49 protein-coding genes, 1 tRNA gene, 1 pseudogene and 1 riboswitch (2 of these 52 running past the window's edge) are annotated in these 55,826 nt (G+C 72.6%); of the genes and pseudogenes, 22 read left to right on the top strand and 29 right to left on the bottom strand.

Annotation, left to right across the window (positions count from 1 at the left end; genetic code table 11):
- A protein-coding gene (locus tag ACFY0P_RS12660) for a TerD family protein (RefSeq protein ID WP_388910637.1) crosses the window boundary here: on the bottom strand, positions 1-327 show its 5' end (the start). It extends 459 nt beyond the left edge of the window; the window shows 327 of its 786 coding nt (coding positions 1-327); the start codon lies at positions 325-327; its stop codon lies off the left edge, out of view.
- A 176-nt stretch (positions 328-503) separates the two neighbouring features.
- Here ACFY0P_RS12660 and ACFY0P_RS12655 point away from each other — a divergent pair, with 176 nt between their 5' ends.
- The 3 genes from ACFY0P_RS12655 to ACFY0P_RS12645 are packed head-to-tail and all read left to right on the top strand — an operon-like array spanning position 504 to position 5,133.
- Positions 504-1,676 carry an HpcH/HpaI aldolase/citrate lyase family protein gene (locus ACFY0P_RS12655; protein ID WP_388910634.1) on the top strand — a complete coding sequence of 391 codons (1,173 nt, stop codon included), beginning with the start codon at positions 504-506 and terminating at the stop codon, positions 1,674-1,676.
- 29 nt (positions 1,677-1,705) lie between these two features.
- Positions 1,706-4,321 (top strand): phosphoribosyltransferase, encoded by a 2,616-nt coding sequence (locus ACFY0P_RS12650; RefSeq protein ID WP_388910631.1) that lies wholly within the window; start codon positions 1,706-1,708, stop codon positions 4,319-4,321.
- Positions 4,321-5,133, top strand: coding sequence for an HAD family hydrolase (locus ACFY0P_RS12645; protein ID WP_388910628.1), 813 nt, complete (start codon positions 4,321-4,323; stop codon positions 5,131-5,133). Before ACFY0P_RS12650 ends, ACFY0P_RS12645 begins: the two co-directional genes overlap by 1 nt.
- On the opposite strand, the gene ACFY0P_RS12640 is transcribed toward ACFY0P_RS12645, so the two are convergent.
- Positions 5,130-5,354 (bottom strand): zinc ribbon domain-containing protein, encoded by a 225-nt coding sequence (locus tag ACFY0P_RS12640; RefSeq protein ID WP_388910625.1) that lies wholly within the window; start codon positions 5,352-5,354, stop codon positions 5,130-5,132. The genes ACFY0P_RS12645 and ACFY0P_RS12640 overlap by 4 nt on opposite strands.
- A gap of 633 nt (positions 5,355-5,987) precedes the next feature.
- Between ACFY0P_RS12640 and ACFY0P_RS12635 the strand changes: the two genes are divergently transcribed.
- The 3 genes from ACFY0P_RS12635 (at position 5,988) to ACFY0P_RS12625 (ending at position 10,759) form a co-directional block, all read left to right on the top strand.
- A complete protein-coding gene (locus tag ACFY0P_RS12635; RefSeq protein ID WP_388911454.1) occupies positions 5,988-8,090 on the top strand; it encodes a transglycosylase domain-containing protein in 2,103 nt (700 codons plus the stop codon).
- Positions 8,091-8,142: 52 nt separating this feature from the next.
- A complete protein-coding gene (locus ACFY0P_RS12630) occupies positions 8,143-9,441 on the top strand; it encodes a hypothetical protein (protein WP_388910622.1) in 1,299 nt (432 codons plus the stop codon).
- A gap of 145 nt (positions 9,442-9,586) precedes the next feature.
- Positions 9,587-10,759, top strand: a complete 1,173-nt coding sequence (locus ACFY0P_RS12625) for an amidase domain-containing protein (RefSeq protein ID WP_388910619.1) — start codon at positions 9,587-9,589, stop codon at positions 10,757-10,759.
- Here the strand turns inward: ACFY0P_RS12625 and ACFY0P_RS12620 are convergent.
- Complete coding sequence (locus tag ACFY0P_RS12620) at positions 10,747-11,313, bottom strand: DUF4383 domain-containing protein (RefSeq protein WP_388910616.1); 567 nt, start codon at positions 11,311-11,313, stop codon at positions 10,747-10,749. The genes ACFY0P_RS12625 and ACFY0P_RS12620 overlap by 13 nt on opposite strands.
- Before the next feature lie 106 nt (positions 11,314-11,419).
- Positions 11,420-12,715, bottom strand: coding sequence for a hypothetical protein (locus ACFY0P_RS12615; RefSeq protein WP_388910613.1), 1,296 nt, complete (start codon positions 12,713-12,715; stop codon positions 11,420-11,422).
- A gap of 309 nt (positions 12,716-13,024) precedes the next feature.
- Here ACFY0P_RS12615 and ACFY0P_RS12610 point away from each other — a divergent pair.
- Positions 13,025-13,096 (top strand) — tRNA-Val (locus ACFY0P_RS12610).
- Between the two features lie 47 nt (positions 13,097-13,143).
- Here ACFY0P_RS12610 and ACFY0P_RS12605 read toward each other — a convergent pair.
- Together ACFY0P_RS12605 and ACFY0P_RS12600 are read right to left on the bottom strand one after the other, a co-directional pair.
- Positions 13,144-13,473 carry a hypothetical protein gene (locus ACFY0P_RS12605; protein WP_388910610.1) on the bottom strand — a complete coding sequence of 110 codons (330 nt, stop codon included), beginning with the start codon at positions 13,471-13,473 and terminating at the stop codon, positions 13,144-13,146.
- Positions 13,474-13,561: 88 nt separating this feature from the next.
- Positions 13,562-13,849 (bottom strand): hypothetical protein, encoded by a 288-nt coding sequence (locus ACFY0P_RS12600; protein ID WP_388910607.1) that lies wholly within the window; start codon positions 13,847-13,849, stop codon positions 13,562-13,564.
- Between the two features lie 144 nt (positions 13,850-13,993).
- Here ACFY0P_RS12600 and ACFY0P_RS12595 point away from each other — a divergent pair, with 144 nt between their 5' ends.
- The gene (locus tag ACFY0P_RS12595; RefSeq protein ID WP_388910603.1) at positions 13,994-14,641 is read left to right on the top strand and encodes a methyltransferase family protein; all 648 of its coding nucleotides are present in this window, start codon (positions 13,994-13,996) and stop codon (positions 14,639-14,641) included.
- A gap of 17 nt (positions 14,642-14,658) precedes the next feature.
- Here the strand turns inward: ACFY0P_RS12595 and ACFY0P_RS12590 are convergent, their stop codons facing one another.
- Positions 14,659-16,551, bottom strand: coding sequence for an SMI1/KNR4 family protein (locus ACFY0P_RS12590; RefSeq protein ID WP_388910600.1), 1,893 nt, complete (start codon positions 16,549-16,551; stop codon positions 14,659-14,661).
- A gap of 106 nt (positions 16,552-16,657) precedes the next feature.
- Here ACFY0P_RS12590 and ACFY0P_RS12585 point away from each other — a divergent pair, with 106 nt between their 5' ends.
- Complete coding sequence (locus ACFY0P_RS12585) at positions 16,658-17,245, top strand: hypothetical protein (protein WP_388910597.1); 588 nt, start codon at positions 16,658-16,660, stop codon at positions 17,243-17,245.
- Here the strand turns inward: ACFY0P_RS12585 and ACFY0P_RS12580 are convergent.
- On the bottom strand, positions 17,242-18,171 hold the full coding sequence (locus tag ACFY0P_RS12580; protein ID WP_388910594.1) for a ketopantoate reductase family protein: 930 nt from the start codon (positions 18,169-18,171) through the stop codon (positions 17,242-17,244). The two genes, ACFY0P_RS12585 and ACFY0P_RS12580, sit on opposite strands and share 4 nt — an antisense overlap.
- Before the next feature lie 91 nt (positions 18,172-18,262).
- Between ACFY0P_RS12580 and ACFY0P_RS12575 the strand changes: the two genes are divergently transcribed.
- Positions 18,263-18,505 (top strand): DUF2277 domain-containing protein, encoded by a 243-nt coding sequence (locus tag ACFY0P_RS12575; protein ID WP_388910591.1) that lies wholly within the window; start codon positions 18,263-18,265, stop codon positions 18,503-18,505.
- 21 nt (positions 18,506-18,526) lie between these two features.
- Here ACFY0P_RS12575 and ACFY0P_RS12570 read toward each other — a convergent pair whose 3' ends face one another.
- The 4 genes from ACFY0P_RS12570 to ACFY0P_RS12555 all read right to left on the bottom strand — a co-directional run bounded on the left by ACFY0P_RS12570 (position 18,527) and on the right by ACFY0P_RS12555 (position 23,808).
- Complete coding sequence (locus tag ACFY0P_RS12570; protein ID WP_388910588.1) at positions 18,527-19,096, bottom strand: DedA family protein; 570 nt, start codon at positions 19,094-19,096, stop codon at positions 18,527-18,529.
- Between the two features lie 190 nt (positions 19,097-19,286).
- Entirely contained in the window at positions 19,287-21,218 is a 1,932-nt protein-coding gene (locus tag ACFY0P_RS12565) for an FAD/NAD(P)-binding protein (protein WP_388910585.1), read from the bottom strand.
- 146 nt (positions 21,219-21,364) lie between these two features.
- Complete coding sequence (locus ACFY0P_RS12560; RefSeq protein ID WP_388910582.1) at positions 21,365-22,990, bottom strand: alkaline phosphatase D family protein; 1,626 nt, start codon at positions 22,988-22,990, stop codon at positions 21,365-21,367.
- A gap of 173 nt (positions 22,991-23,163) precedes the next feature.
- Complete coding sequence (locus ACFY0P_RS12555) at positions 23,164-23,808, bottom strand: HNH endonuclease family protein (protein WP_388910579.1); 645 nt, start codon at positions 23,806-23,808, stop codon at positions 23,164-23,166.
- A 420-nt stretch (positions 23,809-24,228) separates the two neighbouring features.
- Here ACFY0P_RS12555 and ACFY0P_RS12550 point away from each other — a divergent pair, with 420 nt between their 5' ends.
- Positions 24,229-24,810 (top strand): TMEM165/GDT1 family protein, encoded by a 582-nt coding sequence (locus tag ACFY0P_RS12550; RefSeq protein ID WP_388910576.1) that lies wholly within the window; start codon positions 24,229-24,231, stop codon positions 24,808-24,810.
- A 208-nt stretch (positions 24,811-25,018) separates the two neighbouring features.
- On the top strand, positions 25,019-25,681 hold the full coding sequence (locus ACFY0P_RS12545) for an HAD-IA family hydrolase (protein ID WP_388910573.1): 663 nt from the start codon (positions 25,019-25,021) through the stop codon (positions 25,679-25,681).
- Positions 25,682-26,131: 450 nt separating this feature from the next.
- On the opposite strand, the gene ACFY0P_RS12540 is transcribed toward ACFY0P_RS12545, so the two are convergent.
- Positions 26,132-27,058 carry a peptidoglycan-binding protein gene (locus tag ACFY0P_RS12540; RefSeq protein ID WP_388910570.1) on the bottom strand — a complete coding sequence of 309 codons (927 nt, stop codon included), beginning with the start codon at positions 27,056-27,058 and terminating at the stop codon, positions 26,132-26,134.
- Positions 27,059-27,220: 162 nt separating this feature from the next.
- Between ACFY0P_RS12540 and ACFY0P_RS12535 the strand changes: the two genes are divergently transcribed.
- Positions 27,221-29,257 (top strand): DHA2 family efflux MFS transporter permease subunit, encoded by a 2,037-nt coding sequence (locus tag ACFY0P_RS12535; RefSeq protein WP_388910567.1) that lies wholly within the window; start codon positions 27,221-27,223, stop codon positions 29,255-29,257.
- On the opposite strand, the gene ACFY0P_RS12530 is transcribed toward ACFY0P_RS12535, so the two are convergent.
- Entirely contained in the window at positions 29,250-29,747 is a 498-nt protein-coding gene (locus ACFY0P_RS12530) for a GNAT family N-acetyltransferase (RefSeq protein ID WP_388910564.1), read from the bottom strand. The two genes, ACFY0P_RS12535 and ACFY0P_RS12530, sit on opposite strands and share 8 nt — an antisense overlap.
- Before the next feature lie 150 nt (positions 29,748-29,897).
- Between ACFY0P_RS12530 and ACFY0P_RS12525 the strand changes: the two genes are divergently transcribed.
- Positions 29,898-30,545 carry a hypothetical protein gene (locus ACFY0P_RS12525; RefSeq protein WP_388910562.1) on the top strand — a complete coding sequence of 216 codons (648 nt, stop codon included), beginning with the start codon at positions 29,898-29,900 and terminating at the stop codon, positions 30,543-30,545.
- 5 nt (positions 30,546-30,550) lie between these two features.
- A complete protein-coding gene (locus ACFY0P_RS12520; RefSeq protein WP_388910559.1) occupies positions 30,551-31,069 on the top strand; it encodes a hypothetical protein in 519 nt (172 codons plus the stop codon).
- A gap of 1 nt (position 31,070) precedes the next feature.
- On the opposite strand, the gene ACFY0P_RS12515 is transcribed toward ACFY0P_RS12520, so the two are convergent.
- On the bottom strand, positions 31,071-31,520 hold the full coding sequence (locus tag ACFY0P_RS12515) for a DUF1992 domain-containing protein (RefSeq protein ID WP_388910557.1): 450 nt from the start codon (positions 31,518-31,520) through the stop codon (positions 31,071-31,073).
- A 91-nt stretch (positions 31,521-31,611) separates the two neighbouring features.
- Here ACFY0P_RS12515 and ACFY0P_RS12510 point away from each other — a divergent pair, with 91 nt between their 5' ends.
- Positions 31,612-32,001 carry a hypothetical protein gene (locus ACFY0P_RS12510; protein ID WP_388910554.1) on the top strand — a complete coding sequence of 130 codons (390 nt, stop codon included), beginning with the start codon at positions 31,612-31,614 and terminating at the stop codon, positions 31,999-32,001.
- Between the two features lie 28 nt (positions 32,002-32,029).
- Here ACFY0P_RS12510 and ACFY0P_RS12505 read toward each other — a convergent pair whose 3' ends face one another.
- The 3 genes from ACFY0P_RS12505 to proP all read right to left on the bottom strand — a co-directional run bounded on the left by ACFY0P_RS12505 (position 32,030) and on the right by proP (position 35,643).
- Positions 32,030-32,701, bottom strand: coding sequence for an O-methyltransferase (locus ACFY0P_RS12505; protein ID WP_388910551.1), 672 nt, complete (start codon positions 32,699-32,701; stop codon positions 32,030-32,032).
- Positions 32,702-32,812: 111 nt separating this feature from the next.
- The gene (locus tag ACFY0P_RS12500; protein ID WP_388910548.1) at positions 32,813-33,979 is read right to left on the bottom strand and encodes a DUF2330 domain-containing protein; all 1,167 of its coding nucleotides are present in this window, start codon (positions 33,977-33,979) and stop codon (positions 32,813-32,815) included.
- Between the two features lie 281 nt (positions 33,980-34,260).
- On the bottom strand, positions 34,261-35,643 hold the full coding sequence (proP, locus tag ACFY0P_RS12495) for a glycine betaine/L-proline transporter ProP (protein ID WP_388910545.1): 1,383 nt from the start codon (positions 35,641-35,643) through the stop codon (positions 34,261-34,263).
- A gap of 381 nt (positions 35,644-36,024) precedes the next feature.
- On the opposite strand from proP, the gene ACFY0P_RS12490 reads away from it, so the two are divergent.
- On the top strand, positions 36,025-38,073 hold the full coding sequence (locus tag ACFY0P_RS12490; protein ID WP_388910542.1) for a bifunctional glycosyltransferase 87/phosphatase PAP2 family protein: 2,049 nt from the start codon (positions 36,025-36,027) through the stop codon (positions 38,071-38,073).
- 142 nt (positions 38,074-38,215) lie between these two features.
- Here ACFY0P_RS12490 and ACFY0P_RS12485 read toward each other — a convergent pair whose 3' ends face one another.
- A complete protein-coding gene (locus ACFY0P_RS12485; RefSeq protein ID WP_388910539.1) occupies positions 38,216-39,385 on the bottom strand; it encodes a steroid 3-ketoacyl-CoA thiolase in 1,170 nt (389 codons plus the stop codon).
- A 288-nt stretch (positions 39,386-39,673) separates the two neighbouring features.
- On the opposite strand from ACFY0P_RS12485, the gene ACFY0P_RS12480 reads away from it, so the two are divergent.
- Positions 39,674-40,909: a cytochrome P450 gene (locus tag ACFY0P_RS12480; protein ID WP_388910536.1), complete on the top strand. Its 1,236-nt coding sequence runs from the start codon at positions 39,674-39,676 to the stop codon at positions 40,907-40,909.
- Positions 40,910-41,216: 307 nt separating this feature from the next.
- Here ACFY0P_RS12480 and ACFY0P_RS12475 read toward each other — a convergent pair whose 3' ends face one another.
- The 6 genes from ACFY0P_RS12475 to ACFY0P_RS12450 form a co-directional block, all read right to left on the bottom strand.
- Positions 41,217-41,630 (bottom strand): transglycosylase SLT domain-containing protein, encoded by a 414-nt coding sequence (locus ACFY0P_RS12475; protein WP_217551566.1) that lies wholly within the window; start codon positions 41,628-41,630, stop codon positions 41,217-41,219.
- A gap of 339 nt (positions 41,631-41,969) precedes the next feature.
- Positions 41,970-42,779, bottom strand: a complete 810-nt coding sequence (locus ACFY0P_RS12470; protein ID WP_388910533.1) for an ECF transporter S component — start codon at positions 42,777-42,779, stop codon at positions 41,970-41,972.
- A complete protein-coding gene (locus ACFY0P_RS12465; RefSeq protein WP_388910531.1) occupies positions 42,776-44,389 on the bottom strand; it encodes an ABC transporter ATP-binding protein in 1,614 nt (537 codons plus the stop codon). Before ACFY0P_RS12465 ends, ACFY0P_RS12470 begins: the two co-directional genes overlap by 4 nt.
- Complete coding sequence (locus ACFY0P_RS12460) at positions 44,386-45,489, bottom strand: energy-coupling factor transporter transmembrane component T (RefSeq protein WP_388910528.1); 1,104 nt, start codon at positions 45,487-45,489, stop codon at positions 44,386-44,388. Before ACFY0P_RS12460 ends, ACFY0P_RS12465 begins: the two co-directional genes overlap by 4 nt.
- 430 nt (positions 45,490-45,919) lie before the next feature.
- Entirely contained in the window at positions 45,920-46,543 is a 624-nt protein-coding gene (locus ACFY0P_RS12455) for an SCO2322 family protein (protein ID WP_388910525.1), read from the bottom strand.
- Positions 46,540-47,763: a prenyltransferase/squalene oxidase repeat-containing protein gene (locus ACFY0P_RS12450; RefSeq protein ID WP_388910522.1), complete on the bottom strand. Its 1,224-nt coding sequence runs from the start codon at positions 47,761-47,763 to the stop codon at positions 46,540-46,542. The genes ACFY0P_RS12455 and ACFY0P_RS12450 overlap by 4 nt, the downstream gene beginning before the upstream one ends.
- A 107-nt stretch (positions 47,764-47,870) precedes the next feature.
- Positions 47,871-48,002: riboswitch (cobalamin riboswitch) on the bottom strand.
- A 54-nt stretch (positions 48,003-48,056) separates the two neighbouring features.
- On the opposite strand from ACFY0P_RS12450, the pseudogene ACFY0P_RS12445 reads away from it, so the two are divergent.
- Positions 48,057-48,745, top strand: a pseudogene (locus tag ACFY0P_RS12445) (phosphotransferase).
- 60 nt (positions 48,746-48,805) lie between these two features.
- On the opposite strand, the gene ACFY0P_RS12440 reads toward ACFY0P_RS12445, so the two are convergent.
- Both ACFY0P_RS12440 and ACFY0P_RS12435 read right to left on the bottom strand, forming a co-directional pair.
- Positions 48,806-49,159, bottom strand: a complete 354-nt coding sequence (locus ACFY0P_RS12440; protein ID WP_388910519.1) for an antibiotic biosynthesis monooxygenase family protein — start codon at positions 49,157-49,159, stop codon at positions 48,806-48,808.
- A 153-nt stretch (positions 49,160-49,312) separates the two neighbouring features.
- Complete coding sequence (locus ACFY0P_RS12435) at positions 49,313-50,353, bottom strand: hypothetical protein (protein WP_388910517.1); 1,041 nt, start codon at positions 50,351-50,353, stop codon at positions 49,313-49,315.
- A 267-nt stretch (positions 50,354-50,620) separates the two neighbouring features.
- Here ACFY0P_RS12435 and ACFY0P_RS12430 point away from each other — a divergent pair, with 267 nt between their 5' ends.
- Positions 50,621-51,202: a helix-turn-helix domain-containing protein gene (locus ACFY0P_RS12430; protein WP_388910514.1), complete on the top strand. Its 582-nt coding sequence runs from the start codon at positions 50,621-50,623 to the stop codon at positions 51,200-51,202.
- An 18-nt stretch (positions 51,203-51,220) separates the two neighbouring features.
- Here ACFY0P_RS12430 and ACFY0P_RS12425 read toward each other — a convergent pair whose 3' ends face one another.
- Together ACFY0P_RS12425 and ACFY0P_RS12420 are read right to left on the bottom strand one after the other, a co-directional pair.
- Positions 51,221-51,673, bottom strand: a complete 453-nt coding sequence (locus ACFY0P_RS12425) for a nuclear transport factor 2 family protein (protein WP_388910511.1) — start codon at positions 51,671-51,673, stop codon at positions 51,221-51,223.
- A 40-nt stretch (positions 51,674-51,713) separates the two neighbouring features.
- Positions 51,714-52,829, bottom strand: coding sequence for an MBL fold metallo-hydrolase (locus ACFY0P_RS12420; RefSeq protein WP_388910508.1), 1,116 nt, complete (start codon positions 52,827-52,829; stop codon positions 51,714-51,716).
- A gap of 235 nt (positions 52,830-53,064) precedes the next feature.
- On the opposite strand from ACFY0P_RS12420, the gene ACFY0P_RS12415 reads away from it, so the two are divergent.
- On the top strand, positions 53,065-55,188 hold the full coding sequence (locus ACFY0P_RS12415) for a prolyl oligopeptidase family serine peptidase (protein WP_388910505.1): 2,124 nt from the start codon (positions 53,065-53,067) through the stop codon (positions 55,186-55,188).
- Positions 55,189-55,336: 148 nt separating this feature from the next.
- Positions 55,337-55,826, top strand: the 5' end (the start) of a protein-coding gene (locus ACFY0P_RS12410; protein ID WP_388910502.1) for an aldehyde dehydrogenase. 968 nt of this gene lie beyond the right edge of the window; 490 of the gene's 1,458 nt are visible here — the first part of the coding sequence; the start codon lies at positions 55,337-55,339; the stop codon falls past the right edge of the window.

Here is a 55,826-nt window from a genome sequence, read left to right as displayed (position 1 = left end):
TACGTGTTCGAACGGGATGCCGTCCGCCGATGCGACCAGGAGGATTCGGCCGACGTTGGGCTCGACACCGGGGAGATCTGTCTGGATCGTGTCGGTGAGGCCTTCGGCCACCCGCTTCTTGCCGAGCCGCCAGACCTTCCCGGAGGGGTGCCGGGGCTGGTTGTAGAAGACGAAGTCCTCGTCGGAGCGCACACGTCCGTCGGGGCCGAGGAGCAGCGCCGAGGCGTCGACGTCCGGAACTCCCTGCCCGGGCGTCCAGCGCAGCACGGCCCGGACCGTGGTGGCTTCCACGGGGACGTTCGACCCCTTCAGCATCGCGTGCGTCATGCGGTCATCCTGCCCTCTCGGTCCTGGTCACGACAACGCGGGGGGCTTCGCGCCCGACACAGGCGGGTTACCTGAAGTTCATGCCCGGCGGGAACCCCCGACATGGCTTTGTACGTACTATTACCGGCCACCCTTTACCAATTTCACAGGCTCGGCCCACGCCACGGGGGAGTTCTATGCGTCATTTCGGGCACATCGCACCTCAGGTGCGGCAGCGCCTCTTCCATCAGGAGCCGTGCGAGTTCACCGCCGACTCCCCGGCCCGGCTGCTCTCCGCGGCCCTGGGCGCCACGCTGTACAGCCCGGCCACCCGGCCGCGGCTCGCCGACGACATCGTCAAGCAGGCGGGACTCGGCGTGGTCTCGATGGTGCTGTGCCTGGAGGACTCCATCGGCGACGAGGACGTGGAGGCCGGCGAGGAGAACCTCGTCCGGCAGTTCGCCGACCTGGCCGCGCGGGAGCGGGCCGGCGCGGAGCTGCCGCTGCTCTTCATCCGGGTGCGGGAGCCCGAGCAGATCCCCGACCTGGTCCGACGGCTGGGCGCGAGCGTGTCGCTGCTGTCCGGATTCGTGTTCCCGAAGTTCACCGAGGAGCGCGGCATCCCCTTCCTGCAGGCCCTGGACGGCGCCGCGCTGCGCAGCGGCCGCCGGCTGTTCGGCATGCCCGTCCTGGAGACGCCCGAGCTGATGTACCGGGAGACGCGCGTGGACGCCCTGGAGGGCATCGCCCGCGCCGTCGACAAGTACCGCGACAAGGTGCTGGCGCTGCGCCTCGGGGTGACCGACTTCTGCTCCTCCTACGGGCTGCGCCGGGCCCCCGACATGACCGCCTACGACGTGCAGATCATCGCCTCCGTCATCGCCGACGTGGTGAACATGCTGGGCCGGGCCGACGGCACCGGGTTCACGGTGACCGGGCCGGTGTGGGAGTACTTCCGGGTTCCCGAGCGCATGTTCAAGCCGATGCTGCGGACCAGTCCCTTCCTGGAGGAGCAGGCCGTGGAACTGCGCAACCGGCTCATCGAGCACGCCATGGACGGCCTGCTGAGAGAGATCTCCCTCGACCAGGCCAACGGGCTGCTCGGCAAGACCTGCATCCACCCGTCCCACGTCATCCCCGTGCACGCGCTGTCCGTCGTCAGTCACGAGGAGTTCTCCGACGCCCAGGACATCCTGCGGCCGGAACGCGGCGGCGGAGGTGTACTTCGCTCGGCCTACACGAACAAGATGAACGAGGTGAAACCGCACCGCGCCTGGGCCGAGCGGACCATGCTCCGCGCCGAGGTGTTCGGCGTGGCCAACGAGGACGTCGGCTTCGTGGAGCTGCTCGCCGCCGGGATACCGGATTGACGGGCGCTACGGGACGACACAGGGAACCCATGAACATCGCAGCGAACAACGGGGTCTGGTCCGGCAGCTGGGTCGCCGAGCGGCTCGGCGTCGAACTCGTGGGCGACGACGGCCTGACGGCCCTCCTCGGCCTCGCCCTGCGCCGCAACCCCAGGCGGGCCCACCTCCTGGTCTCCAACGTGCTCGGCAAGCACGTACCGCAGTCGCCGTCCTTGGTGTACGGGCATGGCTTCGCCCTCGGCCGACGGGTACGTGACCTGCTCGGCGAGGCGGAGGCCGGGCAGTCGGTCGTCCTGGGCTACGCCGAGACGGCCACGGGCCTCGGACATGCGGTGGCCGACGGCATCGGCCTCGCTCCCTACCTCCACTCCACCCGCCGCCCGGTCCCCGGGGTGACCCCGGCCGGCGGCTTCGAGGAGTCCCACTCCCACGCGACGTCCCACCTGCTCCTGCCCGAGGATCCCGCCCTGCTCTCCGGCGACGGCCCCCTGGTCCTCGTCGACGACGAGTTCTCGACCGGCAACACGGTCCTGAACACGATCAGGGACCTGCACGCCCGTTATCCGCGGAAACGTTACGTCGTGGTGGCTCTGGTGGATATGCGCTCGGCGGCGGACGCGGGGCGGCTGACGTCGTTCGCCGAGGAGATCGGCGCCAGGGTGGACCTGGTGGCGGCGGCTTCGGGGACGGTGAAGCTGCCCGAGGGTGTCCTGGAAAAGGGACAGGAACTGGTGGCGCGGTACGAAGAGAGTGCCGCGAAGGGTGAGCGGACGGGTGCGGCGCCGTCCGGGCCGGTCGCGCAGTTCCCCGCGCCCCCGCAGGGCGTTGCCCTTGAGGCCGACTCCCAGTCCACCCACCCGGGGGCGCGGGGCCGTGTTGAATCTGCGGCTGACGCCGCGTGGGCGCGACCAGCCCCCACCGGCCCGCAGACGACCGACAACCGCACCACCCCCCACCTCACCCGCATCGACCTGCACTGGCCGCACGGCCTCCCCGACGGCGGGCGGCACGGCTTCACCCCGGCCCACCGCAGACGCCTGGAGTCGGCCCTCCCCCTCATGGCCGCGAGGCTCGCCGAATCCCTGCCCCCCGACGCCCGCCGCGTGCTCACCCTCGGCTTCGAGGAGCTGATGTACGCCCCCCTCAGAATCGCCCGCGAGCTGGAGGCCCTGGTGGCCGCAGAGGTGCGGTACTCCACCACCACCCGCTCGCCCGTCCTGGCCGTCGACGACCCCGGCTACGCCATCCGCAGCCGCCTCGTCTTCCCGGCCCACGACAACCCCGCCGACGGCCCCGGCGAGCGCTACGCGTACAACGTCGCCGGCGCCGGCTTCGACGCCGTCGTCCTGTTCGTCGACTCGGCCGGCGACACCCCCGAACTGCACGCCGCCGACGGCCTCCTGGACCGGCTCGGCGCGCATGCCCCGCACGTCCTGCTCGCGGTTGTACCGTCGTACGTCCCCGCGCTACCCGAAGAGAGCCCCGCCATGCTGCCCGAGCCCCTCCGCGGCCCCGCCTTCTCCTCGTATCCGCCGGAGGACGTCGGCTGGCTGCTCCAGGACCTCTCGGACGTCACGCTGGAGGCGCCGACCGAGGAGCGCGAGGAGGCGATCCAGAGCGGCGGCGCGCACTACGCCGAGTCGCTGCCGGTGGAGTACCAGCCGAGCGAGCAGTACCAGGCCCTCTTCCACGCGGCCCTGGAGACCTCGGCGGCGCGGCTCGCGGAAGCGGTCGGGGTGGTCACCGAGACCGTGCTGGCCGAACGGTCGCCGCGCCCGGTGCTGGTGTCGCTGGCGCGGGCCGGCACCCCGGTGGGCGTGCTGATGCGCCGCTGGGCGCAGTTCCGGTACGGCGTCGACCTGCCGCACTACGCCGTGTCGATCGTGCGCGGCCGCGGCATCGACGCGAACGCGCTGCGCTGGCTGGCCGCGCACCACGACCCGCGGGACGTCGTCTTCGTGGACGGCTGGACCGGCAAGGGCGCGATCACCCGGGAACTGGCCGACGCGGTCGAGGAGTTCGAGGCGCGGTCGGGCGTCAGCGGGTTCGACCCGGAGATCGCGGTACTCGCCGATCCGGGGTCGTGCGTGCGGACGTACGGCACCCGGGAGGACTACCTGATCCCCTCCGCGTGCCTCAACTCGACCGTCTCCGGGCTGATCTCACGCACCGTGCTGCGGGCGGACCTGGTCGGTCCCGACGACTTCCACGGCGCGAAGTTCTACCGCGAGCTGGCCGGGGCCGACGTGTCGGTGGCCTTCCTCGACGCGGTCGCGGCGCGGTTCACGGAGGTCGTGGACGCGGTGGACGCGGCCGTGAAGGAGCTGGCCGTCGCCGATCGCACACCGACCTGGGAGGGCTGGGCGGCCGTCGAGCGGATCAGCGAGGAGTACGGCATCCACGACGTGAACCTCGTCAAGCCCGGTGTCGGCGAGACCACCCGGGTGCTGCTGCGCCGGGTGCCGTGGAAGATCCTCGCGCGGGCCGGGGCGGGGGCCGACCTCGACCATGTGCGGCTGCTTGCGGAGCAGAGAGGGGTACCGGTGGAGGAGGTCGGTGAACTGCCGTACACCTGTGTCGGGTTGATCCACCCCAAGTACACGCGCGGGGCGACCGGCGCCGACGGCCGGGCGGTGAACGTCTGATGGCGGTGCTCGTCGCGAGCGACCTCGACCGTACGCTCATCTACTCGGCCGGTGCCCTGGCGCTGACCATGCCGGACGCGCGGGCGCCCCGGCTGCTCTGCGTCGAGGTGCACGAGGCCAGGCCGCTGTCCTACCTGACGGAGACGGCCGCGCAGTTGCTGACCGAGCTGGGGGACGCGGCGGTCTTCGTGCCGACGACCACGCGGACCCGCAAGCAGTACGAGCGGATCAACCTGCCGGGGCCCGCGCCGAGGTACGCCATCTGTGCCAACGGCGGACACCTGCTGGTCGACGGGGTGTCCGACGGGGACTGGCACGCGCGGGTGCTGGCGCGGCTGGCCGACGAGTGCGCGCCGCTGGACGAGGTGCGGGCGTATCTGGCGGAGCACGCGGATCCGCTGTGGCTGCGCAAGCAGCGGGTCGCCGAGGACCTGTTCGCCTACCTGGTCGTGGAGCGGGAGCTGCTGCCCGAGGAGTGGGTGAAGAGCCTCGCGGTGTGGGCGGAGAACCGCGGCTGGACGGTGTCGTTGCAGGGGCGGAAGATCTACGCCGTGCCGAAACCGCTGACGAAGAGCGCGGCCATGCGGGAGGTCGCGCGCAGGACCGGGGCCGAGTCGACGCTGGCCGCCGGTGACTCCCTGCTGGACGCCGACCTGTTGCTGGCCGCGGACCGCGGCTGGCGGCCGGGGCACGGGGAGTTGGCCGACGCCGGGTGGACCGGGCCGGCCATTGCCGCGCTTCCGGAGCGGGGAGTGGTTGCCGGTGAGCGGATCCTGCGGGAATTCCTGACGGCGGTCCGTACCGCGGGTTAGCCGCAGCAACCGCCGCCGCAACAGCCCCCACCGGAGCCGGCGGGGGCGCCGGAGCCGGCGGCGGGCGCGGCCGCCGTGCCCCCCACCGCCACCGTCGACAAGAGCTTTACCGTGTCTTGATGTCCCTCCGGGCATGCTGCCGGAGCCGATGACTCGGCCATGGGGCGGGACAGTTCGAAAGTGTCGCCGCAGGTGCGGCAGCGGTACTCGTAGCGGGGCATGAGGGACAGGCTAGCGGCAGCGACGCGGGAGTGACGGGCATCACTGCACCTCAGAATTTCATGAGTGTTCCTTTCTGTCCGATACTTGTGCGGAGATATTGAAAAGATCGCTGATAATTTGAGCTGGCCGCGAGGAGCCAAAAGACCGGGGGAAGAGGGGGGCTCGAAGCGCCGCGCCCGCCGCGGCCCTGCCACCCGTCGTGTCTACCTGCGCGCGCAAGACCGAGTGCGAGGGGAGACGCAGTCGTGACGGACGCAACGGAGCGGACGGGCGACCCGGAGGACGGCCATGACCGGGCCGGATCTCGGGATCGAAAGCCGTTCCAGCCGGACGCGACCCTGCATCTGCAGGTCGACGGCCTGCGTGCGGAGCATGCTCTGTGGCAGAAGGGCGAGGACGCCCAGCGTGCGCAGGAGGCCGCACGGCGGAAGGCGGAGGCCCTGTGGAACGAGCTGCACGCCCTGCGGGCCGAGGACGCCGCGGCCGCGAAGGCGGGGGAGGACGCGGGCGCGCGCCGCGGTGAGGGTGACGCCCCGGCGCCTCGTGAGGGGGCGCGGCGGAAGAAGCCGGATGCGCCGGTGCACGACGAGACCCTGCATCTGAAGGTGGACGCCCTGCGGGCGGACGTCACGATGCAGATCCGGGTGCCCGAGCAGCGGCAGCCGGAACCGACGGCCGCCGGCGGCCGTGCCGAGCGGCGCCGCAGCGCCCGCCCGTCGCCGCGGGAACGCGTACTGGAGGCAGTGGCGAGGTTCCGGGCTCTCGTGGGGCCCCGACTCGCGCCACTGGCGCCGTACGCGCGGAAGCTGCGGCCGCTGTACCCGCGGCCCGGCCGGACCGGCTGGCGGCGCTGGGTGCCGTCCTGGCGGCAGTGGCTGGGGGCCTGGCTGGGGGGCATCGGGCTGACCGGACTGTTCCTCGTGGTCGCCTACGCCGCGACGGACATACCCTCCAACCTCAACACGTACGCCACCCAGCAGGACAACGTCTACTTCTGGTCCGACGGGACGCCGATGGCCAGGACCGGCTGGGTGCAGCGGCAGGACATGCCGCTCAAGGACATACCCGTGGACGTGCGCTGGGCGGTGCTCGCGGCGGAGAACGAGAGCTTTTACACCGACCCCGGTATCTCGGTCAAAGGCATAGCCCGGGCCCTGTATCGCACGGTCGGTGAGGGGGACACCGAGGGCGGTTCCACCATCACCCAGCAATACGTGAAAAACGTTTATCTGACGCAGAATCAGACCATAAGCCGCAAATTCACCGAGGCGATGATCTCCCTCAAGCTCGACAACAAGATGAGCAAGGACCAGATCCTGGAGGGCTACCTCAACACCAGCTGGTTCGGCCGGGGCACCTACGGCATCCAGCGCGCCTCACAGGCCTATTACGGCAAGGACGTCAGCCAGCTGAACGTCAGCCAGGCGGCCGTGCTCGCCTCGCTGCTCAAGGGGGCCGGGCTCTACGACCCGACGCTCGGCAAGGCCAACCACAAGCGCGCGGTGGAGCGCTGGTCCTGGATCCTGGACCGGATGGTCAAGATCGGCAAGCTGTCGCCGACCGAGCGGGCCAAGTACCAGAAGTTCCCCGAGCCGATCGCGACCAGCAAGGTCTACGACACCGGCAACCAGAGCGACTACCTGGTGGAGCTGGCCCAGCAGTACGCCAAGAAGTCCGCCCACATCTCGGACAAGCAGTTCGACCTCGGCGGATACCAGATCTACACGACCTTCGACCGCAAGAAGGAGGGCACGCTCACCGACGCCGTGACCAAGGCCCGCAAGGACGCCAAGGAGAGCGACCCCAAGAACGCCGCGGCCGCCCACTACGGCGCCGCCTCGGTCGCGACCGACGGGCGGATCGTCGCCGTGTACGGCGGACCCGACCACCGCACGCAGGGCTACAACGAGTCCAATGCCACCACCGTCCCGGCCGGCACCTCCTTCCTGCCCTTCGTCTACGCGGCCGGGCTGCAGAACGGCGTCCACAAGGAACGCGGCGAGGCCGCCACCGACGTCCTGCCCGGGACGCTCTACGACGGCGACGACAAGGTCCCGGTCACCACACCCGACGGACCGTACTGGGACCGCAGCGGCAAGAAGGTCTACGCGAGGAACGACGACGACAAGTCCTACGGGCAGATCAGCCTGGACAACGCCCTCGCCCGGTCCGTGAACACCCCGTTCATGCAACTCGGCATGGACACCGGCCTCGAGAAGGTGCGCGCCACCGCGGTGGCCTCCGGACTGCTCTCCGAGAGCATGGGACCCCAGGTGCCGGCGCTGTCCATCGGCAGCTCCACACCCAGCGCCATCCGGATGGCGAGCGGATACGCCACCTTCGCGGCCGGCGGCAACCACACCGAGCCGTACTCCGTCTCCAAGATCACCCGCAACGGCCGCCGGGTCGCCCTGGACACTCCCCAGCCGACCCGCGCGGTCCGCGACGACGTGGCCGAGGACGTCGAACAGGCGCTCACCGAATCGTTCCGTCTGGCCCACCCGACCACCGCACTCACCCACGCGGCGGCCGGAAAGGCCGGCAGCACCCACGCCAGCGGCAAGGACACCGCCGCCTGGTATTCCGGCACGCTCTCGAACGTGACGACGTCGGTCGTCGTATACCGCATCGACCTGAACAAGTCCCTGGAGCCGCTCCCGCTCCAGGGAATCGCCGGATCCGGCACCGACAACGTCCCGTACACGGTCTGGGAACAGGCCATGGGCCTCGACTGACCCCCGAGGCCCCGACGCTCCCCACGCCATCCACCCGCAGAATGAGCCGAGCATGAAGCCCCGCACGAAGCCGACAACCGGCGGCCACCGCCGCAAGGCGCCCGCCCGCGACCGCCGCCCAGCCCGCCCGGAGGTCATGACCCTGGCCGCCTTCCTGGTCGTGGCCTCGCTCGTCGCGGGCTACCTGGTGCTCACCAGACAGGACGACACCGCGCCCACTGCCGCCGGGACCACGAAGGCCTCCCCGTCGGCGTCGGCCTCGCCGAAGTGGGACGGCAAGACCAAGATCCTCGGCGACGGCTCGACCTCGTACACCGGGCCGCAGAAGGACCAGCTGAAGCCCGAGAAGCTCAAGCCGGGGGAGAAGCCGCCCCAGTTCGTCGTCTTCTCCTGGGACGGCGCGCTGGAGGGCTCCGACCATCTCTTCTCGCACTACCGGGAGATGGCCAAGGAGTACAACGCCCACATGACCTTCTTCCTCACCGGCATCTACCTGCTGCCCAAGAGCAAGAAGACCCTCTACACCGGGCCGATGCACAAGCCCGGCGACGCAGCCATCGACTACGCCACCGACGAGCACATCCGCACCACCCTGGAACAGCTGCGCGAGGCCTACGACGACGGCAACGAGATCGGCACCCACTTCAACGGCCACTTCTGCGAGAAGAAGGGCGGCGGTGACTGGAGCGTCGAGCAGTGGAAGAGCGAGATCGACCAGTTCTACGAGTTCGTGGAGAACTGGAAGACCAACACCGGCTTCAAGGACATCCCCGCCCTGCCCTTCGACTTCAAGCAGGAGGTCGTCGGCGGCCGCGCCCCCTGCCTGGAGGGCCAGCCGAACCTGCTGAAGGCCCTGCAGAAGTACGGCTACAACTGGAAGTACGACGCCAGCTCCCCCGGCGACTTCCAGATCTGGCCCTCCAAGAAGGACGGCCTCTGGAACTTCCCGCTGGAGATGCTCCCCTACCCGGGCGGTGACTACCAGGGCCTGTCGATGGACTTCAACTTCCTCTACAACCAGTCCAACGGCGAGACCAACGGCGACCCCGCCAAGTACACCGAATGGGAACAGCAGACCGCCGACTCCTACATGGACGGCTTCAACCGCGTCTACTACGGCAGCCGCGCCCCGCTCTTCATAGGCAACCACTTCGAGAACTGGAACGGCGGCATCTACATGAAGGCCATCGACCAGATCATCCCGAAGATATGCACCAAGAAGGGCGTCAAGTGCGTCTCCTTCAAGGAACTCGCCGACTGGATGGACGCCCAGGATCCGGCCACCCTCGCCCGGTTGCGCACCCTGGACCCCGCCCAGGCCCCGGCGGACTGGTCGAGCATCGTGAAGTGAGCGTCGTACCGGCTCCTGCCGGCCGGTCCAACTCGGCGCGACAGCAAGCGCATTCCAATCGTGCAACCCCCTTCACAGGAGTCACACACGCCGTGCGAAGATGCCGTCGCCCGGTAGAGGTGTACCGGCGTAGAGGGGAACATCATTGAAATCCAGAAAACTGAGCCGTAAGCGCAGCCGTGCGGCCATAGTCACGGCGGCGGCCGCCTCGGTCGTCGCCGGCGTCGCCCTCGTGCCCAACTGGAGCGCGGGCGCGGCCGTCGTCGACGACCCGACCGTGGACGCCGCGACCAAGGCGACCTTCCAGAAGCTGGCCGACGCGGTCTTCACCGACCGCACCCAGGCCCTCGTGCAGGGTGCCTCGCAGAAGAAGCAGACGTCCCGCTTCTCCGGCGACGTCCGGCTCTCCAGCACCCAGTCGCGCGACGAGAACGCGGCGCTGAGCCAGCTGCGCGGCCGCCAGAGCAGCATCGCCAAGGCCGGCGAGACGTACAGCGCCGGCAGCACCCAGGTCACACTCGACGCGACCCGCGTGACCGGCCGCACCGCCAAGGCCGACGTCACCGAGACCACGACGCTGACCTACGCCAAGGCCGCCGGCGGGACGCCGAAGACCACCGGCTTCCAGGCCCACCACGAGCTGACCTTCAAGGCCGACCGGCAGGGCACCTGGCAGCTGACGAACATCCAGGACACCGACGACGGCGGCCTCGCCGTCAACACGCTGTCCAAGCCCTCGGTCAAGGCGCCCGCCACCGGCGACGACGGCAACACCACACCGGACGCCCCGCGCGCGGCCACCACCCGCAACCCGACGCCCGTGCCGAAGACCCTCACCGGCGGCACGTACGACTACAAGGCGATGGCCACGTACGCCGAGACGTACTGGAGCAACTACAACACGGCCTACCCGAACTTCAACGGGCACGCGGACGGCGGCGACTGCACCAACTTCGTCAGCCAGTCCCTCAAGGCCGGCGGCTGGAAGCACGTCCCGGGCTACGTGTACGACTACACGAAGTGGTTCGGCACCGCCGACATCCAGTCCGACTCGTTCGTCGGCGTCAACGAGTGGTCCTGGTTCGCCCAGAACTCCAAGCGGACCACCCCGCTCGCCAACGTCTTCCAGGCGCAGGTCGGCGACGTCATCCAGATGGACTTCGACCGCGACGGCTCGAAGGACCACACGATGATCGTCACGTACGTGGCCAACGGCATCCCGTACGTGACCTACCACTCCAACAACACCTACCGCAGGTCGCTGGCGAGCCTCGTCGCGTCGTACCCGAACGCGTACTACTACGCCTACCGCACCTGATCCTCGGCACCGTCATCGGCAGCCGTGAGGGCCCGCTGCTCCGCCTCGGGGTGGCGGGCCCGCCAGTACGGGTTGTCGTGCGGCAGGTTCGTACTGACCCTGCCGTACATCCCGAACACCATCAGCACCAGACCCACCACGAAACTGAACAGCACGTTCTGGATCTTGAAGGCCAGGAAGTCCGAATCCGTGTCCAGCAGGCCCAGGAACAGGAAGCCGTTCAGGATGAACAGCACCCCCAGGACCATGTTCAGCGTGGACGCGAAGTTTCCGCCGATCACCATCCCGACGAACAGCAGCAGCCCGACACAGATCGACAGCACGCTCAGCGCGCCGTTGGTGTTCAGGCCGATCGCGGTGTTGCCGCCCGTGTCGAAGAAGCCGATGTTGTCGGTCAGCCCGAGGATCCCGAAGGCCACCAGAAACAGGCCCATCAGACCCGCTCCGATCCGGTAGACCCGGTTCAGGCGGTGATCGACGGGCAGCGCCTCGTCGAAAACGATCCGCGGCCGCGACATCCCTGAACGTGCCGAATGTGCCGAGTGTGAGGCCATCTCCGCCTCCCCATCTGGATTGCGGGTCGCCTCCCAATATCCGCCCGCGCCGACAGGACGGCAAACGGCTCACGTATCCGCCCGCGCCGACGAGACGGCAAACGGCTCACGGGTGACCGGTGCCCCGGTCCTCCCGGATCTGCGCGACCGTCCGCGCCACCGACTGCCGCACCGCCTCCGTCTCCGTCAGGAAGTGCCAGTAGTCGGGATGCCGCCCCTCCAGGGTCCCGACCGCCCGGTCCAGCCGCGCCACCGCGTCGTCCAGCGGCCGCGCGTGCCGCGGATCCGGGCTGCTCCGCCCGGCCATCGCCAGCCGCTGCGCGTCCCGGATCGCGAACCGGGTCCGCTCGATCTCCGCCTGCGGATCCTTCTGCACGGCATTGAGCCGGCTCAACCGGTCACCGGCGGCGGAAACAGCCTCGTCCGTGGTGTTGAGCAGCGCCCGCACCGTCGACAGCAGCGACGTGGCGTCCGCCCACTTCTGCGCGTCCCGCGCCGCCTGCGCCTCCCGCAGCTTCACCTCGGCCTGCCGCACGTTCTCCGCCGCCTGCTGCGGCACCTGCTGCAGATCCTGCCAGCAGGCGGCCGAGAACCGCCGCCGCAGCTCACTGAGGACCGGGTCCACCTGCCCGGCCCGGGTGGTCAGCGCCTGCGCACGCGTCCGCAGACTCACCAGCCGGTGATCGATCTCCGCGGCCTGCTCCGGCAGCCGCTCGGCCTCGACCCGGATCGCCTCGGCCTCCCGCTGCACCCGCCCGGCCCGCTCCAGCGTCGCCTGCACGCCATGCTGCCCCGCACCCTGGTTGAGCCTGGTCAGCTCGGGAGACAACGCCGCCAGCCGGGCCGCCAGCTCATCCGCCCTCAACGGGGTCTTCCGCACGGCGTCGAGCGCGTTGCTGGCCGCCAGCAGCGCCTGCCGGGCCCGCTCCACGGCGGGCGCGAGCCGCGCCAGCTGCGTCTCGGCCTTGCCGAGCAACGGCCCGAGCGACTCCCCGAACCGGTCCAGCTCCTCCTTGACCCGGACCAGCTCGTCCTTGGCCCCGGAGATCTCCCCCCGCGCCCGCGCGGCCGTGGCGGCCTCGAGGTCGTCCCGATCCAGGTCATAGGCGTCGATCGCCTGGATGTACCGGTTGCTCACCTCGTCGATCCGCCGGCCCAGCGCCTCGAAGTCGGAGACGGCACGACGGGCCGCCGGCGTGTCGTCGACGGCCGAGATGGTCTCTATCGAGATCCGCAGGTCCCGCTGGGCGGTGTCCAGCTCGTAGAACGCGGTCGCCGCGGCGTCCTTGGCCGCCTGCGCCTCCGCCCGCTGACTCTCCGCCCGCCCCCCGAACCACCGCCGGGTCCCGCCACCTGCGAACGCCCCGGGCACCACCAGCACCGCCAGCAACGGCAGGCTCATCAGACCGAGGACATCCCGAAGCGGCGTGCGCCGGGCCCGTACGGGAGGCGGGTACGACTGCTCGGATACCGCCGAAGTCGCCGATGTCCCCGTCACTTCTCCCTCTCCCGTGCCACGGTGCGCCCTGTCTGCTGGCGGTCGCTGCAATTCTCCCACTCGTGAAAGACGAACACACGGGCCGGTCAGTTCGCGGTCGAGCCGATCATTCGACGACACTCCGGACGACGGGGCGGCGGGGATGGGCGGGGTCGGTCCGGATACGGGTTTGCGGGACAGCGCTCCGGGCAATGTAGGCTGTCGACTCGTCTCGGGTGCGTAGCTCAGGGGTAGAGCGCCTGCCTTACAAGCAGGATGTCGGCGGTTCGAAACCGTCCGCGCCCACGTCAGCAGAGGGCCCCGGCCGAATCGGCCGGGGCCCTCTGCTGTTCTCAGCCCTCCTTGTGCGCGTGCTTGAGCCGGCTTCGGGCGTCCATGCGGTCCGGTGCCGTGACCTCCGCCCAGAAGCGGTGGCCGCTGACGAACACCGCGAGTTCGTGCTCGCGGCGGCGAAGCTTCTCCACCTCGGCCTGTTCGTCCTCGGTCCAGCCCGGGGAGGCGGGGCGCTCCACCTTGCGCCAGCCGCCCACGTCACTGAATCCGTCCAGCGGCTCGACCGACCAGGGGAGCCGCTTCAGCAGGGCCGACAGCTCGGCCCGGACCTGATGCAGCTCCTCCTGACCGGCGAGGAGGTCACTCGGAAAGTCATAGGTCGCAGCCACGGGGCAATGGTACGCCTGTTCGATTTTAGGTGGCGAGTTTGTTCGTGGGGTTCATGTGTTCGATGCGCGGTGCCGGCGGATCGTGTCGTCACGCGCCGCCCCAGAGGTCGATCACCGCCACCAGGCAACTCCCGGTGACCACCCCCTGTACCACCGCCGTGACCCACATCCGTGCGCTCCACGCCGCCGCCGCGACGATCCCCGCGCACAGGGCGGGGCCCCCCAGGCCCGCCAGTGGGACCCACGCCGCCCCGGACGTGCCGAGCGTCAGCATGGCCATGGCTCCGAACAGCGCGACCGCCTCGAACACCACCATGGCCACCGCCGCGACCAGGTCCCCGGCCCACTTCGCGTACCGTCTGATTCCGCCGTCCACCGAGGCAGCGTCTCCCGGAGCCGCAGACTCCGCCGGTCCCGCCCTCATACCGATACCGGACCGGGACTCGACCGGTGGGTGGAGGCCCTCTCCATCGACCCGTGGGTGGTGGTGATTGGCCGGGTGCCGGAGGAGCCTTGAGGCATGGGATCACTGCACTCGGCACTCGTCGCCCTCACCGGCGTCTGTGTCCTGGTCTTCGTCGTGGCCTGGATCACGGGTGCCGTCTACTTCGGCATGAAGAGCCAGGCCGGTGTCCGCGGTTGGGTGCGTGGGCTGCGCCGTACGCTGCTCCGCCGGGTTCTGCTGGTCGCCGGTGCCTGGCTGTTCTCCTGGCTGGTCGGGCGCACCGGCGGGTTCTGGCACCGTCTGCAGTACTGGCAGCCCGAACTGGCGCTCCTGGGCGCCCTGCTCGCCGTCGCCGCCACCGCTCTGCTGCTGTGGGCCCGCTGGGTCCTGGGCACGATGTGGGCCGGTGTCCCGACGGTCCAGGACCACCACGAACTGCGTACCGGCGGGCCCTACCGGCTGGTTCGCCATCCCATATACACCGGCTTGCTCGGGCTGGTCGTCGGCGCCATGCTGGCCTGCGGCTTCGGCGTCTGGACAGCCGTCCTGGCGGTCGCCGTCCCGTGGCTGCTGAGCCGCGTGCGGACGGAGGACGCGCTCATGGCCGGCCGGTTCGGGGCCGCCTACGACGCCTACCGAGCCGGCGTCCCGGCCCTCATACCGTGGACCCGGCCGGCACGGGTCCGTCCCGGCCGGGGTGAGGCGAGCGGCAGCCCCGGGTAGGGGGCAGGGAGGCTCCGCTACGGCCGGTGGTGCACGAAGCGGACGGTCAGGTATGGCTCGCCCGGGCCCGGGGCGCGGTTCCAGGGGCGGGTGCGGAGGGTGTGCAGGCGGCCCTGGGTGAGGGCGAACCGGGGGAGGCGGACGCCGAATTCGGTTGCGAGGGCGGCCAGGACGCGGCGCTCGTGCTGCCGGTGCCCGTCGGGGCCGTCCGGCGGGAGGCGGAGGGGCTCCGGGACGGGCCCCCGGAGTTCGGTCGTGGTGCCGCGGGCGGTGACGCCGTACCGCTCCTCGCCGTTCTCGGCGACGGAGAGGTGGAAGAAGCCGGGGCGGTGGTCGCGGGGCGCATCGCTCCACACCGTGACCGTGCGGGTGCCCCGGGAGGCGGCCAGGCCCGGGGAGACGAAGCGTCGTTCGTCGAAGTTCCCGCCCGGCCGTGCTTCGAACGCGAAGCTCCAGCGGGGGCCCGCCCGGCCGACGGCGGTCAGTGCGGTGTCCGCCCACGGCGGGGCGCCTTCGGCGGCGCGGAAACGCATCCGGGCGTCCCACGGTGTCGCCGGAGGGTTGAGGGTGGGTTCGTCGTCGGGGGCGGTGATGAGGGACGGCAGCCGGGGCGGTGCCACGCCTTCCACGAGGAGGAAGCGGTACGAGGTCAGGAGGGTGCCAGGGGGTTCGTCGGCCAGCCAGGCCAGGCCCGGGGGGTCCAGGTCGGCGGTGGGCGGCGGGGTGTCGCCGGGCTGCCCGGCCCGGGGCGTGGCGAGGAGTTCCCGGCCGCGGTCCGGCGTGATCAGGGGGCCGAGGAGCGGGTCGGCGCACAGGCCCACCGGGGCGAGGTGCTCGGGGCTGAGCGGCCGCCAGCCGGGGAGGGCGGCGCGCAGGGTGTGCCAGGCCGCGTCCGTGTCGCCCCAGCGGGCCTGTTCCCGGGCCTCCTCGACGGCCGTGCCGAAGGGGCCCTCGGCGGTGTAGCGGTAGGTGCCTTCCCGTATCTGCCGCAGGATCTCGTCCGCCGCCGCGCGTATCGCGTCGGAGGCGCCCGGCAGGTCGTAGGGTGCCAGACCGCCGTCCCGGCGCATGCGGGCGTGTTCGGCCGCGAGGACGGGCACGATCTCCGGGGTGTACACCGGGTCTGTCGTCAGGCCGCGGAAGGAGACCAGGTACGTCTTGCCGAGCAGCCGGCGGATCTGGTCGTGCAGCCCCGCGGCCCGTGGCCTGCCGAAGGCGACCGCGTTCGCCAGCGTCGTCGCCGCTCGTTCGTACCCGCCGCCCAGCGCGTCCAGCCGCGCGGCCGTCACGGACTCGTCCAGGGCCCGTGTGGTCGCGTTGTCGAACACCGGCCCGCCCTGCTCCGAGTCGCCCGCCCGTAGGCGGTGGTACTCGCGGTACATCGCCTCCATGAACGTACGGAACGACCCGTACCGCGTCGGTACGTCCGCGTGCCACGGCGCCCACGTGTACACGGCCCACTCACCCGCCGCGTCCACGTCCCCCGGGTCGAGCAGGACGTAGAGGGCGTCCGACTCGACGTCCAGCTGCAGCGCCCGCCCCCACATCCCGGCGAGGAGTTCGTCCTCGGGGGTGGGATCGTCGTCCAGTTCCCCGGGGAAGTACTCGGACAGGCCAGCCGCGTCCTCGTGCCACCGGGCCTGGCCGGTGCCGGCGAGCACCCAGACGAAACCGCCCGCGTGCCGCCAGCCGTCGCTCACCGCGAGGAACGATCGGTAGGACGGCGGCAGCCGGTGTCCGAGCCGCTCCTCCAGCTCGCGTATCCGCTCTTCCGATGCGGGCGGGAACCCCAGCCAGCGCGTCCGCAGGGGCTCTTCGTCCCGCTCCGCCGCCTCCCCGTGCTGCGCGTCCGCCCACTCCCGGCTCCACCGCACCAGGAGTGATCGCCAGTCCTCGCTCGTCTCCGTCATGCCGGTGATCCTGGCAGCCGCCACTGACAACGCCCCGGCCCGCGGACTGAGATCCTGGAGGACACGATCGTGTTCCCGCCGGGCGGGAGAACGGAGCGAGGACAGGATGAGCGGGCAGCGGCAGCCGGCGTTCGTGAAGGTGTGCGGGCTCACCCGGGAGGAGCAGATCGACTGGGCCGTCGAGCTGGGGTACGACGCCGTCGGGGTCGTCGTGACGCCGAAGAGCAAGCGGTACTGCCCGCCCGACAGGGCCGTGGCGCTCGCCGACCACGCCCGGGGGCGGATCCCCGTCTTCGCCGTGGCCCTGACCCATGCCGAGACGGCCGCCGTCGCCGAGCACTTCGACGTCATCCAGATCTACGAGTCGGCCGACATCCCGAACCTCGCCCTCGCCTCCGGCACCCCGCCCGAGCGGCCGGAGGCGCTCCGGTACTTCTTCTACGACGCCAGCGCGGGCAGCGGCGTGTTCGCGGACATCCCCGGCTGGGTCGGCGAGGTGCCAGGGAAGGTGGTGATCGCCGGGGGCCTCGACGAGCACAACGTGGCCGGTGTCATCGAGGAGTTCGGGCCCTACGGCGTGGACGTCTCCAGCAGCGTCGAGACCGCGCCGGGGGTCAAGAGCCGCGAGAAGATGGCCGCCTTCGTCGCCGCCGCCCGCACCCCCGGACGTACCTCCGGGCGGAACGGCCGCTAGCGGCCGGTTTCGCGCAACTCCCTGACGATGCGGGCCGTCACCGGTACGGGTACGCCGTGCCGGTCCGCCGCGCGCAGCAACGCGCCCCCGATCGCGTCGAGTTCGAGGGGGCGGCCGGCCTCCGCGTCGCGCTGCATCGAGGACTTGGTGGCCGGCGGGAAGGCGTCGTACCGGGCCAGGGCCTGGGCCGGGTCGACGGGGGCGCCGCAGGCGCGGCTGACGGCTGCCGTCTCCGCCACGAGGGACGCCAGTTCCTCCCGGTGCCGGGTGCGGGCCTCGCCGAGGGGGAGGGCGTAGCAGGTGGTGAGGAGGGCGAACGGTGCGAGGAACGCCATCTTCGCCCAGAGGGCGGTGGTTTCGTCCTCCTGGACGCGGGTGGCCGGGCCGGCGGCGGTCAGGGCTTCGGCCAGGGCCTCGAGGCGGGGGCGGGGGACCTTGGCGCCGGCCAGGTCGATCTCCGCGAAGGGGCTGGTGTGTTCGATGACGCCGGGGGCCGTGCGGGTCGACTCGACGCGGATCACGGACGGGGCCACACGGTCGGGGGCGTAGTGGGTGCGCAGGAGCGCGGGGTGTTCCACGCCGTTCAGGAACGGTACGAGGAGGGCGTCACCGAGGGCCGCGGGCGGGATCCGGGTGAGGGCCGCGTCCAGGGTGGTGGCCTTGACGGTGATCAGGCAGGCGTCGACGGGTTCGCGGAGTGCCGTGTCGGCGTCGACGGGGGCCGTGAAGTCGCCGAACTGCGCGCTGCGGACCTGGATTCCGGTGGTACGGAGGGTGCGTGCCGTCTCCTCGCCCGAGAGGCAGAGGACGCGGTGGCCGGCGCGGGAGAGCAGGGCCGCGAGCAGGCCGCCGACGCCGCCGGGGCCGAGGACGGCGACGGTGAGGTGGGGGCCGGGGGCGTGGGGGGTGTCCGGGCTGTTCGGCATGGAGTCGTCCTCTCGTCGGTCGGCCCCGGGAGCGGTGGCCGCCTCTGGAAGATCCTCGCAGGAAGGAGGGGCCCTGCGGGAGACTGGGGACATGTGCCGGAGTATCAAGACCCTGCGTCCGCCCCTGCTGGCCGAGGAGGCCACGGAGGAGGAGATCCGTGCTGCCGCGTTGCAGTACGTACGGAAGGTGTCCGGGTTCCGGGCGCCGGCCGCGCACAATCGGGAGGTGTTCGAGCGGGCGGTGGACGCGGTGGCGGAGGCGACCGCTGCGTTGCTGGGGGGACTGGAGGTGCGGGGGCAGGCCGCTGTGCGGGGGACCGCGGGTGGCGGCTGAGGTGGGGGGCGGGAGCCCGGATCACGCCGGGCGGTGTCTTCGCATCAGGTACCCGGCCCCGGCGCCCGCGCCGAACAGCGCCGCCACCGACACCGCCGTCGCCATCCAGGTCGCGCCCAGCCACTGGGCGCCCAGCCAGCCGAGGGCGACGCTGTAGATCGCCCAGGTCAGGCCTGCCAGGGCGGACCAGGGAAGGAAGTCGCGGACGCTGCGGTGGGTCGCGCCGGCGCCGAGGGAGACGATCGAGCGGCCGGCCGGGGCGAAGCGGGCCAGCACCACGAGCGCGCCGCCGCCCCGGGAGAGGGCCTCGCCGAGACGTTCCTGCGCGTTGGTCAGCCGGCGGGAGCGGGCGATCGCGCGGTCCAGGCGGGCTCCGCCGTGCCGGGCGAGCCGATAGGCGAACAGGTCGCCGAGGACGGACGCGGTGGCCGCGCAGAGGGTCAGCGTCAGGATGTCGGACAGGGCGTGCGGCGGGACCCGTCCGGCCGACGCGCCGGTGCCCGCCGCCGCTGCCGTGGCCGCGGTGATGACGAGTACTCCGCTCGGCAGGACCGGGAGGAACACGTCAAGCAGGACGGAGAGGGCCACCATGGCGTATATCCATGGCCCGGCCTCCAACGACCCCATGCTTTCCCACACGACGGTTCCCCCGCGATTGTCCTGGTGCGCCCCCCGACGACAGCCATACAGCGTACGCCGGTGGTGTGACAGCGGTGTCACGGGGGGTTCGTGTGTTCGGTAAAGGGTTGCCGCGGAAGGGGCGTGCCTGTGCCATGCGGTGTCATACGCCGACCGGCGCGTGCCGTTCGGCCGCCGTCGGCTGCTCCGGGTCCGCCTCCGTCCGTGGTTCCCCCTCGGCCGCGGCCGTCCGCAGCACCGCCCGCGCTATCGCGTCCGCGTCCGACAGGGTCACCGAGTCCACGCCGGGCCGGGCTCCCGCCGCGGTCACCCAGTGCACCCCCTCGGTGGGCACCCCGAAGGCGAACCGCCGTGCGTGCGGGCGGCCGTGGCGGTCGAGGAGGCGGTACGGGCGTGGTGTGACGTCGACGCCTCCGGTCTCGTGGCCGTCCACCACGTGGGGGCGGCACGCGCCCTCGCGGAGCAGGCCGGCCAGCAGTTCGTCGGCGGTGCGGCGCAGGTCCGGCTCCGGGAGGCGGGCCTCCACGACGGTGGTCACGCGGACCTCCGAGCCGGGGACCTCGGGGGAGCGGGCCACCCAGGCGCCGTCCTCGTGGTCCACCTCCATCCCCGGGCCGAGCACCTCCACCACGCCCGCCGCCAGCAGCGCGGCCAGCTCCTCGACACGGCGGCGGGGCGGGCCGATGGACAGGAACGCGTTGAGCGGGGTGTACCAGCCGTCCAGGTGGGCCCGCCGGGAGGCGCCGGCCAGGCCGCCGTGGTCGACGATCAGCCGTATCTCGTTGCGCAGGTCGCGCAGCACGTCCAGGGCGGCCTTGAGCGGGCCGCGCACGTTGCCGAGGGCGGCCTGTGCCGCGTCCTCGCGCAGATATCCCAGGAGCCAGGCCCGCCACTGCGCGGGGTCGGCGAACTTCCGGTCACCGTACGGGTGCTGGAGGCGTTCCCAGGACCAGCGGTCCGTCTCGGGTACGCCGTGGGCGTCGAGCAGGGCCGTCTCCGCGCGCCAGCCGTCCGCCGCGAGGAAGCGCGCGGTGAACTCCGGGTCGCCGGTCAGGGTGGAGTAGTAGACCGTCTCCACCTCCTTCGCGACCTGTGGCCAGATCTCCGCGAGGAAGTCGGGCGCCGCGCCGGAGTCCGCGCGGTCGCGGAAGCCCGCGATCACCTCCGGGGTGAGGAGGAGCGGGGTGTGGCGGCCGTAGGGCCCCTTCGCGTTGTCGCCGCGTGCCTGGTACGGGACGCCGCGCCGGGAGCCCGCGTACAGGCGGGGCTCGCGGCCGGAGGGGGTGTAGCGCAGGGAGCCGTCGGGTGTGCGGGTGAAACGGCCGCCCCGGCCGGTGGTCAGCAGGGCAAGGTGGTCGAAGAAGTTGAGGCCGAGGCCGCGCAGCAGCACCGGTTCGCCGGGCGCGAGCGGGGTGAGGTCGATGTCGGCCGGGTTGGCGGGCGGGATGTGCCGCAGGCCGTGCCGGGCGGCGTGGGCGGAGAACCGGCGTTCCGTGGCGGACGGCGTCGCCGGGAGGTGGCCCTGGGCCAGTACCACCGCGGCCAGGCCGGGCAGCGTGCTGCCGTCGTCGAGGGTGAGCGTCTGGCGGCCGTGGGGGGCGTCGGCGGTGCCGGGTTCGTCGTCGAGCCGTACGGCACGGGCGCGGTGGGTCTCGACGCGGACCGACGCCGGTGCCCGGGAGACCGTCCGCGCGAACACCCACTCCAGGTAGCGGCCGTAGTGGGCGCGGGTCGGGTAGTCGTCGGGGTGCAACTCGCCGTCGGCCGTGGCGGTCGCCCACGCGTGCAGGCTGGGGCCGGGCAGGACGGGGCCCGCGCAGTCCACGCTGTGGTCGGTGAACAGGGTGACCTGGCTCGCCACGGTGTTCATCAGCAGCTCCGCCGACTGCGTCGTACGCCAGACCCGGCCGGGGCCCGGTGGCGCCGGGTCGATCACGTGGACCGTGAGGCGCCGTCCCGGGGGCAGCAGTTCGGGGGCGGAGGCGCAGAGGCGTTCCAGGACGCTGGTGCCGCGCGGGCCGGCGCCGACCAGGGCGACGGAGACCGGCACGGACTCCTGGGGGGAGGAGGACAAAGACGTGACTCCCGGGCGAGTGGGGGGCGCAGGGCAGTGACACCGCCCGCACGGGATCAGGAAGCGGACGGTCCGCCTCATCATGCCGTCGCGGTGCACCATTGCCAACGCGCGTACCACGCAACACAGTTGTCACTCAGCTGACCTCATCGGGTGGTGAGGACGGACTCCGCCACGGTCTCCAGGGTCCCGTTCCGCCGGGCGCGCTCCAGCCGCAGCCGGGCCGAACGGCCCCGCAGCGTCAGTGTCATGAGCTGGTTGCCGAACCACGGTCCGCCCCTCTTGCGCCATGTCACCGGCGGCCGCGCACACCGTCCGTGCCGGGTCAGCCCACGCCCGAGGAAGCGGGCCAGGGCACTCCAGCCGAACCGGAAGCCGGCCCGGATCGTCGGCGGCACGGAGTTGTGGACGGGGGAGCAGGTGAGTTGCAGCACACGGGAGTCGGGTGCGGCCGCGGGGGGCCATGCGGGCTCGGCGACGTAGGCGTGGTGGACGTCTCCGGAGAGCACGCAGATGGAGGCGGGTGCCCCGGGTCCGGAGCCGGTCCGGGCGAGCAGGCCGGCCAGTTCGGCGAAGGACGCGGGGAAGGCCGCCCAGTGCTCCAGGTCGGCCGCGCGGCGCAGCCGTTCCCCGAACCCGGCCCAACGGGTGCCCCGTTCGCCCCGGCACAGTGCCGCGTCCCAGGTCTCGAGGCCGTGTATCAGGTGCGGCAGCAGCCAGGGCAGTGAGCTGCCGACGAGGAGGTGGTCGTACGACTCCCGGCCGTCCAGGGCCTGCTCGCGCAGCCACTCGGCCTCGCCGGGGTCGAGCATGGCGCGGGTCTGCTCGTCCAGGACCCGCGCCGCCCGGGTGTCCACCATCAGCAGCCGCACCCGTCCGAAGTCACGCCGGTAACTCCACCGTACGGAGGCCGGATCGGCGTCGGCCTTGGCGGCGAAGGCGCGCAACTCGTCCGTGCCGTCGGGGGAGTCGAGTACGGCGGCGTACAGCGGGTCGGCGGCCAGCTCGGCGGGGGAGAGGTTGCCCAGGTGCTGGTGGACCCAGTACGACATCAGCCCGCTCAGCAGCCGCTCCTGCCACCAGGGCGTGGCGCGCAGGTCGGCCAGCCAGGCCGCGGAGGTGTTCCAGTCGTCGATCACGTCGTGGTCGTCGAAGATCATGCAACTGGGCACGGTGGAGAGCAGCCAGCGCACCTCGGGGTCGAGCCAGGACTCGTGGTAGAGGCGGGTGTACTCCTCGTAGTCCGCGACCTCGGCGCCGGGCGGGTCCGCGAGGCCGCGGCGGGCGGCCAGCCAGTGCCGGGTGGCCGCCGAGGTCTCGTCGGCGTACACCTGGTCGCCCAACAGCAGGAGCACGTCCGGCCGTTCACCGCCTGCGGCGACGCGCGCGGCGAGGCTGTCGAGGGCGTCAGGGCCGACCGGGTCGTGGCCGTCGGCGGGCGGCGCGGCCCAGCGGCAGGAGCCGAAGACGACGTCCAGGCCGTCGCCCTCGGCCCGGGTGCGTATCAGGGAGGGCGGAAAACGGGAGTCCGGCGAGGGCCATACGTGCGTGCCGTCCAGGAGGACGTCGTACGACGTCGAGGTCCCCGGCGTCAGCCCGGTGACCGGGACGAGGGCGTAGTGGTGGCCGGCCACCTGGAAGGTGCGCGCGGTGCCGCCGGCGCCGTCCGCGCAGCGCACCTCGGCGGTGCACGGACGGCTCGCCTCGACCCAGACGGTCGCCGACGAGCCGTCGGTGTACCTCAGCAGCGGTCCCAGGCGCAGTCCGGCCACGATCGCCCCGCCCTCTTCCCCGGTCGGTTCGCCTCTGTCGCCCCGTACGGTACGGAACGACGGAGGTCGGCGGGGAGGCCCCGACGCCGGAAAGAGAGAGCCGCGGAGAGCGGGGAACGGGGTGGAGCCGGCCGGAACGCGGGGGAAGCGGGACGCCGCGGCGGCCGGCCGGTTCAGCAGGCGGAGAGGTAGCCGGTGAGCGCGCTCTTCTCGGCGGAGTCCACGGAGAGGCCGTAGTAGTACTTCACCTGGACCCAGGCGCGGACGTAGGTGCAGCGGTAGGAGGTGAGGGACGGCATCCACGTGGCCGGGTCCTGGTCGCCCTTGGACTGGTTGACGTTGTCCGTGACGGCGAGGAGCTGCGGGCGGGTGACGTCGTTGGCGAAGGCCTCGCGCTGGGCGGTGGTCCAGTTGCGGGCACCGGAGTCCCAGGCCTCGGCCAGCGGCACCAGGTGGTCGATGTCGACGTCGGAGGCGGCGGTCCAGGTGGCGCCGTCGTACGGGCTGTACCAGCTGCCGCTGGTGGCGGTGCAGGCGGAGTTGGTGACGACGTTCGTACCGTCGCGCTTGAGGATCCACTCACGGGTGTTGCAGGTGCCGCTGATGGTGTCCCAGGTCGGGAACAGGTCGCGCGCGTAGCCGGTCCTGACCTCGGTCGCCACGGTGAGTGAGGCGAGGTAGGTGCGGGCGGTGGACGCGCTGACCGGGGTGGGGAGGGCGGCGGAAGCGGTCGGGGAGTTGAACAGTGCGACGGAGGCTATGAGTCCGGTGAAGGCCGCGAGTATGCTGAGCCGTCGACGCGCGTAGAACTTCGGCATGCGAACTCCCTTGTGGGGTGGGGGTGTTGGAGCGCGGGCGAGGGAATGCTCGCGCTGCCGTGTTGCCGATGGGTGAGTGTTCGGTAAGAAACTAATGACGTGTGCATGACACGACAAGGCGTGCGACGTGACTCACAGGCGGGACTCCCGGCCTTGGGATCGATGGCGCGGTCACGTACTCTTGACGGCGTTGAAGGGGAGTAGCTCTTCGCCGGACCGTCGACATACTGCTCAGCCCGTCTGAGCCGGCGCCCGGAGGCGGACCTCGGCCATCTCGGTCACGAGGCCGCCAGCGAGACCTTCGGCAAGCAGTGCACACCCGTGCCTACGGCACGGGTGACCGTGTGCGCTGCCGTGCCGAGGTGATCGTCTGCGAAGTGCGGTGCTCTCGGTGGGGTGGCCCCGACCGATTGAGGACCCTTGATCAGCATCACCGTGACGGCGATCGTCTTCGGCGTCATCTTCCTCGCCGAACTGCCCGACAAGACCGCGCTCGCCGGTCTCGTCCTGGGCACGCGCTACCGGGCGTCGTACGTCTTCGCCGGCGTCGCCGCGGCCTTCCTCCTGCATGTCGTGCTCGCCGTCGCGGCCGGCAGCGTCCTGACCCTGCTCCCGCAGCAGATCGTGCACGCGCTGACCGGTGTGCTCTTCCTTGGCGGCGCGGCCGTGCTGCTGTTGAAGAAGGACGAGGAGGACGAGGAGATCCGCAAGCCGGCCGACCAGTCCTTCTGGAAGGTCGCCGGTACCGGGTTCATGCTCATCCTGGTCGCCGAGTTCGGCGACCTCACGCAGATCATGACGGCGAACCTCGCAGCGCGCTACGGCGACCCGCTGTCCGTCGGCCTCGGTGCGGTGCTCGGCCTGTGGGCGGTGGCCGGACTCGGCATCGTCGGCGGCAGGGCGCTGATGAAGAAGGTGCCGCTGCGGCTGATCACGCAGATCGCCGCGGTGCTGATGCTGGCGCTGGGCGTGTGGAGCCTGTGGGAGGCGATCGCGGGCTGAGCGGGCTGCGCCCAGGGCCGCTCCGGGCCGCTCCTTCGCTCGCGTGAGCTGAAGAGTGGGTGAACGCTCGGCGAAGGTGGTGGCGGGAACGGCACTCTGTTTTGTATCGTGGGGGAACAAAGTGGCTCCCGCCCGTTTTCCCTGACCGGCGGGCGGGGCCGCCTTGTTCTTCCCGGCCTGCTTTCGGCCCGTGCATAGGAGCTGCCCGATGACGGCCACCGTCCTCACCGCCCGCGCCCTCCTGCTCGACATGGACGGCACCCTCGTCAACTCCGACGCCGTCGTCGAGCGCATCTGGCGGCGCTGGTCCGAGCGGCACGGGCTGGACGGCGACGAGGTCATGAAGGTGGTGCACGGGCGCCAGGGGCACGCGTCCATGGCCGTGCTGCTGCCGGACCGGCCGATGAAGCAGAACCTCGCGGACAACGCCCAGATGCTGGCGGAGGAGACGGCCGACGTGGAGGGCGTGGTGGAGGTCCCGGGCGCCGCGGCGTTCCTCGCCTCCCTCCAGGGGCTGCCGCACGCGCTGGTGACCTCGGCGGACGTGGCGCTGTCCACGGCCCGGATGGCCGCCGCCGGGCTGCCGCTGCCGGCGGTGCGCGTGACCGCGGAGTCGGTGGGCGCCAGCAAGCCGGACCCCGAGGGCTTTCTGAAGGGGGCGGCGGAGCTGGGGGTCGCTCCGGCGGACTGTCTGGTGTTCGAGGACTCGGGCGCGGGGATCGCGGCGGGGCGGGCGGCCGGGATGCGGGTCGTCGGCGTCGGGGCGCGGGCCGGGGTGCACGGGCCGGACGTGGTGGCGCGGGACCTGACGGAGGTGCGGGTCGAGGCGGTGGCGGACGGATCGATCCGGGTGCACGTCGGCGCAGCCTGAGGCCGGGGGCAGGGACACTCACCGGACCCCCACCGCCCCAGCGGCACGACTGCCCGCGGCTGAGAAGCTGCGACGCCCCCCGCGGCTTGTGAGCCACGGCTGGACAGCTCCCCGTAAGGGGCGCTGGGGGCACCCCCGGCCGAAGGCTGGGGGAGGAACTGCGCGACCAGCCCCCACTCACCCGCAGGCACCCACGACCGCAACCGCCCCGTCCAGCGGCACGACTGCCCGCGGCTGAGAAGCTGCGACGCCCCCCGCGGCTTGTGAGCCACGGCTGGACAGCGCCCCGTAAGGGGCGCTGGGGGCACCCCCGGCCGAAGGCTGGGGGAGGAACTGCGCGACCAGCCCCCACTCACCCGCAGGCACCCACGACCGCAACCAATAACGGAACCGCCCCGACCCGCACCTCTCACCCGCACCCGCACCGAGACACCCCCGTCGGCCTACCTCCTACGGCTTCGTCGTCTCCGACTCCAGTGCCGCCCGGGTGGCCGTCCCGTACACCCCCGACTCGTCGGTCAGGATCCCCCGCGTCAGCTGGTACGTGCGCACCGCGCTCTCGGTCCTGCTGTCGTAGTGGCCGTCGGCGTCCCCCGAGTAGAGGCCCACCTGCTTCAGGCGGAGCTGGAGTTCCGTGACCTGCGCACCGCTGTCGCCGGGGCGGAGGATCGGCGGTGCGGAAGGCCGCGCCGTGGCGGACGCGCTGCTCGCCGGCGCCGACCGGGTGGGCGTGGCGGAGCGGGAGGCGGCCGGCGAGGGCGTCGCGCTCGACGCCGTGGCAGAGGGGCTCGGGCTCGCCGATGCGGACGCGGACGCCGGCATCGGGGAGTGCGACGAGGTCACCGGCGCCGCAGCCGAAGGCGACGCCGTGCTCGGCGTCACGTCCGGGACGCTCTCCCGTACGTCCTGTGGCGCCGCCCCGTCCCGCTCCGGTGTCAGCTGGGAGAAGAGGCCGCTCACGAAGCCCGCCGCGGCGAGGATCGCCACCACGGCTCCGGCGACGGACAGCAGCAGGGTCCGCCGGGAGCGCCGGCGAGGTTCCTCCGGGGAGCCCGGCGGCTCCACGTCGGAGACCGGCCCGGGCTCGGGCTCCGGCCCCGCCACCGCGGGCAGCGGGATCGTCGGTTCCCCCACCGCCCGGACCGGTTCGGTCTCCGCTCCACCCGCTCCCGTGCCCGCCTCGGTGCGCTCTATGTCGATGTACGGCCGTATCCGCAGCGGGTCGAAGTCCTCCGCCGCCGCCTGTTCGGCCGTACGCGCGTCGCGCAGCGCGTCGGCGGCCCGCTGGTTGCAGTCGCAGGAGGGGGAGCCGTCCGGCCCCTTCGGTGTCCCGCACTCCGGGCACTGGTGGCCCCCGGTCGCAGTCGTGTCCGTCACGGCGGTCGTCCCCTCACCTCACGAACTCCACAGATTATGCAGAGCACCCACACGTACGTTCCCTCGAACCCCTCGTCTCAGGGGCACCGAAAAGGACTCGACGGGCCATACCGGATGACACCGTCCACGATGGAAGATGGCCGAAAGCCCCGGGAGGTCTCCATGGCCCTGGAAACGACGCACACCCAGGCGAAGGACGCGGAGCGCGTACCCGGCAACGTGCTGGTCCCGATCGGCGCGCTGCTGCTCGGGCTGTTGCTGGCCGCGCTGGACCAGACGATCGTGTCCACGGCCCTGCCGACCATCGTCAGCGACCTCGGAGGGCTGGAGCACCTGTCGTGGGTGGTCACCGCCTACCTGCTGGCCTCCACCGCCGCCACCCCGCTGTGGGGCAAGCTCGGCGACCAGTACGGGCGCAAGCGGCTCTTCCAGCTCGCGATCGTGATCTTCCTCGTCGGGTCGGCGCTGTGCGGGATGGCCCAGAACATGGGGGAGCTGATCGGCTTCCGCGCGTTGCAGGGGCTGGGCGGCGGCGGGCTGATGGTGCTGTCGATGGCGATCGTGGGGGACATCGTGCCGCCGCGTGAACGGGGGCGGTACCAGGGGCTGTTCGGTGCCGTCTTCGGCGCGACCAGCGTGCTCGGGCCACTGCTCGGCGGGGTGCTCACCGAGCATCTGAGCTGGCGCTGGGTGTTCTACGTCAACCTGCCCGTCGGCGTCGTCGCGCTCGCGGTGATAGCCGCCGCGCTGCACATCCCGCGCCGGAGGGCCCACCACGTCATCGACTACCTCGGCACCTTCCTGATAGCCGCCGTCGCCACCTGCCTGGTGCTGGTGGCCTCGCTGGGCGGGACGACGTGGGCGTGGGGGTCGGCGCGGGTCATCGGGCTCGTGGTCGTCGGGGTGGTGCTCGCCGTGGCCTTCGTCGCCGTCGAACGACGGGCCGCGGAACCCGTGCTGCCGCTGAAGCTCTTCGGCATCCGCACCTTCACCCTCGCGGCCGTGATCAGCTTCATCGTCGGGTTCGCGATGTTCGGCGCGATGACCTATCTGCCGACCTTCCTCCAGGTCGTGCAGGGCATCTCGCCGACCCTGTCCGGTGTGCACATGCTGCCGATGGTGATCGGTCTGCTGCTGTCGTCCACGCTCTCCGGGCAGATCGTCAGCCGTACCGGGCGCTGGAAGGTGTTCCCCGTCGCCGGCACCGGCGTGACGACGATCGGGCTGCTGCTGCTCCACCGGCTCGACGAGCACAGCTCGACGGCCGAGATGAGCGGCTACTTCTTCGTCTTCGGCCTGGGCCTCGGCCTGGTCATGCAGGTGCTGGTGCTGATAGTCCAGAACTCCGTCTCGTACGAGGACCTGGGCGTCGCCACCTCCGGCGCGACCTTCTTCCGCTCCATCGGGGCCTCGTTCGGCGTCGCCATCTTCGGCTCCGTCTTCGCGGGGAGGCTCGCCGACAAGCTCGCCGACGCCTTCCGGGGCGTCCGCCTCCCGCCCGGCGTCACCCCGGACGCCCTCAAGGCCGACCCGCGCGGCATCGCCGTCCTGCCGCCCGCGCTGCGCCCGGCGGCCCTGCACGCGTACGCCTCCTCGATCACCGACGTCTTCCTGTACGCCGCCCCGGTCGCCCTCCTCGGCTTCGTCCTCGCCTGGTTCCTCAAGGAGGACCGGCTGCGCGGCTCGGTCACCGCGCCGGACGCGTCCGAGACCATCCCGCCCAACCCGGTCCAGCGGTCGTCGTACGACGAGTGCTCCCGGGCGCTGTCCCTGCTCGGCACCCGCGAGGGGCGCCGGGAGGTCTACCGGAAGATCAACGCGCGGGCCGGGTACGCCGACCTGCTGCCCGCCTCGGGCTGGCTGCTGCTGCGGATCCGGAAGTACGGCTCGGTGGAGCCGGGGCGGCTCGCCGAACGCGGCCCCGTCCCGATGAACGTCGTCCTGGAGGGCGCCCGCCAGCTGGAGGAGCGGCACCTTGCCGACCGCCTGGGCCTCGACCTGACCCTCACCGAGCAGGGCCGCGAGGTCGCCGACCGGCTCGCCGGGGCCCGCGAGGAGTCCCTGGCCGGCCTCCTCGGCGACTGGTGGGGCCCGGACCGGCCCACCGACCTGGACCGCCTGGTCAGGGAACTGACCGACGAACTGTGCGGCACCCAACGCGAACAGCCGCAGAACCCCGCGGCACGGCAGGTCAGCTGACGAGCTCCTTGCGGAACCAGTGCTCGGCGTAGACGTCGTCGTTGTGCCGCGCGGTCTCCGTGTAGCCCAGCCGCGCGTACAGGGCGCGGGCCTCGACCAGGTCGGTGCGGGTGTCCAGGACGATCCGCGCGGCCCCGAGGGCACGGGCCGCGTCCTCGGCCGCCGCGACGAGGAGGGCCGCCCCGCCCCGGCCGCGCAGCTCCTCGCTCACGAAGACCCGGGTGAGCTCGGCGGTGGCCGGGTCCAGGAGCCGTACGCCCGCGCAGCCGGCCGGCTCACCGTCGTACCGCGCGATCAGCAACCGGCCGGTGGGCGGCGCAAGTTCGGAGCCCGGCCGGGCGGCGATCTCCCGTTCCAGCTCGGCCGGGTCGGTGCGGCGGCCCTCGTGGTGCAGGTACCAGCGGTCGCTGACCTCCGTGTAGTACGCGCGCCACAGGGCGCGGGCGGCGGGGGAGTCCGGGCGTTCCGGGGTGATCGTCCAGGCGGTCATGGGCCGTAGTCTCCGCCGGACCGGGGCGGCCCGCGCAACCGGATATCGGTGGCCGCGGGCCGGCTCCCGCGGCCGTGCTGTTTGCGGGGCGGTGTGCGGGTCACCCGGACGGGGAGACGGCCCGTCGGGCCGAGACACCGGAAGGCAACCATGTCCACAGGCTTGATCATCGCGATCGTGATCGTGGCCGCCGTGGTCGTCGTCGCGGCCCTCCTGGCCGTGCGCGCCAGGGGCAGCGGCCCCCAGGGTCTGAAGCGGCGCTTCGGGCCCGAGTACGAGCGGACGGTGGCCCAGCACGGCGGCGACACCAAGGCTGCCGAGCAGGAACTCGCCGAGCGGGTGCAGCGCCACGGCGGACTGCACGAGCGCGAGCTGGAACCGGCGGAGCGCGAACGCTACGCGGCCCGCTGGACCACCGCACAGGAGCACTTCGTCGACTCGCCCCGGGAGTCCGTGGCCGAGATCGACCGGCTGCTCGCCGAACTGGCCGCCGACCGGGGCTTCCCGGCCGGTGCCGAGTACGAGGACCAGGTGGCCGCGCTCTCCGTGCACCATGCCGACCACGTGGACGGCTACCGCCGCGTCCACCGTGTCGTCCAGGCGCCCCTGGGCGGGTCGCCGCAGAGCCAGGCCGGGACCGAGGAGATGCGGACGGCCATGATCGAGGCCCGTTCCCTCTTCGACGACCTGGTCGCCCCGTCCTCCCATGAGCACGGCCGTCACCGTGCCGGTGTCGGTGCCGACACCGGCGGCCATCTGCCCTGGTCCGTCGACCGGAGCCGTCCGAAGGAGAGTTGACCGACATGACCGACGCCAGGACCGGATCGGGCCGCCGCCCCGTCGGCGGCGACGTGTATCCCGGTGGTACCGAGATGCCGCCGGGGCGTGAGGAAGGGACGACCGACTGGGGCGACGCCTCCGTGAGCGGTGTCACCCCCGGACAGGAGGAACGCGAACGCATGGACGACCGGGACGCGCCCGGGCAGGCGGTGCTGGTGGCCGGTGACGGCCCCGGCCACCGGGCGGACGCGGGGCGCGGCGAACAGCTGATGCCGGCGGAGGAGTGCGGGCAGCTGGAGCGCCGCCTCCAGCACGCGGTCACCGGCTTCGTCGACGAGCCGCGGACGGCCGTCGAGGAGGCCGACCGGGCCGTCGAGGAGATCAGCGCCCGCTTCACCGACGCCGTCGACCGGCGCCGCCGTACGCTGCGCGGCAGCTGGCAGTCCGCCGACGCGAACCACCCCGGCAGCGCCGACACCGAACAGCTCCGGCTGGCCCTGCGCGACTACCGCGAACTGGCGGACCGGCTGCTGCACATGTGAGTCACTCCCCGGGTGCGTCCGGCTCCACGGCCGGTTCCGCACCGGCCGCCGCCGCCCGGCGCTCCCGCCACTCGCGTACGACCTCCTCGACGTCGTACGGCTTCTTGCCCAGCGGGGGCCCGGGCGGCGGCTTGAACATCATGTCGCGGATCTTGACGTTGACGTCCGTGATGATCTTGCGGACGATCCGCTCCGAGGGCGCCGCGTAGGCGGCCGCCAGCGCGTCCTCGGCCTCCTTGCGCAGGGCGAGCGACGGAGGCAGCACCGCCAGGCCCTCCCGGGCCATCTTCCGCTTGATCCACCACAGTTCGTCGTACGACGATTCGAGGGCGGCGGGCAACGGCTCGCCCGCGCCCGGAAGTTGATCGAACTCACCGCGCCGCTGGGCGTCTTGGATCTGCTTGTCGACCCAGGACTCGAACGGCACCCCGGGTGGCTTTCGCTCGGTCATGACTCCATTGTGCCGGACGCGGCCCGGCCGGGCGTTTTATCATGCGCCGGAGATCCAGTAGGGATTCAGGAACCGCGCAGGGGGAACGCACGTGCTCGAACTCACCATGGCCTCCGTGTCCGGAGAAGCGGGCGAGACGGCCGGGATGCTCATGGCCGACGCCCCCAGCGACCCGGGCGCCGTGCTGCGGGTGGGCCGCGACGCCTCCGCCTGCCGGCTCACCACGCCCGACGACTGGCTGTTCGTCTCCCGGGTGCACCTGGAGTTCCTGTGCGGGCCCGAGGGCGGCTGGCAGGTCACCTGGCTGCGCGGCTCCCAGGCCGAACCGTCCTCCGAGGTGCTGCTGACCGTCGGCGAGTACGCCCAGGCCATCGCGTACGGCGGCACGGTCGCGCTGCCCCGGGGCGGCTCCGGCGAGATCGTCATCCGGGACCGCACCGCCCCGCGCAGCGTCAACGTGGGGTTCTATCAAGAGGGTTGAGCAACGTCTCCCAGGCGGCTCCGCCGGGTCAGTCGAGGACCCGCGCCAGCGCGAAGCCGTCGTACCCCTTGCTGCCCACCGTCTGGATCGCCGTGCCGGTCAGTCGCGGGTGGGCGGCGATCAGCTCGATCGCGGCGCGGGTGCCGATCACGTCCGGCTCGGCGCTCTCGGCGTCGACGACCCGGCCACCGCGCACCACGTTGTCGACGATGATCAGGCTGCCGGTGCGGGTGAGCCGGAGCGCCCACTCCACGTAGTGCGGGTTGTTGGCCTTGTCGGCGTCGATGAAGACCAGGTCGAAGGGGGCCGGGTTCTCGTCGGCGAGCTTGGGCAGCGACTCCAGGGCGGGCCCGACCCGCACCTCGACGACCTTCTCCAGGCCGGCGCGGGCGATGTTGCGGACCGCGATCTCGGCGTGCCGGGCGCTGTACTCCAGCGAGATCAGCCTGCCGTCGGCGGGCAGGGCGCGGGCCAGCCAGATGGTGCTGTAGCCGCCGAGGGTGCCGATCTCCAGGATGTTCCGGGCGTCCTGGATCTGGGCGAGGAGCTGGAGCAGTTTTCCCTGGTTGGCGGTGACGTTGACGTGCGGGAGCTCGTTCGCCTCGCTCTCCCGCAAGGCCGCCTGGAGCGACTCGTCGTCCGGTGACAGGTGGCTGGTGAAGTAGAAGTCGACGTCGTCCCAGAGCTGTGAGCCGCTCATGTGTCCGCTGCCTTTCGCATACTCGGGTAGCTGCCCGCTGACAGCTACCTGGATAGCACTACTCAGGCGGCGGACGCGCCGGTGATCCACCGCCCCGGTGCCGCCCGGAACTCAGCCGATCGGCGCAGGTGGCGTCGGCGGCTGCGCCGGAGGCGTCGGTGGCTGCGGCGGTGGGGGCGGCAGGGCCGGGCGGCGGGAGCGTCGTAGGCCCGCCAGGGAGGTGACCGTGACGACCAGCAGCAGCGCGGTGCCGACGGTCAGCAGCCACGCCGGGATCCCGGCCACCGCCCGCAGCCGGTCCTCGTAGACGACCTGCTGGAACGGGGTGTCCGAGGCCGCCTGCCGCAGCACGTGGTCGGCGGAGATCCGGGACGGGTACGGGAACTCCTGGCCGATCGCCGTCAGGTACGGGGCGCCGGCGGCCAGCTCGCCCAGCTCGCCGGTCCGGTGGCTGAGCCGGCCCGCGTAGACGACCCGCGGGCGCTCGCCGCCGATCGCCGAGCGCGGCTCCATGCGGTGCGCGGCGAGGACGTACAGGCCGAGCGACTGCGGGGTGGCCGCGAGCCTGGACAGCCGCATCGGGTAGACCGGGCGGTCGCTGGCGAAGGCGAGGCGGAGCGGGTCGAGGGCGCCGTGCAGCGCGGTGTCCGCGGCCGCGGGGGCGAGTCTGACCGCGACGTACTCCCAGCGGTCCGCGACGTAGGGCTGGAGCGCGGTGTTCAGGCGGGGCGGGAAGGGGAAGCCGTTGCTGCGCAGCCAGCCGTCCAGGGCGCCGGAGTCGGTGGCGGTCAGCTGGGCCACGTCGAACGGGCCGAGCCGCTGGCGGTCGACCACGCCGACGGCGGGGGCGCCCGCGCCGGTGCCCCTGCCGGGCGGGCCGGTGATGGTGTCGCCGCCGGTGCTGAGGGGCCAGTCGCCGTCCTCGGGCCAGAAGTGGGAGCGGGTGCGGTGCACCGGGGCGGTGAGGGTGTGCAGCTGGTCGAAGAGGGCCGGGTCGGCGAGGGTGACGGTGGCGCGGTGCGGGACGGGCATGATCCAGGCGGCGCGGTCGGCGTCGCCGTCGACCGTCAGACGCATCACGATCTGTTCACGGGTGCCGTCCCAGCGCAGGACGGATTCCTCGCGGCCGACGGTGACCTGCTGGGCGGCGTCGGGGACGAGGGCGCCGCAGGCGCAGGCGAAGGCGGGGGCGGCGAGCCAGCCGAGCTGGATGCCGGTGAGGACGAGGAGGACCGCGAGCAGACGTGCGCGTCGGCGGGGTCGCCGCTGGCCGATCATGAACCGATGCCCTCCGCCCTACCGTCGATCAGGACTACAGACGGTATAGCGGAGGGCGTGGTTCCTGGGGCCGTTCCGGACAGCCACCGTCTGTCTACCGACGGTACGGGCGGAGGGGGCCGATCGTTCGAACGTGCAGGTGAGTGGGGGATTTGCGCAGTTCCCCGCGCCCCTGGAGGGGGCCGCCCGGGTTCTGCGGGTGCGGGCTGGTGGGGGTTGTCGCGCAGTTCCTCCCCCAGCCTTCGGCCGGGGGTACCCCCAGCGCCCCTTCGGGGGCGCTTCTATCGGGGCGCTTCTACGGAGGGCGCCGAGCCCGGAAGGGGCTTGCCCGCCGTCTCCGCCATGCGCCAGGCGGCGAAGCCGCCCACCACCGCTGCGGCCATCATGTAGTACGCGGGCATCATCAGGTTTCCCGTGGCTCCGATCAGGGCCGTCACCGCCAGCGGGGTCGTGCCGCCGAACAGGGAGACCGAGATGTTGAAGCCGATCGACAGGGAGCCGTAGCGGACCCGGGTGGGGAAGAGGGCCGGGAGGGCGGCCGGCATCGCTGCCGTGAAGCAGACCAGGAGGAGGCCGAGGGCGCCCATGCCGAGGGCGACCGCGAGCAGGCTGCCCTGGCGGATCAGGAGGAGGGCGGGGACGGAGAGGAACAGGAAGCCCGCGCAGCCCGCCGCGATCACCGGGCGGCGGCCGACGCGGTCGGTCAGGGCTCCGGCGAACGGCTGGACGATCATCATCAGCGTCATCACGCCGAGGACGACCAGCAGACCGTGCGTCTCGTCGTACTTCAGCTCGCTGGTGAGATAGCTGGGCATGTACGACAGCAGCATGTAGTCCGTGACGTTGAAGACCAGGACCAGGGCCATGCAGAGGAGGAGGGCCGGCCACTGGCTGGTGATCATCTCGCGGAGCGGGACCTTCGGGCGGGCCGACTCCGCCTTCTCGACCTCCGCCGCGAACGCCGGGGTCTCCTCCAGGCGCATCCGCAGGTAGAGGCCGATGATGCCCATCGGGCCCGCGATCAGGAAGGGGATGCGCCAGCCCCAGGACGTCAGGTCGTCCGTGGACAGCAGGGCCGTCATCAGGGTCACCAGGCCGGCGCCGCCGATGTAGCCCGCCAGCGTGCCGAACTCCAGCCAGCTGCCGAAGAAGCCGCGCTTCTTGTCCGGCGCGTACTCGGCGATGAACGTGGAGGCGCCCGCGTACTCGCCGCCGGTGGAGAAGCCCTGGACCAGGCGGGCGGCGAGGAGCAGGAGCGGGGCGCCGACGCCGATCGTGGCGTAGGAGGGGATCAGGCCGATCGCGAAGGTGCCGGCCGCCATCATGATCATGGTGAGGGCGAGGACCTTCTGGCGGCCCACCCGGTCGCCGAGCGGGCCGAAGACCATGCCGCCGAGCGGGCGGACCAGGAAGGCCGCGGCGAAGGCGCCGAACGTGGACAGCAGCTGGGCGGTCGGGTTGCCGGACGGGAAGAAGACCTTGCCCAGCGTCACCGCGATGTAGCTGTAGACGCCGAAGTCGAACCACTCCATGGCGTTGCCGAGCGCGGCCGCCTTCACGGCGCGCTTCACCAGCGCGGGGTCGGTGACGGTCGGGGCGGGGGCGGTGGCCGCACGGGGGCCGGGGACCTGGACGGACGGGGTGACTGCTGTGGCGGTCGCCAAAACGGGGCTCGCCTACCTTTCGTGGGGGACAGGGGCGCGGCCCGTACGGCGGCGGACGGGACGAAAAGCGACGATAGGAGCACTTGGGGGCGTTACGTCGCGTACGCGCTTACGTGCATAGTGCAGCTAAATGTGCTGTACGCAGGGACGTCTGCCCGTTCCCGCGGGGGTATGCGTCTTGCGCACTGTGATCCTTGTCGCGCTCCGTGCTGTCAACCCTGCCCCCCGGGCACTGTCGTCTTCCGGACAAAGGTGGACGGACGTCAGGTGAAGTGGGGGTTGCCTGCGTCTGTGTCCAGAGGTGATGGGAGCCTCGTAGGGTTCTCGGAGCGATCGAGCGGACCAATGAGTGTGCGTAACGGGGCGGGAGGCCGGCGGGGCGTGGCGAACGTGGAGCACGGAGGACGACCGGGGGAGGCTGCTTTCGGCGGGGCGGAGGCCGGAGCACGGTTCAGAATGGCCCGGCTCGGCCTGTGGGCGGTGGCCGGGATCCTCGTCGTACGGCAGCTGGCCGTCGTCCTCGGCACGCCGAGCGGGGAACGGCTGACGGACCTGGAGACCTGGGTCGGCCCCGACGGCGTGCTGCACGTCAAGGGCTCCCTGTACGACTCGACGCAGTTCACCGGCACCCCCTTCGGCGGGCTGGTGCTCAAGCCGCTCACCAGAGCCGCCGAGCAGGCCCTCGGCTGGGGCTGGACCTTCGGCACGCTGCTGCTGGTGGTCGCCCTCGGCCTGGTCGCGGCCCGCGCGCTGCCCCAGCCGATGAGCCGCCGTACCTCGCTGCTGGCCGCGCCGGTCGCGATCAGCCTGCTGATGATCTCGCTGCCCGTCCGCAACACCCTCTGGCTCGGCCAGACCAGCATCATCCCGGTCCTGCTGGTGCTACTCGGCTGCTTCACCGCCCGCGGGCAGCGCGACGGCGGGCTGTGCGTCGGCCTCGCCGCCGCACTCCAGCCGGCCCTGCTGCTGTTCGCGCCGCTGCTGTGGTTCACCGGCCGCCGCCGGGCCGCCGTCGCCACCGGCGCGACCTTCGCCGCCTGCACCGTGCTGGCCTGGGCGGCGCTGCCGCACGACTCGTACACCTACTGGATCCACCACATCGCCGGCACCGGCCTCGGCGGCGAGGCCGACGCGCTGGCCAACCAGTCGCTGCACGGCGCCCTGCTGCGGTTCGGGCTGAGCGGCCCGCTGGAGATCGTGCTGTTCCTGGTGCTCGGCGCGACCGTGGCCACCCTCGCGCTGCGCCGCGCGGTGCGCTACGCCCGCGACGGGCAGCTGCTGCTCGCGGTCGCGATCACCGGCTGCGCGGTGGTGGCGGTGTCACCGGCCGCCTGGCAGCACCAGCTGTTGTGGGTGCTGCTCGCGGTGGTCGGCCGGGCCGGGCGGCGCGCCGCCGACCGGACGGTGTGGCCGGTCGTGGTCGTCCTCGTGATGACGTTGCCCGCCAAGGCGCTGCTGCCGAACCAGTTGCTCTTCGTGCCCGTCCGCGACAACACCGTCCTGCTCGCCGCGCTGGCCGCGGCCACGCTCGTCCCCTTCCTGTCCCGCACCGCCCCTGAGTTCGCCCGGCCGGTCCCGACGGACTACGCGGAGCCGGTCCCGGCCCGCTTCCGGCAGGTCCCGCTGGCCCCCTCGCTGGGCCGGGTGCTGACCCGCCCCAACCTCTTCCTCGAACTGGTCGCGATGCGGCTGGTCTACTTCGTCTACCAGCAGATCCGGCTCGCCGCCGCCGGGGACGGGAAAGGCACCTCCGGGCGGGCCCGCGCCGAGCGCCACGGGCACCAGATCCACGACATCGAGCGGTTCCTGCACCTCGACATCGAGCACTGGGCCAACCACACCGTGTACGGCATCGGCTGGCTGCGCAGCTTCCTGGACTTCTACTACGAGTCCTTCCACTTCGTCGTCCCGCTGACCGTGCTCGCCGTCCTCTACGTCCGCCGCCCGGTCGACTACCGGTGGGCCCGCACCGCCCTCGGCTTCGCCACCGCGTTCGCCCTGATCGGCTTCTGGCTCTACCCGCTGGCCCCGCCCCGCCTGATGCCGGGCCTCGGCATCATCGACACGGTGCACGGCCCGCAGGACTTCGCCAAGCCGGACTACGGCACCCTCACGGAGCTGACCAACCAGTACGCGGCGATGCCCTCGCTGCACTTCGGCTGGGCGCTGTGGTGCGGGATCGTCATCGCCGTCGTCGCCCCGAAGTGGTGGCTGAAGGCCCTCGGCCTGATCCACCCGCTCTTCACGGTCTCGGCGATCATCGGTACCGGCAACCACTGGGTCCTGGACGCGGTGGGCGGGGCGGCGGTGGTCGGGGCGGGCTTCGGCGTGGGCTATCTGCTGCAGGGGCCGCGGGCCCTGCGGGTGGCGGGGGCCGACAAGGAGGAACGGGAGCCCCGGGAGCCGGTGACGGCACCGGCTCCCGGGTGACGCCTGCCGCGATGTGCCGTCGTTCGGCCGCGGCGCCGTCGTGGCCGGTCGCGCAGTTCCTCCCCCAGCCTTCGGCCGGGGGTACCCCCAGCGCCCCTTTCGGGGCGCTGAGACCTCAAGGCGCTGAAATTTCTGGCGCTTCTCAGAGCCGCTGGATGATCGTCCCGGTCGCCAGGGCGCCGCCCGCGCACATGGTGATCAGGGCGAACTCCCTGTCCGTGCGCTCCAGTTCGTGCAGGGCGGTGGTGATGAGGCGGGCGCCGGTGGCTCCCACCGGGTGGCCGAGGGCGATCGCGCCGCCGTTGACGTTGACCTTGTCCAGGTTCTGCTCGAAGACCCGGGCCCAGCTCAGCACCACGGACGCGAACGCCTCGTTGATCTCGACGAGGTCGATGTCCTTGAGGGTCATGCCGGCCTTGCCGAGCACCGCGCGGGTCGCGTCGATCGGGCCGTCGAGGTGGAAGTGCGGATCGGCGCCGACCAGGGCCTGGGCGACGATCCTCGCCCGGGGGCGGAGCTTGAGGGCGCGGGCCATCCGCTTCGACGCCCACATGATGGCGGCGGCGCCGTCGGAGATCTGGGACGAGTTGCCGGCCGTGTGCACGGCCGTCGGCATCACCGGCTTCAGGCCCGCCAGTGCCTCGGCCGACGTGTCCCGCAGCCCCTCGTCCTTGTCGACCAGGCGCCACATGCCCTGGCCGGCGTGCTGCTCCTCCTCCGTCGTCGGCACCTGGACGGCGAAGGTCTCCCGCTTGAAGCGTTCCTCGGCCCAGGCGTGCGCCGCCCGCTCCTGCGAGAGCAGCCCGAGCGCGTCGACGTCCTCCCTGGTCAGGCCCCGGTGGCGGGCGATGCGCTCGGCGGCCTCGAACTGGTTGGGCAGGTCCACGTTCCACTCGTCGGGGAACGGCTTGCCGGGCCCGTGCTTGGAGCCCGAGCCCAGCGGCACCCGTGACATCGCCTCGACCCCGCAGCTGATTCCGACGTCGACGACCCCGGCGGCGATCATGTTGGCGGTCATGTGCGAGGCCTGCTGCGAGGAGCCGCACTGGCAGTCGACGGTGGTGGCCGCGGTCTCGTACGGCAGCCCCATGGTCAGCCAGGCCGTGCGGGCGGGGTTCATGGACTGCTCGCCGGCGTGGGTCACGGTGCCGCCGACGATCTGCTCGACCGCGTCGGCGGGGATGCCGGTGCGGCCGAGGAGTTCACGGTAGGTCTCGCCCAGGAGGTAGGCGGGATGCAGGTTGGCGAGCGCGCCGCCGCGCTTGCCGATGGGGGTGCGTACGGCTTCGACGATCACGGGTTCCGCGGCCATGGGGGCTCGGTCCTCTCCTCGGTCACCCGCGCGGCGCAGGGGCGTCCCGGCCCGGCCCGCCACGCAGAACTAGAACGCGTACTAGTTCTGCAGTGCAGTTTGCTGACAGGTCGTCCACAACCGCAAGGGGGGTGCAAGCAATTGGGGTGACCGTGCCCCTTGCGACTTGTAGAACCCGTTATTACCTTCACGGCAACCGACTTTTCTGATGGTCCGTCAGAACGGCTGTCGGAGCGACCGTCGGAACGCCGGCACATCCAGGTTCGTACACGGTGGGAGTGAGCCGCCATGCCCTGTCCCGCACTGCCCGACGGGTTCGACCTCACCGACCCCGATCTGCTCCATCACCGGGTGCCGCTCCCGGAGTTCGCCGCGCTGCGCCAGGCCGAACCGGTCCGCTGGATCGAACAGCCGCACGGCATCGCCGGCTTCGCGGACGACGGCTACTGGGCCGTCACCCGGCACGCGGACGTCAAGTACGTCTCCACGCACCCCGAGATCTTCTCGTCCTGGCTCAACACGGCGATCATCCGCTTCACCGAGCACATGCAGCGGGACGCGATCGACGCCCAGCGGCTGATCCTGCTGAACATGGACCCGCCCGAGCACACCCGGGTCCGCCAGATCATCCAGCGCGGCTTCACGCCGCGGTCGATCCGGTCCCTGGAGGAGCGGCTGCGCGCCCGCGCCGGGGCGATCACCGAAGCGGCCCGCGCCCACTCCGGCCCCTTCGACTTCGTCACCGAGGTCGCCTGCGAGCTCCCCCTGCAGGCGATCGCGGAACTGATCGGCATCCCGCAGGACGACCGGGCCAAGATCTTCGACTGGTCCAACAAGATGATCTCGTACGACGACCCGGAGTACGCGATCACCGAGGAGGTGGGCGCCGAGTCCGCCACCGAGCTGATCGCCTACGCCATGAACATGGCGGCCGACCGCAAGCAGTGCCCGGCCAAGGACATCGTCTCCACGCTGGTCGCCGCCGAGGACGAGGGCAACCTCAACTCCGACGAGTTCGGCTTCTTCGTCCTGATGCTCGCGGTGGCCGGCAACGAGACCACGCGCAACGCCATCACCCACGGCATGCACGCGTTCCTGACCCACCCCGACGCCTGGGACCTCTACAAGCGCGAGCGCCCGGCGACCGCCGCCGAGGAGATCGTCCGCTGGGCCACCCCGGTCAACTCCTTCCAGCGCACCGCCACCCAGGACACCGAGCTGGGCGGCAAGCTGATCCGCAAGGGCGACCGGGTCGGCGTCTTCTACGCCTCCGCCAACCACGACCCCGAGGTCTTCACCGACCCCGACGCCTTCGACATCACCCGCGACCCCAACCCCCACCTCGGCTTCGGCGGCGGCGGTCCCCACTACTGCCTCGGCAAGTCCCTGGCCGTCCTCGAGATCGACCTGATCTTCAACGCGATCGCCGACGCGATGCCGAACCTGCGCCTGATCGGCGACCCGGACCGGCTCCGCTCGGCGTGGATCAACGGCGTGAAGCACCTCCAGGTCACCACGTCGTAGCCCGCCTTCGTCACCCCCCCCCCCGAACCCGGGCCATGGCGTCAACCCTCCGAACCCGGGCCGACGGCTCCCGGCGCCGCCGGCCCGTCCCGAGGGAGGCAGGAGCACCCCCTCCCTACGCCCCGTTCCTGCCTCCCCCGAGACGCCGACACCGCTCAGCGCTTCCGCGGGCGTGTCCGGACATACGTCGGCACCCTCGCCCAGGAAGGACGAGGGTGCCGGGGTTCAGGGGCGCGCGGTGCCGGGGATCAGCGGCGGGTGCGCGGCTCGGCCGCGATCGACCGCGGGTGCGCGCGGGTCGGCCGGATCAGTACCAGCCGTTGGCCTGCCAGAAGCTCCAGGCGGCGGTCGGGCTGCCGTAGCGGGAGTTCATGTAGTCCAGACCCCACTTGATCTGGGTGGCGGGGTTGGTCTTCCAGTCGGAGCCGGCAGACGCCATCTTCGAGCCGGGCAGGGCCTGGACCAGGCCGTAGGCGCCGGAGGAGGAGTTGGTGGCGGAGGGGTTCCAGCCGCTCTCGTGCGAGACGATCTTGCTGAACGCGTTGAACTGCGCGGCATCCGGGATCATCTTGTGCGCGATCGCCTGAGCGGAGGAGGCCGACGTGGTGGCGGCCTGGGCGGGCGCCGCGGTCAGGGCCATGCCGGCGGCGGCAGCGGCCACGGCGGCGGTGGTGAGGGCCTTCTTCGGGGAAGCGATGCGGCGGATGAAGGACACGGACACGGAGAACCTCGTTCGTCGGGGACAGGAAGTCGCCGTGTGCTCCGGAACCACCCGTGGGGGCTTGTCCGTATGCGTCGGCGCCGCGGCCCGCTGTGGGCTCGTGGCGCCTGGCGACGTCGTCCAGACAAGCAGGCCCGAAAGCCGTCCGCAATCACCCCTTTTACTAGTGGTGGTCGCATAAACGGCGTTGGTCCGTTGTGTGGCGTGGCTCTCAATCCGCAGGTCAGCGAGGGTGGCAAACCAGACATAGCGGATAAGTCTGTCTACTGTCCCGGATCGTAGGTGACGTGCGTCATGTGGGGTGCTTCACCGGTCGCGTCACCGAGCGCGTACGACCCCTCACGTCCCGGGGCCGTCGAATGTGACCGCGGTCTCGAAAGCGGCCCGCCGGGTGGCCCGCCGAAGCGCCCGCAGCAGCGCCGGACCGAGGAGGAGGGTGAGGGCGACCGTGCACAGGGCCCGGCCCAGGTTCCAGCCCATGGCGGTGGCCAGGCTGTAGGCGAGGAACCGGGCCAGGTTGGCGGCGGGCCCGGCGTGCGGGTCGAAGGCGAGGTTCGAGGCGTTGCCGGCCAGCAGCGGCCAGCCGGCCAGGTCGACGACCAGGCCGTAGGCGAACGCGGCCAGGAAGCCGTAGCCCGCCAGCAGCGCCAGCTCACCGCGGCCGCGCAGCCGCCCGGCACCCGGCAGCAGCCCGGCCCCCATCGTGAACCAGCCCATCGCCAGCATCTGGAACGGCAGCCACGGCCCGACCCCGCCCGTGAGCAGCGCCGACGCGAACATGGTGAGCGAGCCCAGGGTGAACCCGAAGCCCGGCCCGAGCACCCGCCCGCTCAGCACCATCAGGAAGAACATCGGCTCGATCCCGGCGGTCCCGGCGCCGACCGGCCGCAAGGCCGCCCCGGTTGCGGCCAGCACGCCCAGCATGGCGACCGCCTTCGGGCCGAGCCCGGACTCCGCGATCGTCGCCGCCAGCACGGCGACCAGCAGCACCAGCAGGCCCGCGAAGAGCCAGGGCGCGTCCTCGGCGTGCGAGGCGACCCGGGAGGACGGCGGGGCGAGGAAGGGCCAGCCGACCGCGACCACCCCGACGGCGCTGACGAGGAGCAGGGCGGCGAGGGAGCGGGGGCCGAGCCGCACCGGGCCGGTCATGCCAGGGCCTCGCGGACCTGGGTCACGGTGAGCCACCGCTGCGGGGCGAGGATCTTCGTCACCTGCGGCGCGAAGGACGGCGAGGAGACGACGACGTCCTCGGTCGGCCCGTCCGCGATGACCTCCCCCTCCGCCAGCAGCACCACCCGGTGCGCGAGCTCCGCGGCAAGCTCCACGTCGTGGGTGGCCAGCACGATCGCGTGCCCGTCGGCGGCGAGCCCGCGCAACACGCCCACCAGCCGGGCCTTCGCCGCATAGTCCAGGCCCCGGGTCGGCTCGTCGAGCAGGAGCAGCGGCGGCCGGGCGGTGAGGACGACGGCGAGCGCGAGGGCGAGCCGCTGCCCCTCGGAGAGATCACGGGGGTGCGTGTCGTCCGCGACCCCGGGGAGCAGGCCGGACACCAGTCGCCGGCAGGTCCCCGGCGCCGCCCCCGCGTCCCGGTCGGCGGCCGCGCACTCGGCGCCGACCGTGTCGGCGTACAGCAGGTCACGGGGTTCCTGCGGGACCAGCCCGACGAGGCGTACGAGGTCACGCGGGCGCGTGCGGTGCGGCACCGCGCCGCCGACCCGCACCGTGCCGGAGCCCGGCTCGACGAGCCCGACGAGGGCGCCCAGCAGCGTGGACTTCCCGGCGCCGTTGCGTCCCATGAGGGCGACGGTCTCCCCGGCGGCGACGGTGAGGTCGACGCCCCGCAGCGCGTCGACCCGGTCCCGGCGGACGGCGAGGGAGCGGACCTCGGCGAGGGCGGCCGCGGCACCGGCCGCCGGCCGTTGCTCCGGGGCCCGCCCGGCGAGGCGCTCCCGCAGCCCGGCGCTCGCCGCCGCCCGCCGCCGGGCGTCTCGCACCGTCATCGGCAGCGGCGACCACCCCGCCACCCGCCCCAGCTCCACCACCGGCGGGCACACCGGCGACACGGCCATCACCTCGGCGGGCGTCCCGCACACCGGCGCGGCCCCGTCCCCCGGCAGCAGCACGACCCGGTCGGCGTACTGCACGACCCGCTCCAGCCGGTGCTCGGCCAGCAGCACCGTCGTCCCCAGGTCGTGCACCAGCCGCTGGAGCACGGCGAGCACCTCCTCGGCGGCGGCGGGATCGAGGGCGGAGGTCGGCTCGTCGAGCACCAGGACCGCGGGATGCGGGGTGAGCACCGAGCCGATCGCGACCCGCTGCCGCTGCCCGCCCGAGAGCGTGGCGATCGCCCGGTCCCGCAGCGCGGCGAGCCCCAGCAGATCCAGGGTCTCCTCGACCCGCCGCCGCATCACTGCCGGGGCGATCCCCAACGACTCCATCCCGTAGGCGAGTTCGTCCTCCACCGTGTCGGTCACGAAATGCGCGAGCGGATCCTGGCCCACCGTGCCGACGACATCGGCGAGTTCGCGGGGCCGGTGGGTACGGGTGTCCCGGCCCGCGACCGTCACCCTGCCGCGCAGGGTGCCGCCGGTGAAGTGCGGCACGAGTCCGCTCACCGAGTTCAGAACCGTCGACTTCCCGGTGCCGGACGGGCCGACGAGGAGGACGAGTTCACCTTCCGGCACCTCGAAGTCGACACCCTGCACGGCGGGCCGGGCCGCGCCGTCGTAGGTCACGGAGACGTCCTCGAAACGGATCACGACGGCTCCTCCTTGGGACCCTCGGGAACGATCAGGGCGGGCAGCAGACCGAGCAGCACGGCGGCCGCCGGCCAGAGCGGAAGCGTGGGGGCGACCAGCGGTACGACACCGGGCTGCAGGGCCGCCGGGTCGCGGACGGACGCCAGCGTGAGCAGGGCGGCGACGGCGGCACCCGCCCCGGACACCAGCCAGGCCCGCGCGTCCCACGGGTCCGGCCGGTACCGGGTGCGTGGCGAACGCCGGCCACCGAGCCGCAGCCCCGCCAGCGCGGCGGCCACCCCGGCCAGCAGGACGGGCGGCCCGTAGCCGCCGCCCTCCGGGGTGAGCAGCCCGTACGTGCCCGCGCAGACGCCGAGCAGACCGCCGAGGGTGAGCCCGGCCGTCGTACGGCGGACCCGGTCCGGTACGTCGGCGCTGCGGCCGTACCCGCGCGCGTCCATGGCGGCCGCGAGGGCGACCGAACGCTCCAACGCGCCCTCCAGGACCGGGAGCGCGACCTGGAGCAGGCCGCGGACGCCGGAGTCGGGGCGGCCGCGCAGCCGCCGGGCGGCCCGCAACCGCTGCACGTCGGCGACGAGGTGCGGGGCGAAGGTGAGCGCGACGACGACGGCCACCCCCAGCTCGTACAGGGCACCGGGCAGGGACTTGAGCAGTCGGGCCGGGTTGGCGAGCGCGTTCGCGGCACCGACGCAGATGAGGAGGGTGGCGATCCGGAGCCCGTCGTAGAGCGCGAAGACGAGCGCCTCGGCCGTGACCTTCCCGCCGAGCCGGATGCCCTGGGCCCAGTGCGGGAGCGGGACTTCGGGGAGCGTGACGAGGGTGTGCGCGCCGGGGACGGGGGAGCCGAGGACGACGGTGAACGCGAGGCGCACGAGGAGGACGGCGAGACCGAGCCTGGCGAACGCGGCGTAGGAGCGGGACCAGGGGGCGGATCGGCTGCGGCAGGCGGCCACCACGTAGGCGGTGACCGCGATGAGCAGGCCGAGGAGGAGGGGGTCGGTGGTCCGGGACGCGGCGACCCCGAGAGAGAGGGACCAGAGCCACCAGGCACCGGGGTGCACGGGGGAGCGGCGCTGCTGCCGGGGGGCGAGGGGTTTCACTCGCCCCCGCTTGCGGGGTGCCTCCCCCGGCCTTCGGCCGCGGGGACCCCCAGCGCCCACCCTCCCCCACTCTCGGCTCCGCTCGAGCCGGGGGACCCCCACCGCCCCAGCGGCACGACTGCCCGCAGCCAGGAGGCGCCCCGCAAGGGACGCGGGGAACTGCGCGAGCGGTCCCCACGGGTCTGTGGTGGTGCGACTGCCCGTGGCCGGGACGTGCCCCTTTAGGGGCGCGGGGAACTGCGCGAGCGGCCCCCACCGGCCTGTGGTGGCGCGACTGCCTGTGGCTGGGACGTGCCCCTTTAGGGGCGCGGGGAACTGCGCGAGCGGCCCCCACCGGCCGGTGGTGGCGCGACTGCCTGTGGCTGGGACGTGCCCCTTTAGGGGCGCGGGGAACTGCGCGAGAAGTTCCCACCGGCCCGCGCTGTGGCGCTCACGCATTCTTTCGCCGCCGTGCCTGCCAGAAGGCCCCCGCCGCAAGGACCGCGACAACTCCCGCACCGGCTGTGAGCCCGAGCGACGGCCCGCTGCCCGACGTGCCCTCGGGCGCCGCGGTCACCTTCTCCCCGCAGCCCCGCCCCGGATACCCCCCGATGGCGCACAGCAACGCGTTCGTGTCGTACCGCATCGGCTTCGCCACCGTCGCCAGCGCCTCCGCCGTCGTCGCGTCCTCGGAGACCACCGCGCAGGCCGTCCGCCGCGCAGGCGGCTTCTCTCCCGAGGGCGCGTCCGCCGCCGTACCGAAGTCGAGGACCAGCCCCACCCGCTTCCGGCCCCCGACGGCAGGGGTCTCCCCGCAGATCGTCCCGAAGTCGGCCGTGCCGCGCGGCCGCGACGCGTCCGCCGAGTCCTCGCTCACCGCGAAGCGGAAGCCCTCGACCGAACCGTCGGCGGGCCGCGCCGTCGACGGGCCCTGCGTGGCGTACGTCCAGCGCGCGCCGTCCCGCTCCCAGAAGGACCAGTAGCGGTAGCCGGTGGCCGCCGCCGGCCCGGCGGCCGTCGCGCACAGCGTCAGCGCGGCCAGGAGCAACAGCGCCGCACGACGGACCGCGGTCACAGCTGCTGCTGCTTCCGGCGGCCGCTGAACAGGAAGCCGATGCCGATACCCGCGACGAGCCCGGTGCCGACGATCCACCACACGCTGTTGCCCGACTTCTTCCCCTCGGCGTGCTTCTCGGCGTGCTTCGCGGCGGCGGCCCGCGGGGCCGGTCCCGTCGCATTCAGCGCCGTCACCAGGTTCGTACCGCCGAAGTCACGCGGGTCCGCGCCCATCGCGTGCGCGGCCAGGATCAGCTCGGCGTAGGCCGCGGGCCCGCTCTGCTCCGCCCACGGCGCGGCGTGCGCCTCCAGCCAGGCGTACGGCTTCTGCGCCTGCTCGGTCCAGCCCTGCGCGGCCAGGGCGACGACCGCGTCGGCGGTGTTGCCGTAGTCCGGCTGGGATGCGGCGCCGGGGAGCGTGGAGACGAGGTGGCCGGTCTTGGACATGGCGCCCGCCAGGTACGCGGCGCCGTTGCGGGCCACCTCCTCCCGCGTGAGCGTCTTGTCGGAGTCGGCGCAGGCGCGGTCCTTCGCCGGGGCCTTCCCGGCCGTCGCCACGAACCCCTTGCCGAGGGCCCCGAGCACCCCGGCCGCCGTCGCGTCGGCGTTGGCGGCCGGCTTCCCCTGCTTGTCCGGCTGGTAGGCGAGGGCACCGCCGCCGTCCTCGTCGCAGGCGACGGACCACTTGGCGAGGAGGTCGTACGGAGACCTGTCCGCGCTCGCGCCGGCCGCCGCGAGCGCGCCGATGACCACACCGGTGGAGTTGGTGTCACTGGGCGAGCCCGGGTTGTAGCCCCAGCCGCCGTCCGTGTTCTGCTGCGACTTCAGCCAGGTCACGGCCTTGTCCGCGGCGGCGTCGTGCCCGCCGGCCGCCTTCAGCGCCTGTACGGCGGCGGCCGTGCTGTTCGTGTCGACGATGACCTTGGCGTCACAGGCCGCCGTCGGCTCGGCGCGGAACGCGGCGAACGAGCCGTTCGCGCACTGCTGCCCGGCCAGCCAGTCCACCGCCTTCACGGCCGGGGTCACCCCCACCGCGCGCTGGGCCAGCAGGGCGAGCGACTGGCGCCAGACGCCGTCGAACCTGGGGTCCGAACCGCCGTACAGCCCTGACGGGAGGACCGCCGAGGCGGACGGCGACGGGGACGCGGTGCCGGTGGCCAGTGCGGTCGTCGCGGGTGTGGCGGTACCGATGACGGCGGTGGCGGCCAGCACCCCGGCGATGCGGCGGAGGACGGTCATGGTCGGCGGTGCCTCTCCCTGCGGGGAGCCGGGCAGCACGGGACACCCCGGCGGCTCGGCTCCGTAAACCTCGACGGTGCCGTGCGACGACGGGTGCCGGCGCACATGAGCCGATCAACGTCCCGGGCGGGGCAGTCCGGCTTGCCGCACTGCGTGCGGCTCACGGTTGCGGGTCAGCGCCGGAATTGCACCGGCTTCCCCCCGTACGGGTGATGACGACCCGGCTACCTTACCGGCCGCCGACGGGAAGCTGAGAGGGGGCTGTGCGGGGACCGTTTCGTTATGGTCACGCCATGACGGGGAGACTGCTCGGGTCGGGGCGTTCGGCCGACGTGTACGAGATCGACGAGGCGTGGGTGCTGCGCCGGGACCGGGACGGCTGGGGGGACGCGGCCGCCGAGGGCGCGGTGATGACGTACGTACGGGAGCACGGGTATCCGGCGCCCCGGGTGCGGCCGTCCGGATCCCGTACCGAACTGGTCGTGGAGCGGCTGTCCGGGCCGACCATGCTGGCGGCGCTGCTGGCGGGGGAGACGGACGCGGCGGAGGGCGGTGCGCTGCTCGCCTCGCTGCTGCGGCGGCTGCACGCCGTGCCCGGCCGGGACCCGGCCGACCCCGGCGCCCGGGTCCTCCACCTCGACCTGCATCCGGACAACGATGGGGGTCCCCCCGGCTCGAACGAAGTTGAGAGCTGGGGGAGATGACCCCCGACGGCCCCCGGGTCATCGACTGGACCAACGCCGAGGACGGGCCGCCCGGGCTCGACTGGGGCATGTCCGCGGTGATCCTCGCCCAAGCGGCCCTCGGTGTACATCCGTTGGCCCACGACCTGCTCGCGGCCCTGCTCGCCGATCCGGGCGAGCTCACCGAGGAAGGGCTGACGGAGGCCCTGCGACGGCGGGCCGCCAACCCGACGATGACCCGAGACGAAGTCGAAGTGCTCGGTGAGGCGGGACAGTTGGTACGGGCGATCGCCTTCTAGCGCCGCGCCGCCCGCGGGCGCGCCGCCCGCGGGCGCGCCGCCCGCGGGCGCGCCCGCGGACTACCCCCGCGTGAAGCCGTGGCTCCGCTCCACCTTCGCCACGTGCAGCGTGTAGCTCTCGTACCACTCGGCCCGCCCGCGCTTCTGCGCCGCACGGTGCTCGGCGTCGGTCCGCCACCGGGTGAGGGCGTCGGCGTCGCGGAAGTACCCGACGGTGATGCCCAGCCCGCCGGGAGTCTGCGCGTGGTCCATCCCCAGGTACCCGGGGATGTCCTTCACCAGGTCCTCCATGCGTGCGTTGGTCTCGCTGTAGCCGCTCTGGTCCTGGGTTCGCACCGTGGTGAACACAGCCACGTAGTAAGGGGGTTCGTAGGCCTCGACGGGCGCGACAGGCGCTTCCGGGTGATTGCTCATGGCGGCACCGTAGCGGGTCCGGCGAAGTCGGCTGCGGTTCGGCAGCGCGCCAAAGGGGCGCTGGGGGGAACCCCCGGCCGAAGGCGGGGGGAGGAACTGCGCGGCCGGCCCCCACCGGCCCGCGGTGAACCAGCGGCCTGACCAGCGGAGCGCTCAGGCCGCGTTCGCGAGCGGCGCGATGCCCGCCGACAGGTGGCGGGCCATGCGGCGCAGTGCGTCGTCGCAGGCGTCCGGGGTCTCGCCGACCGCCACCCAGAGGGCCAGCCGGTCGGCGGCGGTGGCGTGCGGGCCGGCGGTGACGTGGTTGCCGGTGTGCTGGGTGAGCAGCATGCGGTCGGCGCCCGGCTCGTGGGCGGCGTCGGGGGAGAGGTCCAGGTGGTCGAGGCGGCCGGTGGCGGCCGGGTAGGCGAACTGGATCGCGGCCGCCCGCTGCCGGGTGGGTGTCGTGTCGGCCGCCTCGCCGGTGGCCAGGGCGGCCGCGGCCCGGGCGAGGTCGACGCCGGTGGCCCGTCTGACGAGGAGCGGGATCAGGTCGCCCGGGAGGTGCGGGGCGACGTCGGTGACCCGGGGGCCGCGGTCGGTGAGGGTGAGGCCGATGTGCAGGACACCCCGGTCGACGCCGAGCGCGAGCACGGTGCGGTCGACGGCCAGGCGCAGGAAACGGTTGTGCAGCAGGCCGTCGTGGGCGTGCACGGTGTGCCGGAGCGGCTGCCGGGCGGGCGCCGGGCCCAAGGTCGTACGGGTGATGGCGGCGATGCGGATCTCGCCGTCGAGGACGATCGTCTCGGCCGAGACGCGGGGTCCGCCGGGGTCCTCGGGGTCGCCGGTGGGAACCGTGTGGCCGGCCAGCAGCGCGCGCAGTGCGGGCGGGTCGCTACAGGCTTCGGCCGTGGTGAGGGAGGGGCCGGGCAGCCCCAACTGCCCGGCGATCCTCGCGGCGGCGGCCGCGTACTCGCCCGTGAAGGTCAGCACGCCGCGGACCCGGTGCCGGGCCGCGAACCGCACCACCGCCGACGCTGTCGCGCCGCCTTTGCCGGGGTCCGCCGCGAGGTGACCGGCCAGGCACGGCTGTGCCCAGGCGGGCGGCGCGGCGTCCACCAGCAGCACCGGGCGGGCCGAGGCGATGCGCGTCAGCACGACCTCGTCGTACGCGCACCGGCGGCCGGCGCCGAGGAGCAGGACGGGCTGTGGCATCGGTTCGCCTCACCTTCTGGGGAGGAGGCGCGGCGGCTGGTCGCTCCGGATGCCGCTCCCCCTTAGGCGGCGCCCGAGGCGGGTCGGTTCGACCGTGGCCTGGTGACGTGATCCTTTCCTGCCGGTCCGTCACATGTCAACGATTGCTGCCCTCTTGCGCAGTGGACCTTGTCATGTCTGGTGGCCGGGACCGGTGATTCGATAACCTCGCGTCTGCTCGGCTCCGCTCGGCCGACCGCCCGACCACGCGCGTCCAGGGGGACCTTGGTGAGTGACGCCCATGCCCCGCTGACCGGCGTACTGGAACGGCTCGGGGAGCTGACCGGACGTCCGGGACGGCTCTCCGAGGTGCTGGACGTGGCCGACCTGTCGTTCCGCACGGGGATCCCGGTCGGGGTGGTCGCCGAACTCCTGTCGGGCGGGCCCGCGCCCGAGGCCGGGCTCGCCGAACGGGTCCGGCAGCGACTGGACTTCATCCGGGAGAACCGGCGCCGGCCCGACGGCAAGCGGTACTCGCTGGGCGAACTCGCGGCGATCGCCGGCACCAGCAGGCAGTGGCTGAGCGAGTGGCGCAAGAGCGGGCTGCCGAGCCTCGAACACACCGACCGGCTGCGGCGGTTCTTCGGTCTCCCGCCCGGCTTCTTCACCGCCGACGAGCCGGAGGCGCTGTACGAGGCGCTCCAGCCGGTGCTGCAGGGCCTTCAGGCCCAGGCCGACCCGCTCTCCCGGCTCCGCGAGAGCGGTCTGGTCCGCCTTGCGGCCCGCGCCCCTCAGATGAACGCCCGCCAACTGGCCACCCTCGCCGACCTGGCGGAAATGCTCATCACCGCGGAGGGTGCCGTCAACTGAGCTGCGGGCAGGCCTGTTTCAGCCGCTCGCCGTGGGGGTCGGCCCACCGAAGGGCAGTACCAGGGACCGGGATGCCAGCAGCCAACGGCCGTCGAGGCGCCGGAACCGGTCCTGGTAGTGCCCGACCTGGACGGGCGGCCCGGCCGGCACCGTTCGCCCGTCGTGACCGTCGACCCGGTACGTCTGGAAGTACGACGTCGCGGTCGCCGTGTCCGGTCCCGTCACCGTGACGAGGATGTTGGACATCACCCGCCGGGAGAGGCGGCCCGGCGGCCGGGAGCCGAAGTACGCGGCGAGCGCCGCCCGCCCCTCGGCCCGCCGCCCGTCTCCGGGTGGCGGCCACTCCCACCACCCGTCCTCGGTGAACAACTCGGCGACGGAGGACGGTTCGCCCAGGTCAAGGCGCCGGACGAAGTCGATGACGAGACGCTCGCAGGCGTGTTCGGCGAGGAGTCGCTGCACGGAGTCCATGAGGTTGTCTAGCAGCCGGGGGCGGCGGCTGCCGAACGATTTACACCGCCACGTACGTGACCGGCTCGCTCCCCGCCACCGCCTCCGCCCGCCCCAGCTTCACCAGGCGCCGCAGATGGGCCTCGGCCTCCGAGACGGCGATGTTCCGGGACCCGTACGGGATCTGGTCCCACGGCCGGTTCCACTCCATTCGCACGGCCAGCTCCCACGGGGTGAGGGGTTGCCGGAGAAGCGAGAGCAGGCCGGCGAGCCGTTCCTCGTGGTGGGCCAGCAACTCCCGTACCCGTCCCGGTGCGTCGGTGAAGGTGTGCTGGTGGGCCGGGAGGACCTCGGCGGGGGAGAGGCGGCCGACGCGTTCCAGGGAGTCCAGGTAGTCGCCGAGGGGGTCGGTCACGGTCGCGTCGTCGGGGTCCTCGTAGAGGCCGATGTGCGGGGTGATCTCGGGGAGGAGGTGGTCGCCGGAGAACAGGCGTCCGTGGCCCGGCAGTCGGGCGGGGTGCTCCTCCTCCAGGTGCAGGCAGACGTGGCCGGGGGTGTGCCCCGGCGTCCAGACGGCGCGCAGCCGGCGGCCCGGGAGGTCGAGGAGTTCGCCCGGGAGGATCTCGCGGTCGGGGAGGGCGGGGGCCAGGCCGGGCGGGGTGCTGCGGCGGGGGCCGCCGCGCAGCGGCGCCACGTGCTCGTCCGGCGCCCCGGCGGCCGTCAGCTTCGCCGCCATGTACGTGAACCACCGCTCCGGCCGGGTCTCCCGGGCCCGCCGCACGATCGCCGCGTCGGCCGCGTGCATCGCGATCCAGGCCCCGGACGCCTCGCGCACCTTCCCGGACAGGCCGTGGTGGTCGGGATGGTGGTGCGTGATGACGACCCCGTGCACCTCGCCGACGCCCGTACCGCACGCCTCCAGCCCCGCCACCAGCACGTCCCACGACCCGGGGTCGTCCCACCCGGTGTCGACCAGCACCGGCCCCCGGTCGGTGTCCATCACGTACACCAGCGTGTGGCCGAGCGGATTGTCCGGAATGGGGACGGCGACGGACCGCACACCCCCGCCGAGATCCCGTACCGTCGCATCGGGCCGTACCGTCGCATCGGGCCGCGCCTCCGCCGACCGCGCTTCCGCCGACTGCGCTTCCGCCGACTCGCCCAGACCGTCCGTCATCAGCCTTCCTCCGCCCCCGCCCGGTCCCGCCGGCCCCACGGCCACTGCCCACTATAACGAGAACTGATGACACGTCAGATAGCCGGTGGGCGAAGTCCACTTGACGAGCCTCCGAGCTGCGACGGGCCGTACATCGGTTCACCGCCCGCCGGCCCGGGCCGCTCCGTCGCCGCTCGGACCGGCCCGCGCCGGATATTCCATGCCGCCGTCCCGAAGGAATGTCACAGTGCCGGGCATGGTGACTTCCCCGCTTCTGCTACAGATCGCCCGCACCCGCCGTTTCACCCTCGGCGCACCCGCCCGCTTCACCGTGGCGCCGGACGGTGCCCGTGTCCTGTTCCTGCGGAGCCGGACCGGGGACGATCCGGTCGGGTGCCTGTGGGCGCTCGACCTGGCAACCGGAGCGGAACGGCTGCTGGCCGACCCTGCCGGACTGCTCGGCGACGCGGCCGACGAGGTGCCGGAGGAGGAACGTATCCGGCGCGAGCGCGCCAGGCAGGGGGCCGCCGGCATCACCGACTACGCCGCCGACGCGGCCGCCCGGGTGGCCGCGTTCGCGCTCTCCGGACAGCTGTGGGTGGTGGACACGGGCTCCGGCGCCGTGCGGCGGCTGCCCGCCCGGCAGCCGGTGGTGGACCCGCGCCCGTCCCCGGACGGCCGGCACGTCGCCTACGTCTCCGGCGGTGCGCTCCGGGTGATCGGTGCCGACGGCGGCGGCGACCGAGCGGTGGCCGCGCCCGAGCCGGCGGACGGCCCGGACGTCTTCTTCGGCCTGCCGGAGCATGTGGCGAGCGAGTCGATGGGCCGCCACCGGGCGTACTGGTGGGCACCGGACGGGGAGCGGCTGCTGACCACCCGGGTGGACAACCGGAAGGTCGGGCTGTGGTACCTCGCCGATCCGGCCGACCCCGCCAGGCCGCCGCGCACGATGCGGTACCCGCGCGTCGCTACCGCCAACGCCGACGTCACGCTGTGGATCGCCGACCTGGCGGGCAACCGCACCGAGGTCCGCTGGGACCGGACCGGCTTCGAGTACCTGCCCGCCGCCGGGTGGGACGGGCACGGTCCGTTCGCCGCCGTCCTCAGCCGCGACCAGCGCACGCTCCAGGTACTGGCCGTCGACCCGGGGGACGGTGCGACCGGCCTCCTGGCCGAGCGGCACGACGAGCGCTGGGTGGAGCTGCTGGTGCCCGGAGTGCCCGCGCGGACGGCCTCCGGGCGGCTCGTCGGCCACCTCGACCGGGACGAGACGCGGCACCTGAGCATCGACGGCACGCCGGTCACGCCGGACGGCCTGCAGCTGCACGAGGTGCTCGCGGTCGACGGCGAGACGGTGTTCTTCACGGCGGCCGCGGAACCCACCGAGCGCCATGTGTGGAGGTACCGGCCGGGCCAGGACATACACCGGTTGACCGAGCAGCCCGGCGTGCACTCCGGCGCGTTCGGCGGCGGCACGTTCGTCCGCGTCACGCGCACCCCGGAGCTGCCGGGCTCACGCACCACCGTGCACCGGCTGACCCGGGACGGCCGGCCCGAGCCGGACGGTCCCGCGCCCGTCGAGATCGGCTCGCACGCCCAGCGACCGCTGCTGCGACTGCGCGCCGAGTCCGCCGTCGTGGGGCCGCGCGCACTGCGCACCCGCCTCTTCCTGCCGTCCTGGCACCGGCCCGGTGACGCCCCGCTGCCGGTCCTGGTCGACCCCTACGGCGGCCCCGCCCTGCAGAAGGTGCTGGCCGAACAGGCCTCGCACGCCTTCGTCTCGCAGTGGTTCGCCGAACAGGGCTTCGCGGTGCTGGTGACGGACGGCGCCGGCACGCCCGGCCGCGGGCCGCGCTGGGAGAAGGAGATCTTCGGCGACCTGATCGGCCCGCCCCTGGACGACCAGGTCGCCGCGCTGCACGCGACGGCCGGGCGCCACCCGGAGCTGGACCTCGGCCGGGTCGGTATCCGTGGCTGGTCGTTCGGCGGGATCCTGGCCGCCGCCGCGGTGCTGCGCAGGCCCGACGTCTTCCACGCCGCGGTGTCCGGCGCCCCGCTCACCGACCAGCGGCTCTACGACGCCTGCTGGAAGGAGCGCTTCCTCGGTCCGCCCGACCGGTACCCGGAGCACTACGAGCGGTCCTCGCTGCTCGCCGACGCTCCGAAGCTCAGCCGACCGCTGCTGCTGATGCACGGGCTGGCGGACGACAACGTCTTCGTGGCCGGCACCCTGCGGCTCTCCAGCGCCCTGCTGGCCGCCGGGAAGCCGCACGAGGTGCTGCCGCTGAGCGGGATGACACACGCCGCGCCGACCGACGACACCTTCGCCCGGCTGCTGGGGCACCAACTGGAGTTCCTCCGCCGCCACTTGACCGCCTGACCGGGCACGGCGCCCCGGTGGCGCGCATGACGCCCCTTTCGAAGGCGACAAAACCGCTGGTGGGAGCCTATTCGGCCCTGCCCCTGGCTTAGTTGAACTAGAACTGGTATCAGTTCTGAGACATCGTCAGGAAGGGTGGCGGGGCGCCATGACCGAGTTCCTGGAACACGGACAGCTGTTCATCGGCGGGGAGTTGACCGATCCCCTGGGCAAGGACGTCATCGAGGTGGTCTCTCCGCACACCGAGGAGGTCTTCGGGCGGGTGCCGCATGCCTCGCGGGCGGACGTGGACCGGGCGGTGGCGGTGGCGCGGCGGGCCTTCGACGAGGGGCCATGGCCGCGGATGACGCTGGACGAGCGGATCGAGGTCGTCACCCGCATCAAGGACGCGATCGCCGTGCGGCACGAGGAGATCGCCCGGGTGATCTCCTCCGAGAACGGTTCGCCGTACTCCTGGAGCGTCCTCGCCCAGGCGCTCGGCGCGATGATGGTGTGGGACGCGGCGATCAGGGTCGCGCGTGACTTCACGTACGAGCAGACGCGGGACGGGGTGCTCGGGAAGATCCTGGTACGGCGGGAGCCGGTCGGGGTGGTGGCGGCCGTGGTGCCGTGGAACGTGCCCCAGTTCGTGGCCGCCG

Origin of the sequence: Streptomyces sp. NPDC001714 (assembly GCF_042892755.1) — a bacterium.
In the GTDB taxonomy this organism is placed as follows: Bacteria; Actinomycetota; Actinomycetes; order Streptomycetales; family Streptomycetaceae; genus Streptomyces.
This window is presented reverse-complemented; position numbering and strand designations above follow the sequence as displayed.

What these genes read in the sequence shown, in the direction of transcription:
- ACFY0P_RS12615 (WP_388910613.1), bottom strand. Translation starts at nt 12,715, where the DNA reads ATGAGCCTGCCGTTGCTGGCGGTGCTGGTGGTGCCCGGGGCGTTCGCA.
- ACFY0P_RS12520 (WP_388910559.1), top strand. Translation starts at nt 30,551, where the DNA reads ATGACCGACGCCAGGACCGGATCGGGCCGCCGCCCCGTCGGCGGCGAC.
- ACFY0P_RS12440 (WP_388910519.1), bottom strand. Translation starts at nt 49,159, where the DNA reads ATGAGCAATCACCCGGAAGCGCCTGTCGCGCCCGTCGAGGCCTACGAA.
- ACFY0P_RS12630 (WP_388910622.1), top strand. Translation starts at nt 8,143, where the DNA reads ATGAAGCCCCGCACGAAGCCGACAACCGGCGGCCACCGCCGCAAGGCG.
- ACFY0P_RS12555 (WP_388910579.1), bottom strand. Translation starts at nt 23,808, where the DNA reads ATGCCGAAGTTCTACGCGCGTCGACGGCTCAGCATACTCGCGGCCTTC.
- ACFY0P_RS12525 (WP_388910562.1), top strand. Translation starts at nt 29,898, where the DNA reads ATGTCCACAGGCTTGATCATCGCGATCGTGATCGTGGCCGCCGTGGTC.
- ACFY0P_RS12590 (WP_388910600.1), bottom strand. Translation starts at nt 16,551, where the DNA reads ATGACGGAGACGAGCGAGGACTGGCGATCACTCCTGGTGCGGTGGAGC.
- ACFY0P_RS12530 (WP_388910564.1), bottom strand. Translation starts at nt 29,747, where the DNA reads ATGACCGCCTGGACGATCACCCCGGAACGCCCGGACTCCCCCGCCGCC.
- ACFY0P_RS12500 (WP_388910548.1), bottom strand. Translation starts at nt 33,979, where the DNA reads ATGATCGGCCAGCGGCGACCCCGCCGACGCGCACGTCTGCTCGCGGTC.
- ACFY0P_RS12595 (WP_388910603.1), top strand. Translation starts at nt 13,994, where the DNA reads ATGGGATCACTGCACTCGGCACTCGTCGCCCTCACCGGCGTCTGTGTC.
- ACFY0P_RS12575 (WP_388910591.1), top strand. Translation starts at nt 18,263, where the DNA reads ATGTGCCGGAGTATCAAGACCCTGCGTCCGCCCCTGCTGGCCGAGGAG.
- ACFY0P_RS12585 (WP_388910597.1), top strand. Translation starts at nt 16,658, where the DNA reads ATGAGCGGGCAGCGGCAGCCGGCGTTCGTGAAGGTGTGCGGGCTCACC.
- ACFY0P_RS12505 (WP_388910551.1), bottom strand. Translation starts at nt 32,701, where the DNA reads ATGAGCGGCTCACAGCTCTGGGACGACGTCGACTTCTACTTCACCAGC.
- ACFY0P_RS12645 (WP_388910628.1), top strand. Translation starts at nt 4,321, where the DNA reads ATGGCGGTGCTCGTCGCGAGCGACCTCGACCGTACGCTCATCTACTCG.
- ACFY0P_RS12545 (WP_388910573.1), top strand. Translation starts at nt 25,019, where the DNA reads ATGACGGCCACCGTCCTCACCGCCCGCGCCCTCCTGCTCGACATGGAC.
- ACFY0P_RS12470 (WP_388910533.1), bottom strand. Translation starts at nt 42,779, where the DNA reads ATGACCGGCCCGGTGCGGCTCGGCCCCCGCTCCCTCGCCGCCCTGCTC.
- ACFY0P_RS12655 (WP_388910634.1), top strand. Translation starts at nt 504, where the DNA reads ATGCGTCATTTCGGGCACATCGCACCTCAGGTGCGGCAGCGCCTCTTC.
- ACFY0P_RS12570 (WP_388910588.1), bottom strand. Translation starts at nt 19,096, where the DNA reads ATGGTGGCCCTCTCCGTCCTGCTTGACGTGTTCCTCCCGGTCCTGCCG.
- ACFY0P_RS12425 (WP_388910511.1), bottom strand. Translation starts at nt 51,673, where the DNA reads ATGGACTCCGTGCAGCGACTCCTCGCCGAACACGCCTGCGAGCGTCTC.
- ACFY0P_RS12420 (WP_388910508.1), bottom strand. Translation starts at nt 52,829, where the DNA reads ATGACGGACGGTCTGGGCGAGTCGGCGGAAGCGCAGTCGGCGGAAGCG.
- ACFY0P_RS12480 (WP_388910536.1), top strand. Translation starts at nt 39,674, where the DNA reads ATGCCCTGTCCCGCACTGCCCGACGGGTTCGACCTCACCGACCCCGAT.
- ACFY0P_RS12450 (WP_388910522.1), bottom strand. Translation starts at nt 47,763, where the DNA reads ATGACCGTCCTCCGCCGCATCGCCGGGGTGCTGGCCGCCACCGCCGTC.
- ACFY0P_RS12435 (WP_388910517.1), bottom strand. Translation starts at nt 50,353, where the DNA reads ATGCCACAGCCCGTCCTGCTCCTCGGCGCCGGCCGCCGGTGCGCGTAC.
- ACFY0P_RS12515 (WP_388910557.1), bottom strand. Translation starts at nt 31,520, where the DNA reads ATGACCGAGCGAAAGCCACCCGGGGTGCCGTTCGAGTCCTGGGTCGAC.
- ACFY0P_RS12415 (WP_388910505.1), top strand. Translation starts at nt 53,065, where the DNA reads ATGGTGACTTCCCCGCTTCTGCTACAGATCGCCCGCACCCGCCGTTTC.
- ACFY0P_RS12485 (WP_388910539.1), bottom strand. Translation starts at nt 39,385, where the DNA reads ATGGCCGCGGAACCCGTGATCGTCGAAGCCGTACGCACCCCCATCGGC.
- ACFY0P_RS12580 (WP_388910594.1), bottom strand. Translation starts at nt 18,171, where the DNA reads ATGCCGAACAGCCCGGACACCCCCCACGCCCCCGGCCCCCACCTCACC.
- ACFY0P_RS12650 (WP_388910631.1), top strand. Translation starts at nt 1,706, where the DNA reads ATGAACATCGCAGCGAACAACGGGGTCTGGTCCGGCAGCTGGGTCGCC.
- ACFY0P_RS12535 (WP_388910567.1), top strand. Translation starts at nt 27,221, where the DNA reads ATGGCCCTGGAAACGACGCACACCCAGGCGAAGGACGCGGAGCGCGTA.
- ACFY0P_RS12635 (WP_388911454.1), top strand. Translation starts at nt 5,988, where the DNA reads ATGCAGATCCGGGTGCCCGAGCAGCGGCAGCCGGAACCGACGGCCGCC.
- ACFY0P_RS12640 (WP_388910625.1), bottom strand. Translation starts at nt 5,354, where the DNA reads ATGCCCCGCTACGAGTACCGCTGCCGCACCTGCGGCGACACTTTCGAA.
- ACFY0P_RS12620 (WP_388910616.1), bottom strand. Translation starts at nt 11,313, where the DNA reads ATGGCCTCACACTCGGCACATTCGGCACGTTCAGGGATGTCGCGGCCG.